The organism is Roseburia sp. 499 (assembly GCF_001940225.2).
Lineage (GTDB): Bacteria > Bacillota > Clostridia > Lachnospirales > Lachnospiraceae > Petralouisia.
Genome location: NZ_CP135164.1, coordinates 634,388 through 692,058 on the forward strand (window position 1 = coordinate 634,388; position 57,671 = coordinate 692,058).

A 57,671-nucleotide genomic window follows, 5' to 3' on the forward strand; every position below is an offset into this window, starting at 1 on the left:
TTCGCAAGCTGGCATACCCGTAAATCTTCATATCTGTAATATCCATGCGTAAACTCCTTTCCTACAAGTCTACATATATTATATAGTCTGCGTTTTAAAAAGTCAACCTATAAAAAGTGGTTGACAAAATCAATGTGCAATGATATGATAGTCATACCATATAAAGTGGTTATCAATCAAAAGGAGGTTGAAATATCAAGGAAAGGAGTTGATGTCCATGGTAAATACAATGACCGAATGTGACAAGCTCCGAAAGAATACTATTGTAGTAAATGGTATTAGGGAGCTTGCCATGAAAGAAGCAACAGTCTATCAGAAAAAAGAGATTAAATGCGAGGGAATGAAAGTATATGTGGAATTTCCAGAGCCGACAGAATGTGATAATCAGATTAAGAAAGAGGTTAAGGATATTCTTACTAATGCTTTACAGGAACAAATGAAAAAAATCTCTTAATATAAAAGCGGGGATGTTTTCCCTGCTTCACAGAAAGGAGCGTGAAGAATAATGCAAAGAAAAAGAGTTCGTATTCTACTTCGAGTAAGCTCTAATCAACAGTTGGAAGCAGATGGAGACTTGAGCGTACAAAGACAATTAGTAACAGAATATGTAACAAGCCATAGTGAATGGGTTCTTGATAGTAAAGAATACTTTGAAGGAAGCAACAGTGGTTATAAAAATGCTGTATCGGATAGAGATATTCTCAGGGAAATCTACAAAGACGCAGAAGCCAAAGAGTTTGACATATTAGTTGTATATAAAGATGACCGACTTGGCAGACGTATGTGGGAAATTGGTGGGTATGTAATGTCGTTAAAAAGTTTAGGAGTTGATATATATACTGTCAAAGATGGCTGTATTTCTCCCGAATCGGATGATATTATGGGACAAATGGTTCTTGCGTTACGATATGGTAATGCACAGAAATCAAGCTCCGACACAGGACAAAGAGTAAAGGACACCGCACAGAAGCTAGTACAGAAAGGAAAATTCATGGGTGGTTCTGCTCCGTTTGGATATACCCTTGAATATTCTGGAGAAATTAGTAAGCATGGACGAGCTTTAAAACATCTGGTTATTGTTCCAGAGCAAGCCGAGGTTGTAAAGCATATTTATCATTTATCTAATGATAAAGAATATGGTTCAGCTAAAATTGCAAAAGAATTAAATACAGAAGAAAAATACAAGGCACTTGCTCCGAATGATGTATGGAAAAGTGGTACTGTTACATCTATTCTTACTAATCCTATTTACGCAGGACATACAGCTTATAAACGACGAGAACGCAAGAATGGAAAGTATCGTAGACTGGATAGTGACGAATGGGTGTTATCAGCTGAACCAAATGATAATATTACAATCATTGATGGAAATACATGGAACAAAGTGCAGGAAAAACGGAAAAAACGTGGCGATAAATATACAAAGAAATTAGAGAACAAAGATGTTACAGTTATTAGGAGGAACGATGGTATGTTAGCCTTAGTTGATGTTTTGCATTGCGGTTATTGTGGGTGTAAAATGGTAAATGGAAGCAGATATAATTACTGGACAATTAAAGCAACTGGAGAACGAAGAACGAAGCAAATTCCTATATACAAATGTCAGAACGCATGGCAAGGAGTACCGCACGATAAAACGAAGCAACACCGAGCCGATAAGATTGAACCGATTGTTTTTGAAGCTCTTGCAAAATATATTGGCAAGCTACAAAAAAATGAAAATGTATTTGAACAAATTCAAGCTAACCAGAATACCGAGAAAAAGGCTCTTGAAAAAATAGTTGCTAAAGAAAAGCTGGAACTTGCAAAGATACAACAAAAAATTGATGTAATGGAAAGCAATATACCCAATGCAATGTTGGGAGAATATCCACTCTCTCTTGAAGAACTGGTTGCTATCATCAATAAGCATAAGGAACAATTAAAAGCACAGCAGGAAGTAATCCGACAAAAAGAAGCTGATTTGAATAGTGTTTCTGTCAATGTAAATGAATGGCAGGAACTTAGGAGTCAGATACCGACATGGCAGGAAGTTTTTATGAATGCCGATACAGCAACCAAACGAGTACTGGTTGATAAACTGATTGAGCGTATTGATATTACAAAAGATGATATTGTAATCCGCTTCAAAATCAATATCAATGATTTTTTTCAGCAACCCCGAATCAGTGATGGTTTCGGGGTACCGAAATAAGGGATATGATTTTACTATAACTTCTTCTACTGCATATGATCATAAGTGGATGTATGGAAGAAATTACTTTGAGAGTATTTCCAGAGTAGTGGACGAGATATTTGCAAATTATTTATCAAGACCAAATGTAAAGCAGCCCATTTTGACCCAATATTGTGATGGGGAACGAGTTACCTGTCCGAATTGGATGAGTCAATGGGGGTCTAAGTATTTAGGAGACCAAAATTACGCCCCGATTGAAATTATACGATATTATTATGGAGATGATATGTATATTAATGAGGCAGAAGAGATTTCAGGGGTGCCGGCATCCTGGCCGGGAGAAGATTTAACCATTGGTTCTAGTGGAAACAAGGTGCGTCAGATGCAGGAACAGTTGAATCGTATTGCACAGGTATATACTTCTATTCCGAGAGTTGCCACCGATGGTTCGTATGGACCGGCTACAGCGGAAGCAGTAAGGCAGTTCCAGTCTATATTTGGACTTCCGGCAACAGGAGTTGTAGATTATCCGACTTGGTATAAAATATCGGAGATTTATGTTGGTGTTACCAGAATTGCAGAACTTTATTGAGATAAGTTAAGAAAGTGCAGAAATCTAGAAAGAGAGAATCACAAATTGAATGTGAAACTCTCTTTTTTTAGTGCGAAAAATGTAGGATAAAAGGAATGTTTTTGTACACTTATAGGTTGCTTTTTTTATGATGTGAAAGTATAATTAAAATAATAGAAGAAGAAAGAAAAACTAGGGGAAAGGCTGAGAATTATGAGAAAATTATACAAAAGGTGCAGTGCTATCGGAATGCTGATACTGGTATTATTTTTTGCAGTGTTTCCAATACAAGTTACTGCGGAGAACCAACAAAATACAGGAAAAGAAGTAAAAGTAGGATATGTCCCATATGACCATATGATTAAAGTGGATAAAGAAGGAAACTACTATGGCTATGGGGTTGCTTACCTAAATGAATTAGCAAAAATAACCGGTTGGACTTACAAATTTGTTGAGGTTAGTGAGAATGACCGGATAGAAAAGTTGTTGAATGGCGACATTGATTTGTTATGTAGTATACATAAAGATTGCGAACAAAAGGATCAATTGTTATTTTGTAGAGAAACAACTGTATTAGAGTATGGAATGTTGGCAACCGTGGAAGATAACACTGAGATTTTTTTTGATGATTTTCAGCATATTAATGGGAAAAAAATCGGAATCAATGTTAATGCTGATTTAGAGAATGCATTAATTCGTTATGCCAGTGAAAACGGAATCTCTTATGAACCAGTTTATTTTGAAGACCTGGAGAGTATGCAGGAGGCGTTAAAGAGTAAAACGATAGATATTATGTTGGTATCTAGCCTTCGAGATATAGAGAATATTAAGTATGTAGGAAAGACGTATTCGGTACCGGAATATTTTACGGTAAGTAAAAATAATCCGGAATTAATGGATGAATTGAATAAGGCAGATCTTGAATTGAAAAGAGAACGTCCTTTTTATATTTCCGGGTTACATGAGAGTTTTTATGGTGTACCTTACGAAAAATTGACAGGAATTACAAGAGAAGAGTATGAGTTCATTTTGCGAAAGGAACCTATAAAAGTAGTATGCGATGCGGGGAGCTGTCCGATAGGATACGTAGATGAAACAACTGGGAAGTATTCCGGAATCTATGCCGATTTGCTAGAGGTGATTTCAAAGGAAAGCGGATTGGAGTTTGAATATATTCCTCTTGAGAATTATGAAGAAGCATGGGAAATGATAGCAAATGGTGAGGCAGATATTATAGCTGGAAGTTATGCAAATAATACTTTGAGAAAAGAGTATAATATGACTTTTACAGAAAGCTACTTTGATATGGAATATTCTATTGTAGCGCAGTGGTCAAAAGAGATACCGGAAAATCCTACGGTTGCTATTCCTATAGGGTATGTAGGCATTCAGACATATATTAGAGAAAATGAGCCCAATTGGGAGATTCGAACATATGATGATGCCGAGACTTGTCTGAAGGCAGTAGAAAGTAATGATACGGATTTAGCACTGATAAATTCCATTTTTTTACAGACGGTTCTTAATTTGAATAATTATGATGATTTAAGAGTGATTCCGAATATATCAAGTAATATTCCGATTTGCATTGGAATAGGAATGAAGAATGAGAATGCGGAAATATTGCAAAGTATTTTAAATAAGGCAATTTTCCAAATACCGGAAGACCAGATTTTAAAATGTATCTCCGAAAATACGATAAATGCGCAATATACGCTTACTGTTAAAGAGATTATTGTAAATGCTATTCCTTATATTATGATGGTTTTGTTGGTCATAGTACTATTTGTAATATTGATTATATCTAAACGTGAAAAACATTATCGTCATTTGGCATTGACAGATTCTGTGACCGGATTATGGAACGATGTGAAATTTTATAAAGAAACACAGGAAATATTAGATAGGAATCCGGATAAAGCATATCTGCTGATTACGCTTGATATTAATAAGTTCAAATTTATAAATAATGACTTTGGGTCTTACGCCGGAGACAGGATACTTACAGTGCTTGGAAAAAGAATACAAGATGTCTTTGGGGGAGTTGGATATTATGCTCGAGGAACAGCAGATATTTTTATGATACTGATGGAGGAAAAGGACTATCGGGAGGAAATGCTGAATCCTTTGAAAAAGGAGATATATTTTGATAATGGAGGAAAGCGTCAGTACTACAAGATTACAATAAAATCTGGAATACGATTGATTCATGCCGGAGAAAAGCGAAAAGATGTAAAACGGTATGTAGATCAGGCTTCCTTGGCAAGGAAAAGTATAAAGGAAATTGCAGATGAGAGTGTTGCTTATTATGATGAAAAGATGAAAGAGAATATTGCAAAGGATATTGCCATTGAAAATAAGATGGAAGCAGCACTGGAAAATGGAGAATTTCAAGTTTACCTGCAACCGAAGTATTATCTTCCAACGGGAGAAATTATTGGGGCTGAAGCTTTAGTGAGATGGATAGAGCAAGATGGCAAGATGGTATGGCCGGATCAGTTCATTCCTTTATTTGAAAGAAATGGATTCATCATAAATGTTGATTTTTATGTGTATGAGCAGGTGTTAAAGAAAATGGCAACTTGGAGGGAGGAAGGACGTAAGTTAATTTGTGTATCGGTGAATGTTTCAAGAGTACATATAAGGACGTATGACTTTTTTATAAAGCTAAATAAGTTAATGGAAAAATATGATATTCCGAAAGAGTATTTTGAATTGGAATTGACAGAAACCATTATGGGTGGGGATCAAAGCATTACCAGAGATTTTGTAAGAGAGTGTAAAAGGGAAGGCTACCATGTTTCTATTGATGATTTTGGCAGTGGTTATTCTTCTTTGAATCTGCTAAAAGATTTGCCTGTAGATATTTTAAAGATCGATAAAGGATTCTTGGATGAAACAGCAGAGTCTCAGCGAAGCAGTATCATTGTGCAACAGGTAGTAGAAATGGCAAAGAAAATGGAAATCGGAACTTTGTGTGAAGGGGTGGAAACATCAGAGCAGGCAGACTTTTTGAAAGGAATTGGTTGCGATATGGCACAAGGATATTTGTATTCAAAACCGATTCCGATGGATGAATTTGAAAAATTAATTTAATTTCCGGAAAAAGGTATTATTAAGGTGACGAAATATGTGGATATTTTTTGCCGCAGGCTCCGCAGTGTTTGCCGGAGCGACTGCGATTCTTGCAAAGGTTGGAGTAAAAAATACGGATTCTGATGTGGCGACAGCACTACGAACTCTTGTAGTGCTGTTGTTTTCGTGGCTTATGGTGTTCGTAACAGATTCTTATATTCCACTGGAATCCGTATCTGAGAAGAATTTGTTATTACTGGTATTATCGGGAATTGCAACGGGAGCATCTTGGCTTTGCTATTTTAAGGCATTGCAGTTAGGTGATGTAAATAAGGTAACTCCTATTGATAAGACAAGTACAGTACTTACTATGATATTGGCATTTTTCTTTTTGGGAGAATCCCTTACGATGGTTATGTTCATTGGAATGGTGGGGATATTGACAGGAACCATGCTGATGATAGAAAAGAAAGAGGTAACTGACAGGCAGAAGGAAAAAGGAAATTCTCTTTGGCTGATATATGCAGTACTTTCCGCAGTATTTGCCAGTCTGACATCCATCCTTGGAAAATTGGGAATGGAAGGGATTCCGTCCAATTATGGAACAGCAGTGCGCACCTGTGTGGTGCTTGTAATGGCATGGATTGTGGTTTTTCTTCAGAAGAAACAGGCAAAGGTAAGAGGAATCGAAAAGAAAAGTTGGATATTTCTGGTGTTTTCAGGAGTTACAACCGGACTGTCCTGGCTCTGCTATTACCGAGCACTTCAAGAAGGACCTGCCAGCATCGTAGTACCCATTGATAAGTTAAGTGTATTGATTACCATAGTTTTTGCAAGAATATTTTTGAAGGAAAAGTTGACGAAAAAAGCAGTGGTTGGACTGATGGTGTTGGTAGCAGGAACACTGGTGCTTCTACTATAGAAAAAACTGATTAGATGAATATAAAAATAATATTGACAATAATAAAATGATGTGTATAATGAAATGTGTAAAGTGATTAGATAGGTATAAAAACGGGGAAATAGAAAAGAGGAATAAAAATGGAAAAAAAAGATAAATTTGTGGAATATTTAACAAAGGAAAAAAATCAATGTATCGAGAAGGAAAAGAAGTTGCTCGCAGAGGAACGGAAGGACGAAGCAAATCTTTGCAAGGTAGAAGCCAATATTTATGATATTTTTGGAACCCTCTATCGGGTATCTTTGCAAGAAGCAGAGAAGGCTGGTGGCGATGATACAAAGGCTGAAGAGATGTTTTTGCAAAAGGCAAAGTCAGTGCCTGCCAATTGGAAGAAATCCTATGAAATTGCCAAGGAGCATCAGGATGCTCAGAAGATTTTGATAGAAGAAACAAAGCTTGCAGTGGTGGAGCGGATTATGGCAGAATATCAGAGACTATAGGAGAGTGAATATATGACAGAATCAGAGGCGATTAAGCTATTTAAGTGTTTGGCAGATAAGTCAAGACTTCAGATATTAAAGTCGTTGATGCAAGAGGACATGTATGTGGAACGATTGGCGGAACGGTTGAATTTGACACCGCCTACCATTTCCTTTCATCTAAAAAAATTAGAGGATGCCGGAGCTGTGGAGTCTTATAAAGACCAGTATTATATGATGTATTCTCTGAAAAAAGATGTATTTATGACAAATATTATAGATATCATCCGGGAAGAGTCTTCCGAGTCTAAGCAGCAGCAGGAGCGAGAGGAAGCATATCGGAGAAAGGTAATAGAGGCTTTTTTTGAATATGGAAAGTTAAAGTCAATTCCTGCACAGCGAAAAAAGGAACGAATCGTTCTGGAAGAAATTGCAAAGTCCTTTGAAAAAGGGAAAAAATATACAGAGCGAGAAGTCAATATTTTGATTGCAGATTTTAATGATGATTTTTGTACCATTCGCCGGGATATGATAGCAGAGAATATCTTGGAGAGAGATAAGGCGAATTATTGGTTGGCGGAGGAGTAGAATAAACGAATAGGTCAAATAAAAAGAATTAGCACTCACCTCTTGACAGTGCTAACAAAAAGTAGTATTGTTATAACAAACATAGAACAATACTACTTTTTGTTGTGATATGAAAAACTATTTTGAGCAATAATAACATCAGGAGGGAAGGAGGTACCCTTATGAATATTCAGAAGTTTACACAAAAGTCAATCGAAGCCATCAATGGATGTGAGAAATTAGCCTATGAATACGGCAATCAGGAAATCGAACAGGAACATTTGCTGGTGTCCTTGCTGACCCAGGAGGACGGTCTTATTCCAAAGTTGATTGAGAAGATGGAAATTAATAAGGAACATTTCACACAGAATGCCATTACGCATCTGGAAAAGCGTGTGAAGGTTTCCGGTGGACAGGTCTATATGGGACAGAACCTGAATAAGGTATTGATTAGTGCTGAAGATGAGGCGAAAAAAATGGGAGACGAATATGTTTCCGTAGAGCATTTGTTTTTAACTCTATTAAAATACCCAAATCAGGCAATGAAGGAAATTTTCAAGGAATATGGAATCACCAGAGATCGTTTTTTGCAGGCATTGGCAACGGTACGAGGCAATCAGAAGGTAGTATCTGATAACCCGGAGGCTACTTATGATACCCTGGAGAAGTATGGCTATGATATGGTGGAACGCGCCAGAGATCAGAAATTGGATCCGGTTATCGGACGTGACAGTGAGATTCGTAATGTAGTTCGTATCTTGTCTCGTAAGACAAAGAATAACCCAGTGCTGATAGGTGAGCCTGGTGTTGGTAAGACAGCTGTGGTAGAAGGGCTTGCACAACGTATTGTTCGTGGTGACGTGCCGGAAGGCTTGAAGGACAAGAAGTTGTTTGCACTAGATATGGGAGCGTTAGTAGCAGGAGCCAAGTATCGTGGTGAATTTGAAGAGCGTTTGAAGGCAGTATTGGATGAAATAAAAAATAGTGACGGACAGATTATTCTGTTTATTGATGAACTTCATACCATTGTTGGTGCCGGAAAGACAGATGGAGCCATGGATGCAGGTCAGCTCTTGAAGCCAATGCTTGCTCGTGGTGAATTGCACTGTATTGGAGCTACTACTTTAGATGAATACCGTGAATATATTGAAAAGGATGCAGCTTTGGAGCGAAGATTCCAGCCGGTACATGTGGATGAGCCTACGGTAGAAGATACCATTTCTATCCTTCGTGGTTTAAAAGACCGCTACGAAGTGTTCCATGGGGTTAAGATTACAGATGGCGCGCTGGTATCTGCAGCAGTGCTGTCCAACCGTTACATCAGTGACCGTTTCCTGCCGGATAAGGCAATCGATTTAGTGGATGAAGCATGTGCGTTGATAAAGACAGAACTGGATTCCATGCCTACCGAACTAGATGAACTTCAGCGTAAGGTGATGCAAATGGAAATTGAAGAAGCAGCATTGAAAAAGGAAGGAGATCGTTTAAGTAAAGATCGACTGGAAACTTTACAGAAAGAACTTGCTGAGTTAAAGAACGAGTTCCAGAACAAAAAAGCACAGTGGGATAATGAGAAGAAGTCCGTAGAAAAGGTACAGAAGCTGAGAGAAGAAATAGAGGGAATCAATGCAGAAATTGCTAAGGCACAGCAGAGTTATGATTTGGAAAAGGCAGCAGAACTGCAATATGGAAAACTGCCACAGCTTCAGAAACAGTTAGAAATTGAAGAGGAACAGGTACGAAAGAAAGACTTAAGTCTGGTACATGAAAATGTCAGTGAAGAAGAAATTGCAAGAATTATTTCCAGATGGACAGGAATTCCGGTAGCAAAGCTGACCGAAAGTGAACGAAATAAAACATTGCATCTGGATGAAGAACTGCATAAACGTGTCATCGGACAGGACGAAGGCGTTACCAAGGTAACAGAAGCCATCATTCGCTCGAAAGCGGGAATCAAAGACCCGACCAAACCAATCGGTTCTTTCCTATTTTTAGGACCTACTGGAGTTGGTAAGACAGAACTGGCCAAGGCGTTGGCAGCCAGTCTTTTTGATGATGAAAATAACATGGTGCGTATTGATATGAGTGAGTACATGGAGAAATATTCTGTGTCTCGTTTAATCGGAGCACCTCCAGGATATGTAGGATATGAAGAAGGTGGACAGCTGACGGAAGCAGTACGAAGAAAACCTTATTCCGTTGTATTGTTTGATGAGGTGGAAAAGGCACATCCGGATGTATTTAATGTATTGCTCCAGGTATTGGACGATGGACGAATTACGGATTCTCAAGGCCGTACGGTTGACTTTAAGAACACAATCCTGATTATGACATCCAACCTTGGTTCATCTTATCTGCTTGAGGGAATTGATGAGAACGGTGATATTAAGCCGGATGCAGAAGAAGCAGCAATGAATGAATTGCGTGGCAACTTCCGACCGGAGTTCTTGAACCGTCTGGATGAGATTATCATGTTCAAGCCACTGACGAAGAACAACATCGGCGGTATCATTCATTTATTGATGGCTGATTTGAATAAGCGTCTGGTAGAACGAGAAATCTCAGTGGAATTAACATCACAGGCAGAGCAGTTTATTGTAGATAATGGTTATGATCCGGTATATGGTGCAAGACCTTTGAAACGTTATCTGCAAAAGACTGTAGAGACCTTGGCAGCAAAGCTAATTTTGGCAGACCAAGTGGGAGCAGGAGATACCATTCTTATAGATGTGGAGAATGGAGCGTTAAAAGCGGAATGTAAGGGAAAGGCATAACAATAGTAAGCAAAATAAAAAGCAGACATGGGCAAAGAATTGTCTATGTTTGCTTTTTTTTGTACGAAGATCATAAGCTGAAATTCAAAACATGACAAAAGTCACATCACATTTCATTTCTTTTTTCACTACCAACCTTCTCCCACAATTGGTATCATGTATACATAGGAAAAACACTGGTGACATTCTTGAACGATAAGAAACGGAGAGGATTAAGATATGGAAGAAATTATATTAAGAACAACAGATTTGACTAAAAAGTATGGAAGCAAGGTAGTTGTGGACAGTCTAAATCTTGAAATTAAAAAGGGAGAAATTTTTGGACTTTTGGGACCAAATGGAGCAGGAAAGAGTACCACCATGAACATGATTTGCTCCATTACAAAACCTACAGCGGGTAAGATAGAGCTGTTGGGAAAGGATCCGTGGAAGCAGAAAAAGGAAGTAATTCAAAGAATTGGGTACATTCCACAGGAACTTGCAATACATGGAAATTTGAAAGCATGGGAAAATGTGGAGTTATTTACTTCTTTGTATGGGATAAAGGGAGAAGAATTGCGACAGTCAGTGGATAAGTCGTTGGAATATGTAGGGCTTTCTGAAAGACGCAGCGAATTTGCCAAAAACTTTTCCGGTGGTATGAAGCGCAGATTAAATATAGCCTGTGCCATCGGGCATCAACCGGAATTGTTGATTTTTGATGAACCTACGGTAGGAATTGATCCACAGTCTAGAAATTTTATTTTAGAGAAGATTAAGGAATCCAATCAGAATGGAGCTACTGTTATCTATACTAGCCATTATATGGAGGAAGTAGAAGCAATCTGTACCAGAATTGCTATTATGGATAACGGTAAAATGATAGCCTGTGGAACCAGTCAGGAACTGAAACAGATGGTAGCCGATGGAAACGAAGAAATTACCTTAGAAGAAGTATTTCTTACCTTGACGGGAAAGAAACTGAGAGATTACGCAGAATAGTGGGGGAATGCAGGATGATAAGATATTTGATAAAGAACAATTTTAAGCTGATGCTGCGAAATAAATGGGTTCTTGCATGTATGCTGATTGGTCCTATTCTGACAATCGCAATGTTATCCAGTGCTTTTGAAGATATGATGTCTTCTTATGAAAATGTAGAAGAATTTAAGGTGGGATATCGTGTAAGCGAGAAGAGTGTGTTCGCAGACAGTATAGAAGAAATCACGGATGCAGGAAAAACTGCTGGGATTCAATTCGCAAATTATCCGGATGGAGACCCGGAAAGTTTAATGGCACAAAATGACCTTGCAGGATTTCTTGTATTTGATGGAGAAGAATATACCCTGTATGAAAGTGCAGATTATGAAACAGAGGGACAAACACTGGAATATTTTATGGTGCAGGTGGAAAAACAGGCAGCAAGACAGATAGAAAACAATATGTTCCCACAAGGAGAAGAGGAAAACATAACCTTGCCGATACAGGAATTGGAGTTTATGCCGGCAATAGATTCCAAGGATTATTATGGAATCATAGAGGTAGTGTATTTTATCTGGTGTGGAATTGTAAGTGTGGCAGGAGTATTATCCAGTGAGAAGAAAAACGGAATCAGCAAACGATTTCAAGTGGCAGCTATGTCTGAGACCAAATTGTATTTTTCCAGGTGGATTCCGGCGGTACTGACAACGATTTGTCAAATAGCGGCTACCATTTTCTTAGCCACAGTTCTCTTTGGAATTTCCTGGGGAAATATTCCTTTGACGGTTGTAGTACTATTGGTTACTGTTATGGGAGCAATGGCATTTGGACTGCTTTTGTATGCTATTTGTAGGAATCTTGCAGTAACCATTGTAGCGTTGTTTACGTTGGTATGGTTTATGGGATTTTTTGGAGGAAGTTTTGAGACCTATATGTTTTCGTCTATGCCGGATTCTATGAAAAATTTATCTCCTATTTATCATGTAAATCGTGCCTTGGTGGAATATTCCTGTATGGGGAAAAGTGATTATACCATAAGCTGTATTCTATATATGATTGGAATTACCATTGTATGTACGGTACTGGCAGTATTGATTAATACCATAAGAAAGAAGGGAAGAGCATGAATCATTTTTTAGAATTATTAAAAATAAATATGAAACTGTTATTAAGGAATAAAGGATTTTTGTTTTTCCTTTTGGTAACGCCAATTGTATCAATGATTATTATGAATATTCATACCGATTCTTCTTTTTATGAAGAAGCAAATGAGGAAAGAATGATAAGAGAGATTTCAGAAGAAGAAAAGGTGGTGTACCTGAATGATTGGTCATCATATTCAGTAAAGGTTTATGATGCGGCAGAAACTGAACTGTCAGAATATCTGTTGGAGGAACTGTCAGATACAGGAATGTTTTCCATTTACAGACAGGATGCAAAGGAAATGCCGGAAACTGAGGTCTTAGAGCAGTCAAAAAAGGATGCAATGAATGACCGAATCGGTACCATTTTATATATAAAACCAGACTTTAATGAAGGTGTTATGAATGGAAATTGGGAGGATGCAGTACGATTCTATCAGGTATCAGAAGATGAGAGATGGGAATTGTGGGAAGAATCATTTACCAACGAACTTGTTTCCATTTATCAGGCAGCACAAGGCATAGGAGCGGAAGAAGACCAGATTTTGTCAGTTCTTCAGGGAATCAAGGAGAATATGCCTGCGAAGAAAGTGGTTTCCGTGGATGGAAAGAATGAAATTGCTTTGAGTAGAGAGCAGAATGAAAAAAAGAGTCTTGCGGGCTATGCCTATGCCGTAATTACGCTGGGATTTTTGTTCTGCGGTGTATGTATTGCATATACAGTGATTGAAGAACGGGATAATAAAGTGTATACTAGAATTATGCTTTCCAAAGTGGGAAGATACGAATATCTGCTGTCAAAGCTTGTAATGTCGATTTTGATTTCAATATTGCAGACAGGTGTAATGGCAGTGGGGATGTTTGTAGTAAGAGATATGGACTTTGGCATTGCAAAGCCAGGTTTCCTGCTTTTCATATTGTTACTAGGACTTATTTTTAATGTGCTGAGTATGGCAGTAGGTATCTTAATTGGAGATGTAATGGGTGCGAATTATGCGGTATTTGCCATTTGGACAGTTTCCGCATTACTGGCAGGTCTGTACTTCTCAATTGAAGGCTCCTCTGCGGTGATAAAATGTCTTTCCTATTTGACGCCGCAGCGTTGGTTCATGAAGGGAACGGAAATGTTAATGGTAGGAGACCAGACCGCCTATCCGATGATATTATGTATCACTTTGGCTTATCTGATTGTAATATTATGTGTAGGTGTGGTAGGGTTAAAAATGAAAGAGAGTGAAGCATGACAGAGCAGATTCGGGAGAATTATTTTCTGGCAGTGAAAATGTTACTAATGCTGGTAAGTGAAATATATTTACTGGTGATACAGTTTGGGCAGGCAGGAGCATCCGGTGAGATGCTCCTGCTCTTGGCGTTGTTTTTGGGATTTTTTGTAGGAGAGGAATTGCTGAAAAACAGACTGAGGCTTCTTTTTCTGGTGTTGTTGGCAGCAGAATTGTTTTTCCTAATGAATCTGTATGGAGAATCGTTTTTATTGTTGGGAATTTTGTTGGCATATGAGTTTGTTTCTTATATGAAATTCAGATTTCGTCAAGCTGGTTCTGTTATCTGGTATTTTTTTCCTATACTGATTGCATGGATTCCTACACAAAATGATATGTTTGCACAAGTGGCAGTTGCACTGCTTGCAGGAATTATATATATCCAGCATGATTTTATTGTAACCTCTTATCGGAAAGAGATAAAAGAAAATTCTTTGTCTGAGCAGCATTTAAAGAGGAATATGAATCGGCAGGAACATGAGCTTCGCGAGGAATTGAATCGTGGACTTTTGGTGGCAGAAAATCAAATGCTGGAGGAAAAGACGAGATTATCACAGACTCTTCACGATAAGCTGGGACATAATATCAATGGTTCTATTTATCAGTTAGAGGCAGTGAAAGTGTTATTGGAAAAAGACCCGGAAACCAGCAAAAAGATGGTTCAGGCAGTGATTGACCAGTTACGAACCGGAATGGATGAAATTCGAAGTATTCTAAGAAGAGAGCGACCGGAAAAGTACAAACTGGCTATTTTACAGTTACAGCGATTGTGCGAAGAGTGTGAAAACATAGGAATTCATGCAGAGCTGGTGACAAAAGGAGATTTGGCAGAGGTACCGGAAAAATATCTGGAAATTGTATTGGATAATGCCTGTGAAGCAATATCTAATGCACTGAAATATGCACACTGTACTAAGATAGAGATAACAATTGTTGTAATGAACAAGATACTGCGTTGTACAATTTCGGACAACGGTGTCGGGTGCAGTGAGGTGGTAGACGGTATGGGAATTGCCGGCATGAGGCGGCGAATGCGCAGCGTAAATGGAATTCTGGACTTTAATACAGAAGCGGGATTTTCTATTAATATGCTATTGCCTATGAAGGAATAGGAGCGCAAGTTCGGTACGGAAGATGGGAAGGGTGAAAGAAACATGGAAAAGATAAAAGTGATTATTGCAGATGACAGTGATTTTGTGCGGGATGGTATGCGCATTATTTTAAGTGTAGACGAGGAATTTCAGGTGCTTGGATGTGCGGCGAATGGAAAAGAAGCTATTGAATTAGCAGAAAAGACACCGCCAGATGTTTTTTTAATGGATATTCAGATGCCTGAAATGGATGGAATAGAAGCAACAAAAAATATTGTAGAATGTGGTCTGGGAAAGGTATTGATTCTGACAACCTTTGATGATTATAATCTGGTGCAGCAGGCACTCAAATGTGGCGCTAAGGGGTATCTCATTAAAAACCATACCCCGGAACATTTAAAGCAGATGATAAAGTCGGTCTATCACGGAACTGCTGTGATGGAGGAAGGTTTTTTGGAGAATCTGGCACAGGAAACAGGAAGGAAGACAACTGGCTTTAGTGAATCTGGTTACACTGCAAGAGAATTGGATATTATTCGGGCCGTTGCTGATGGACTTTCCAATAAAGAGATTGCCAATAAATTGTTCCTAAGTGAAGGAACGGTAAAGAATTATATTACCGCTATTTTGGCAAAAGAGAATCTATCTCATCGGACTGCATTGGCAGTTTATTATTTGACGGGAAAGAAAACATGAGGATTTTTTAGATTTATGCCAAAAGTTGTATAGGAGGAATCTGCTATGATAGTAAAAATTATATTGTGTGTTTGTATATTACCGTTATTACCGATTATGTATTTTCTGTTTGTCGTAATGGGAAAAGAACAGAACCATGCATTATTTGGCATTACTTTATGGCAGGATGCCCTAAAAGAGGAACGTGTGCAGAATCTTGTGCAGGATTACAAGAAGCAGTTAAAGAGAATGATACTTTTTCTGTTTTTGGTACAGTTTCTGGCATATCTGCCTAAGTATTTTTCTATTGTAATGATATTATGGATGATTTGGCTGTTTGCAGCAATTGCATTACCTTTTATTCCTTATATCAGAGCAAATAAAAAGATGAGGACATATAAGGCAGAATATCAAATTGAGCATAACGAGAAACCGCAGAACAGTACATATGTGGATATGACGGCAACTATAGAGGAAAAAACGAAGTATTTTTGGAAATCTACATTAATTGCATGTATTACAGGATTTATTCCGGCAGTTCTGGCGGTGATTCTGGATAAGACAGTAAAAGCTCCGGCAGCACCGGAACTTTGGGTGACGGAGATAGTATTACTAAGTATGGCGTTGGTGGGAGTAATTTGTTTTTGGGTATTGCATTATTATAACCAACAACCAGTAACAGCATATACAACAGACAGTGATGTGAATATTCAGTTTTCCAGGGTGAAAAAATATCAGTGGTGCAGATGTTTTGGTAATCTTACATGGCTGAATGTTATTTTTACGGGACTGATATTGGCAGGATTTTATCTGGATAGTGCATATATGACAGGATTTTTGATTATTATATGTATGTTGTATTGCGTGATTCCTATGGTATTGGTAGGTGTAAGCTACCATGTTGTTCAAAAACAGAAGGAGAAGCTGTTAGAAAGTAGAGAACTGATTTTATCAGAAGATGATGAAAACTGGATTTGGGGTCTGTTTTACTATAATAAGAATGACAGTCGTTTCTGGGTAGATAAAAAAGTAGGGATTGGTTTTACCACGAATATGGCGAAGCCGGCAGCAATGTTATTAACCGTTGGCATTCTTGTTTTAACCGTTGTGCTTTGTATAGGTGCAGGAGTATTTTGTGCGGTAGAGGAATTTACTCCGGTAAAGCTAGAATATGAAAATCAGCAGATTACAGCAGTCCATTGGAAAGAGGAATATCAGATTCACAAAAATGCTATTAAGTCTATCACATTATTAGATGAGATTCCGTCTATGTCAAAGAGCAATGGAACAGGGATGGATACAGTATACAAGGGAACTTTTTTTAGCAGGGAATATGATAGAAGATTTAAAGTATGCTTAAATCCACAGGCAGAACCGGTGATAATGATTGAGACAACAGATGGAACATGGTACTTGTTTGGGGATAGTGATTCAGAAAAAACAGAAGAAATATATGAGGAATTAATGGAGTAAGAAAAAGAAGTCGTCACTGTGACGGCTTCCTTTCTTTAGCTTCAATTTGATAGAATACAGATTATTACATGAAAAATGTTTGAAACTTTTCATAAGGATAGATATCTCCACCCTTTACTAGTTCATCTTCTCTGACCTTCAAGAAATCCACTACACTAACGATTTTATGCCCACAAGTTTGACATTGGAATAGAAACATCTTATACATTCTGCGCATGAACTAATATATCACAAAATGCATCTGCCTTTGAAATTCCTTCAAGTACTTCCTGAGACTTTAAACTATACATATTGCGTGAAGTAAAGGTTGGGATTCGTACCTTCTTATTGTTGTAATAAAACTCAAAGTATACATATCTAGTACCACCCAAAGGTCCTTTTATGTAGCTCGATTTGATGTTTGTAATATCTTTCGCTGATACCATCTGGAATTCATAAGGATTCTGGTATGAAACATAGGCAATTCTGCCTGCACTTTCATCAATTCGAATGATTGCACTGGCAGTAAACGAACCATCTGTAACAAATGTGCTATAATTTTGGAATTTTTCCTATTGTGAATGTTTTTCCATTGTCTTTTTTGCAATACTTCCTGTAATGATATTGCCAAAAAAGCCGTAACATAATAGTAATACAAATAGTATCATGACTGTAAGTATCTCTGCAGCATATACAATGTCCACAGGGTCCATAAAAAAGCTAATGAGAAAACCGGCAATCACACTTATGCCTAAAATAATAGCTCCCTGAATTAATAAAAATTTTGCATTGAATTTTTTCATATCTCTGCCCCTCCGTTTATATAATTTAGTTAACGAATGCATTTTAGCATTACGAAAAGGATAAGTCAACTGACGAATGCGTTGAGAGGCAGGAATATATTATGAATAGAATTGGTAGGAAGAAGTTATGGCAGAAGTTGTTGCTTTTGGATATCATCTGCATTGTGCTTTTGCTAGGGGGAGTTTCTTATCAGAAAATAGAGTTGCAGACAAGAGAAACTGTAAACACAATACAGGAAAAGAAAAAGGTTGCACTTACGTTTGATGATGGTCCACATCCGGTCTATACTCCCGAAATGTTGGATGTGTTAAAAGAAAAAAATGTAAAGGCAACCTTTTTTCTCTTGGGAGAGCAGGTAGAGAAATATCCGGATATTGTAAAAAGAATGAGTGAGGAAGGTCACTTAATTGGAAATCATTCTTATAAGCATGAACAACTCAGTAAGCTTTCTAGTGTACAGGCATGTACACAGGTAAACCGGACCAATGAACTGATTTATTCCGTTACAGGAAAATACCCGGAATATTTGCGACCTCCTTTTGGAGATTGGAAGGATAGATTGGACTGCGAAGTAAATATGATAGAGGTATTATGGGATGTAGATACCTTGGACTGGTCCAGTAAGAATAAGGATAAAGTAGTAAATAAGGTAGTGACGAACGTAGAAGAAGGTGATATTATTTTAATGCATGACAGTTACGAAAGTACAGTATCGGCAACAAAAGAAATCATTGATATTTTACAAAAGGATGGATACGAATTCGTGACGGTAGATGAGTTGATTATGGAATAGATACAGGAAGTGAGGAAATCATGGATTTATTTGATTATATGCGGGAACAGAATCAGGAAAAGGAGTCCCCTCTTGCAAGTCGCCTGCGTCCGGTAAAATTAGAAGAAGTAGTAGGGCAGCAGCATATCATAGGAAAGGATAAACTACTTTATCGTGCCATTAAAGCGGATAAGTTAAGTTCTGTTATTTTCTATGGACCTCCTGGAACCGGCAAGACAACATTGGCAAAGGTCATTGCCAATACTACCAGTGCAGAGTTTACTCAGATAAATGCCACATCTGCAGGAAAAAAGGATATGGAAGAAGTAGTAGAGCAGGCGAAAAATAATCAGGGAATGTATGGAAAAAAGACGATTCTATTTATAGATGAAATTCATCGTTTCAACAAGGGACAGCAGGATTACCTACTTCCTTTTGTAGAGGATGGAACTATTATTTTGATTGGAGCTACTACAGAAAATCCTTACTTTGAGGTGAACGGGGCGTTGCTTTCAAGGTCTGTGGTATTTGAACTGAAACCTTTGACAAAAGAAGACATCAAGACAATTCTAACGCGTGCTGTGACGGATAGGGAAAAGGGAATGGGTTCCTATGATGCAGTATTAGAAGAAGATGCATTAGATTTTCTGGCGGATATTTCGAATGGAGATGCCAGAGCCGCACTTACAGCAATAGAACTTGGAGTGCTTACGACTCCAAGGGGAGAGGACGGAAAGATACATATTACACTGGAGGTGGCAGAGGAATGTATCCAGAAGCGGGTAGTGCGTTATGACAAAACAGGGGACAACCATTACGATACCGTTTCAGCTTTTATTAAAAGTATGCGTGGTTCGGACCCGGATGCAGCAGTGTATTATCTGGCTAGAATGTTGTATGCAGGGGAAGATATTAAGTTCATTGCAAGAAGGATTATGATTTGTGCCTCGGAAGATGTAGGAAATGCAGACCCAAATGCATTGACGGTAGCAGTAAGTGCAGCTCAGGCTGTAGAGCGGGTAGGAATGCCGGAAGCTCAGATTATATTGGCGCAGGCGGTGACTTATGTAGCTTGTGCACCTAAGAGTAATGCCTCTTGCATGGCAGTATTTGATGCGATGGACACAGTGCGCAATACCAAGACTGCACCAATTCCGGTACATTTACAGGATGCTCATTATAAGGGCGCACAGAAATTAGGACATGGCGATGGATATCTGTATGCACATGATTATCCGAATCACTATGTGAAGCAACAGTATTTGCCAGACGGACTGACAGATTGTCATTTTTATGAGCCAACGGAAAACGGGTATGAGAAGAATATCAAAGAGCACCTTCGTTTTTTGAAGGAAAATTCGTAGTTTTAGTAAAATTGTATAGTCCGCACCACACGAACAAATGTAAATTTGTGAAAGAAAATGCTTTACAAATCATATACGGATAGTGCATAATATAAAAAGTTGCAGTTAAGCTACGAGTCGTTCAAGGTGCATACGCAGTGAACGCATTTGATAAATATGAGACAGAAGTTTTAGGAGGATTTTGAAATGCAGTCATATCAGGAGATGAGCAAGGAAGAATTATTACAGGAGAAAGCAAGTCTGGAAGCAGCATATAAGAGTTATGCTCAGAGCGGATTGAAATTGGACATGTCAAGAGGAAAGCCATCTGCAGAGCAGTTAGATATATCCATGGGAATGATGGATGTTTTAAATAGCAATACAGACTTAAGCTGTGAAGACGGAACTGATTGTCGTAATTACGGTGTATTAGACGGTATTCAGGAAGCAAAAGTGCTGTTAGGCGACATGATTGAATGTCATCCGGATAATATCATTATTTATGGAAATTCCAGTCTGAATATCATGTATGACTGTATTGCACGTTCTATGACACATGGTGTAATGGGAAATACTCCATGGTGTAAGTTAGACAAAGTAAAATTCTTATGTCCGGTTCCGGGATATGACAGACATTTTGCAATCACAGAGTATTTTGGAATTGAAATGATTAACGTGCCAATGCTTCCAACCGGACCGGATATGGATATGGTAGAAGAACTGGTAAGCAAGGATGAAGCGATTAAGGGTATCTGGTGTGTACCGAAATATTCTAATCCACAGGGAATTACCTATTCTGATGAAACAGTACGTCGTTTCGCAAGATTGAAACCGGCTGCAAAGGATTTCCGTATCTATTGGGATAATGCATATGGTGTACATCACTTATATGATATTGATCAGGACAGCTTGATTGAGATTTTGGCAGAATGTAAGCGTGCCGGTAATCCGGATATGGTATATAAGTTCTGTTCTACTTCTAAGATTAGCTTCCCGGGTTCCGGTGTAGCAGCAATCGCAACTTCTGCAAATAACTTGGAAGATATTAAAAAACAGATGAAAGTAGCAACCATCGGACATGATAAGGTAAATCAGTTGCGTCATGTAAGATTCTTCAAGGATATTCACGGAATGGAAGAACACATGAAGAAACATGCAGCAATCTTAAGACCAAAGTTCGAGATGATTATCAATACTTTTAATGAAGAATTAGCAGGACGTGAAGTTGGAAGCTGGATTGCACCAAAGGGAGGATACTTCATCTCCTTCGAAGCACTGGAAGGATGTGCTAAGGCAATCGTAGCTAAGGCAAAGAAAGCAGGCGTTACTATGACACCGGCAGGAGCACCTTATCCATATGGAAAAGATCCGAAAGACAGTACTATCCGTATCGCACCTTCTTATCCAACCATAGAGGATTTGAAGAAGGCAACAGATATTTTTGTTACCTGTGTAAAATTGGTAAGTATTGAAAAGATTTTAGAGAGCAAGTAAGAGAAAATTTTCCAAGAGCTATTGTACCGTTAGTGTATGATAGCTCTTTTTTTCTGCGGTGTAGGAATAGGTTAGCTGGTTGACAAAAACACAAGGATGTATTATTGTATTAAATAAATAATACAATAATGAGTGTGGAGGGAAATAGAATGGAAGCTATTGTAGTTGTGATATTTATGGTTGTGGCGTATTTTGTAATCAGTAATTACAACCGTATCCAGTGGGAAAAAAAGAAGCGAAGGGAAATAAGAGAAAGATTTGGAAAAAAACCGGAACATAAGGAGAAGGATACAAAAAAAATTCGACTTTATCTGGATAACCGGAAGGAAGAGGCTAATGTAGATGATATTACATGGAAAGATTTGTCCATGGATGAAATATACTGGCGTATTAATAACTGTGTCAGTTCTGCCGGAGAGCAGATTCTGTATGATACTATGCATAATACAGAAAAGTCTGAGGAAGAATTGGAAAAATTGGAGAAGTCTGTGCAGTACTTTTCAGAAAATGAAGAAGAGAGAAATCGGGCATTGGAGTATTTGCAGCAGATAGGGAAAAAGGAAGCTTCTTATTATATTTTTCCCTATATGGAGTCGATTGAAGAAAGTAAAATAGGATGGAAAAATGTATATAGAATTTTACAGATTTTACCAATTTGTTTCTTAATTGGGTTTTTGACATCTAGGAATATAGTTTTTGCAGGATTTCTTGCAGGAAATATTATTCTTAATGTCGTAATATATGCAGCAATGAAAATGCGCTATGAAACAAATCTTGCAATGCTTGGAACATTAGGTTCTGTGTTAAAGGTAGGAAAAGCGCTGAATAAGTTGGAGTGTGAAGAAGAGTTTTGTCATAGTCTGAAAGAACCTCTGCAGATTTTAGGGAAAATTGGGAAAACGATTGAAAGGATGCAGTCGGTAAGAGATTCGATGATGTCAACGGAGTTTGGAGTTTTGGGCGATTATCTTCTGGGGGCGACACTGTGGCACCTGACCGCATATGATAAGAGCATTGATATGCTTGTTCGATATCAGAAAGAATATATTGAAATTTTTGAAGCAATTGGTAACATTGATATGGTTATCAGTATCGCATCCTTTCGAAAGAGCATTGATTTCTATACTACTCCGGAGTTTTGGGAGAAAAGAGAGATTCAACTGGAAGAAGCTTATCATCCGTTAATTGAAGAACCGGTATGTAATTCTATGGTTTGGAGAAGAAATTGTATTATTACAGGATCCAATGCTTCTGGAAAATCCACATTTATTAAAGCTGTAGCAGTAAATGCAATTTTAGCACAGACCATTCACACCTGTATGGCAAAGAAAATGCAAATGCCGCATGCTGACGTTGTTACTTCTATGGCAGTTCAGGATGATATTATGGCAGGAGACAGTTATTTTATCAAAGAAATCAAGTATCTAAAACGAATGTTAGAACAATTGAATGCAGACAGATGTACCATTTGTATTGTTGATGAGATTTTAAGAGGAACCAATACCAGAGAAAGAATTGCAGCATCAGAGGCGATTCTGGAGTATCTGACAAAGGAAAATTGTCTGGTTATGGTAGCATCTCATGATCAGGAACTTACGTTATTGCTTCAAGAGCAATATGATAACTATCATTTTAGCGAAAAGATAGGAGAACAGGACATTGAATTTGATTACAAATTATATTCGGGACCAGCTACTTCACAGAATGCAATACGGTTGTTAGAATATGTAGGTTTTCCTAAAAAAATTATTGCAGATGCAAAAGTGAATGCGCAGATTTAAAAATGAAAAGTTTATAAAATATGGTAAAAATTGAACTTTTTCACCTAAAATATGATATAATGTACATAAAAGTAATCAGCAGTGCTTTTATGTGCATTGCAAGTTTTATGAACACAAAGGTGGAAAGAAGGAAAAGAAATGGACACACCTGTTACATTTAATGAAGATGTAGATAGTTGGAAAACAGTTATGTTTTTATATAATTCAGCTTTAAAAGAAGTTGGAACAAAGCTTGAGATTTTAAATGATGAATTTCAGCATGTACATAGGTATAATCCTATTGAATATATTAAGTCAAGAATTAAGTCTCCGGAGAGTATTGTAAAGAAGTTAAAACGTTCCGGATATGAAAGTACGATTGATAATATGGTTACTCATGTAAATGATATAGCGGGAATTCGTATTGTATGTTCTTTTACATCTGACATTTATAGATTAGCAGAAATGATTGGAAAGCAAAATGACCTTACGGTAGTTTCTGTTAAGGATTATATCAAGAATCCAAAGGATAGTGGATATAAGAGTTATCATATGTTGGTAACCGTACCAATTTTCTTGTCAGACCGAGTGGTGGATACCAAGGTTGAGATTCAGATAAGAACCATTGCAATGGATTTCTGGGCAAGTCTCGAACATAAGATATACTATAAGTTTGAAGGAAATGCGCCGGAGTATATCAGTCGTGATTTAAGAGAATGTGCGGGAATTGTATCTATGTTGGATGCAAAGATGCTTTCATTGAACGAAGCGATTCTTCAGGCAAAGGAAGCACAGGAAGAGACACAATAGAATAATCAGTTTGCTAAGGGGGTCCTTTTAGGAGCCCCTTATTTAGAGCATAGGAGAAAAGGGTATGAAAATAAGTATTTTAACGGAAAATACAGTATATAAGAGAGGGTTTATCGGAGAACATGGATTGTCGCTATTGATAGAAACAGAAGGCAAAAGATTTCTGTTTGATACGGGGCAGACAAGAGTATTTGTAAGAAATGCCAGGACTTTGAAAGAAGATTTGACAGAACTTGACGGCATTGTTTTAAGCCATGGACATTATGACCATTGTGGTGGATTGGGAAATTGGATAGAAGAGGAAGCAAAGATGTTGTCCTGTCCGGTATATGTCAATTACCGGGCATTTGAAAAGAAATATACGAAGAATCTCAAAAATAATGAGATGCGTTATATTGGTATTGATTGGGAACCGGAAGTGTGTGGAGAACAGTTAACATTAATACAAGAAAGAAAAAAGCAAATAGCAGAAAATGTTTTTTTATTGTCAGAAATTCCATATTGTGTTCCATTTGAACCGAAGCCGAAAGTGTTCTATCAAGATGAGTTAGGAACAATTTTGGATAATATGGCAGATGAACAGATTATGGTAATTAGGGAAGAAAAAGGACTTTATGTATTTGCAGGGTGTGCACATCCGGGGATTATAAATTGTCTTTCCTATGTAAAGGAAAGTTTTCCGGGAGAGCGTATTTATGGGATTTTTGCCGGAATGCATTTAAAAGGTTGTGCCAAAGAGCGTCTGGAAATGACGATTCAGGAATTGAAAAAAATAAATGCAGAAATTATTGTACCGATGCATTGTACCGGAATCCTTGGGATTGCGGCAATAAAAGAGCAACTGGGAGATAATTGTATCTTAGCAGAGGCAGGAAAAGTAATTAATGTATAAAAATAGGAGATAGAAGATGGAAAACAGGCAAGATAGCAAAAGAATTCTAAATCTGGCTATATCCACAGGAGAAGTATTACTGAAAAATGGAGGAGAAATCTACCGTGTGCAAGAAACGGTGGGACGTATTCTGGAAGCATATGGAATAGAAGATTACAATGTATTTGTAGTTACCAATGGCATATTTGCAACGGTTCATGAAAAGGAAGAGGATGCCAGTAGTATGGTACGGTATGTGACCATTGGGGAGGTAAATCTTCAGATGATAGAAGACATCAATCAGTTGTCTCGTGAAATATGCGAAGGAACATGTGATTTGGAACAGGCATATGAGCGGTTAGAAAACTATAAAAGGAAGAAACGGCCGGCAGGATGGGTACGAATTCTGGCATGTGGTATGGGTGGAGCCAGTTTTTGCTATTTGTTCGGAGGAAGACCTTATGATAGCGCTATCTCATTTCTTTTAGGGATGCTTTTGGAGATTTTTTTGCTTACTGCCTCAAAGCATCATACATCTAAGTTTATTTTAAATATCATAGGAAGTGTCATTGTAACAGCAGGAAGTTTGGTGTTATATATGGCAGGAACGGGAATCTGGTTTGATAAGGTTATTATTGGGGGAATTATTCCTCTGGTGCCGGGAGTGGCATTGACTACGGCGATTCGTGACCTATTTGGAGGGGATTACCTTTCCGGTAGTATTCGATTGATTGACGCTCTCTTAACTGCGATGTGTATTGCTATCGGCGTGGGTGCTGCAATCAAGGTATTTCAATTTGTAACAGGAGGTGCCGTATTTTTATGATAGATCAGATTATAGTATCTATGTTGGCAACGCTAGCATTTGTTATTTTATTTAATGCACCCAAAAAAGAGTATATTTTTTGCGCGATTACGGGATGTGTAGGGTGGATGTCATACCTGCTGTTTTTAAATATGGGAGCAGGTGTTGTAATGGCGTCTCTTTGGGCTACCGTGATTTTGACGTTATTGGCGCGCATTTTATCTGCGATACGAAAAACACCTGTTACCATTTTTCTGGTGACAGGTATCTTTACTTTAGTACCGGGAGCAGGAATTTATTATGCTTCCTACTATTTGATTATGAATGATTTGGCACAGTTTACTGCCAAAGGAATAGAAACCTTTAAGATAGCAGGGGCAATGGTACTTGGAATTGTGTTTGGACTTGCATTGCCCCAGAGTTGGTTCAACCAACTTGGAAAATTAACGGAGAAAAAAAGCAATAACCATACAAATGACTAATGTAATTAGTGCCGAACCAATTACACACAGTATATTCTGGTAAGGACGTTTTACACGTTCATAACCTTTTTCTGATTCAGACAGTTTTTTGCCTTCTGAGAAAGCAACAATTTCTTTATAAGTCTGGATGTCATGTGCTTTTTTCTGTTTTTCAATTCGGAGGGCATAATACATAGTAATGATAAATAGTAATGCCCATATTCCTATTCCGATAAAATCTAAGAAAAGGAATAGAGGAATTGCTGATACTACAACTCCTAATAATAAGAAACTAAAAATGGCACCATCATGATTAAATTGTTTTACGTCCTCTGCTTTAATTTGTTCTTTCATTTCTTCCAAATCTCCTTTTACTAGAATATCAAGAGAGGTATCAAAAAGAGAACTTAGCAATAAAAGACTTTTGATGTCTGGATAATTCTTATCATTTTCCCAGTTTGAAATTGTCTGGCGTGTTACGAATATTTTTTCTGCCAAATCATCCTGTGATAAATTTAATTCAAGTCTGTACTTTTTTATTTGTTTGCCAATTTCCATCTTGTATCTCTCCTTGGTTGTATTCTATTATAGGGAGTTTGTTTTTGCTATCAAAACTGTTTTACATTGCCTATTTTCGGGCATGTCAAAAGTATTTTACACTTCGCATTTCCAGAAATATGCGCTATAAGGAGGCAGTTCACTTCCGCCACCAAAGTCATGTTTTTCTCCGGTAATCAAATCAACAGCAGTACCACATCCGGCATCAAAATGGGCTGTATAAGCTTCGCTGTCTGCATTGATGGCAACCAGAACACGTTCCTTTTCTGTTTTTCGTTCAAAAATGCATTGCTTATTTGTTAATACAACGGAGCGGAAAGAACCGTAATTTAAAGCATCAGATGATTTTTTCGCAGTAGCGAGTTTGGCAATCCAGTCAGTCAGTTCGTTCCATTCCGGTTTTTCTATTGCTGGACGAAGAGCGGGATCGCCCTGACTCTTGTCGCCTTCCAGTCCCCATTCACTGCCGTAGTAGACACAAGGAATGCCCGGCATACCGAAACACAAAGCATAAATCAGTGGAAGATGTGATTTGTTGGTCAAAATACTTGCAACACGAGAAACATCATGGTTATCTACGAAACTCAAAAGATGTTTTCCTCTATAAATAGTCCAGTCTTCCGGGCCGAATTGACGTAGCAGAGAGTGGTTGATTTCAAACATGTTCATGGAGTTGAAACTGGAGTAAAGACCTTTGTAACACTCATAGTTGGTAGCAGAGTGGAGCATCTGGTCGTTCATCAACTGATTGTAGTCTCCATGGAGCATTTCCCCAACCAGGAAAAAGTCTTGTTTTAAGCTGTCACAATGGTTTCTCAGTCTGCGGACGAAGTCATGGTCAAGGCAGTATGCCACATCCAGACGAAGTCCATCAATATCCCAGTTATTTACCCAGAAGGTAACACTGTCCAGAAGGTAACCGATGACTTCTTCATTTCTAAGATTTAATTTTACGAGGTCATAATTGCCCTCCCAGCCTTCATACCAAAGGCCGTCATTGTAGTTAGAATTGCCGTTAAAGTCAATGTGAAACCAGTCTTTGTAAGGTGAAGATTCACGATTTTTTACGACATCCTGAAAAGCGAAAAATCCACGTCCGGCATGGTTGAAAACACCGTCCAGAACAACGCGTATGCCAGCTTCGTGTAGTGCATCACAAACTTCCTTGAAATCATCATTCGTTCCGAGACGGGTATCTAACTTCTGATAATCTCTGGCATTGTAGCCATGGGTATCAGATTCGATAAGCGGAGAAAAATAAATGGCATCAATGCCTAATTTTTCCATATGAGGAATCCAATCCTTGATTTTTAGAATTCGATGTTCCAAAACTCCATCATTTTCAAAGGGAGCACCACATAGTCCTAAAGGATAAATCTGATAAAAAACACTTTCATAAGCCCACATAATTTTCACAATCCTTTCTGTTCGCAGTATTGCTGCGACTATTTACTCATATCTTTTGATTTTTTTGTACATGCTCTTTGTGCTGAAATAACAGCGTTTCGTAAGCCCTTTTCTTCTAAGACAGCAACCGCTTCAATGGTAGTTCCGGCAGGGGAGCATACGGCATCCTTCAGTGCTCCCGGATGAGTTCCGGTTTCTAAGACCATTTTAGCAGAACCAAGAACTGACTGTGCTGCGAACTTGTACGCTTGCGCTCTTGGCATACCGTCAGCGACAGCAGCATCTGCCATAGCTTCAATAAACATATAGACATAGGCAGGAGAGGAGCCGGATACACCGGTTACGACATCCATCAAAGATTCTTTCACAACTTCACATTTTCCAAAACTGTTAAAAATGTCGATGGCAGTAGAAAGTTCTTCTTCTGTTACATTATCATTGACGCAAAGTGCGCTCATAGCTTCGCTTACCAGTGCCGGTGTGTTTGGCATAGTACGAATTAGTTTGATTGGGTGTCCAAACAGGGATTCAATGGTAGCAATCGGCTGTCCGGCAGCGATAGAGATGATTAGGGCATCTTTTTTCACTTTGTCTTTGATTTGTGGAATTACTTCCGGAAAAAGAAATGGTTTTACCGCCAGGAAAAGAATATCTGCTGTTTCAGCAGCTTTTCCGTTATCCTGAGTGGTATGTATTCCGAAACGTTCCGCCAGAGAAGAACAGGTTGCGGTTGTTTTGGCAGTGGCAGTAATCTGGTCCTTTGATGCGAGTCCGGAGTTGATAATGCCTCCGATGATGGCGCTTGCCATATTTCCGCCACCAATAAAAGTAATGTTCTGATTCATAATGGAGCCTCCTATTTTGTAAAAAAATAACTAATAATATCATAGCAATAGTAAAAGAATTGTGCAAGAGGTAAAAAAAGAAGGTATCTCGACTCGAAAGCGAGATACCTTCCAAAGTAATCATAACTTATTAGAAATCTGTTAAATCAGCAGCTCTTCTCTCTAAGAAAGCAGTCATACCTTCTGTCTTATCATGAGTAGAGCAGGTAATACCAAACAAGTTAGCTTCCATTTCAACAGCGTTCTTGATATCCATGTCGTATCCGTTGTTGATAGCAGCCTTTGCGATAGATACAGCGTAGCTTCCTTTAGAAATAATCTTAGCAGCCATTTTCTTAGCAGTATCCATCAGTTCTTCCTTAGCAACAACTTTGTTTACCAGACCGATTCTGTATGCTTCGTTTGCATCGATGTTGTCACATGTGAAGATTAATTCCTTAGCACGTCCCATTCCTACCAGACGAGCAAGTCTCTGAGTTCCACCGAATCCTGGGATAATTCCAAGACCTGTTTCAGGCTGTGCGAAAGTTGCGTTGTCAGCTGCGATACGGATATCACATGCCATAGCGATTTCACATCCACCGCCTAAAGCGAATCCGTTAACAGCAGCGATAGTTACCTGACGCATATTCATTAATTTGAAGAATGGTTCAGCAGCTCTCATACCGAAAGCACGTGCTTCAGCAGCGGAGAAGTTCACCATTTCAGCGATGTCAGCACCAGCTACGAAAGATTTGTATGGGTTATCCTTTTTGTCAGGACCACCTGTTAAAATAACAACTTTAACGTCGTCTCTAGCTTCAATTTCAGATAATACAGTATTCAATTCATCCAGAGTTTCACTGTTTAATGCATTTAATGCACCAGGTCTGCTGATAGTAAGGACAGCAATTTCGTTTTCCACTTCTAACTTTAAGTTATTCATGTGTAAACCTCCTAATAAAATATGTAGTTTAATTGTTCACGGATTGCCCGAAAATATAGGACAAAACATAATTTAACTATATAACTTTGATAAAAATTTGTCAATATCTGGGGCAGATATTTTCAGGACATTTGACTTTATTATGATAAAGAATTATAATGATGAAGTTATATGCGAGGGAAGATATAAATATTAAATAATTAAGAGGGTTCAATGTCTATTGTTCAATAGATGGCTAATTCTGCAAAATATCAAAATGAAACGAAGAAAAATTATTGACCTTGCATAGTGTAGTAAAAAGAGTGGGTGAAACCCTGCAATATAGCAAGGAGGCATGAGGATGAATGAAAGAGAAATTGTGCGCAAAATAAAAGAGTATGAGAATAAGATTAGCGATTTGAGTGATGAAAAAAATCACCTGATTAATGTAATTGATGAATTAGATACTTCGAGGATTAGTATTAGAGCTAGAAAAGAGAATATGGAGGGAGTATTTTGTAATCGAGTTGCAAGTTTTGAAAAGTTATCGGTATATCGCAGCAGAGGTGTAACTAAGATTTCAGAAAAAATGAAAGAATATAATTCTATTTATTCTAGTAGCTCTTATGTATGGAAAGCGATTCAAACAATTCAAAATTTGATTGATGATATTAACAGAAATGTAGAGAAAAGAATGGATAGGGTTTCGGAAATTGATTCTTATATACAACGGTACGAAGAAAAAATTAGGATATTGAAACAGAAAAAAGCAAGAATGGAAGGGTGATATTATGCAAGGAATGGCATTTACAGCAGCAACAACATACAATTTAAAGCTTCAGGAGGATGAATATGAGAAATTGATGACTTTGTATAGTGAGTTGGGAGATTTAGTGGATGAAAAAATGGAAACGTATATAAAATTTCTTAGTGAAATGACCAATGAATCCATTGTAAAAGGAGCATTGCATGACAAATTACAGATATTTTTAGAGGCAGTACAGTTATATCAAAACACATTTAGTAATACGTGCAAAGAAGTAGTAAGCAAACTTGAACAATTTATCATTAGTATTGATGAGCTGGATGAAGATATATATGGAGCTGGTTGCAATACAATTCGGTAGAAGGGAATAGAGCATGTTGGACAAAATCAATATAAAACTGGATAAATACAATGAAGTGCTAAATAAGTATAAAGGGATAGAATCTATGGAAAATATCAATAATAAAATAAAAGAAATAGAAAATGTATTGATAGAGAGTACGGGTGAAAGTGCTGAAGTGATATCAGAAACAAATGAAATGTTGCAAATGGTAATAGATATGATTTCTGTATTGTTTAGTAATACATACGAAACGTTAAGCAGTTCATACCAGGAATATGCATATATGGATAATGTTGAAAAGACCAGATGGGATGTAATGACTGAACAGGTAAAATAGAAGAATGTGTTGTAAATATTTGTAAATAGAAATGAGGAAGAGGAATGGGAGTTTTAAAAGATTTTTCACAAGAGGCATATGATGAGATTAAAGAGTGCATAAAAAGTAATGATGAATGGGCGGTTATTGATTTCTTTTCAGATATAGTAAATTATGAGAATTTGGACTACGATAATTATTATCCGGAACTAAAACAATATGCCGAGAAGTATGTGGAACAGAATAATATAACCCAAAGTGAATTGGATACTATATTTCTGAGTGTAAATGCGCAAGATGAAGTCTGTGAAAAACGATTTCAAGATGAAAAGGTGGAGTTTGAGAGTTTTTACAATGGGATAAAAGCACTTGCGGGACTTATAGATAAAAAATCTCTTAATGGAGAAAATATAACTACTTTGTCAACAGCAGAATTTCAAGATAAAGTACAGGGAAATATGAATGCTGTTAGAGAACAATTAATTAGCTATTATGCAAACTCTTATTATACAGTATGCGAAAACGAAACGATTATATTTGACTGGTCAGCCATACAGTATGCGATGCGCAAGGATTTAAATCAATTATCAGAGGAGGAGCTGATTGCATTATCAACAGTATTTTTTCAACTTTATTCTGAAGACGAAGAAACCAATTTAGCTAATATTGAAGAAATGTTGCGTGCTGGTTACGGAAAAGTTGATATGGAAGATTGGTCTTTAGAAAATTATACTACTCTTGACTGGGAACATATTTGTCATGGCGTAGGTCTGACAGACACATTTATTGCGGCATTTTCATTGTATAATGAGGAGGTTAATGCCGTTGACTATCAGACTATAATGACAGATAGATGTAGTGAAGATGAGGAAAGAAAAAAATTATCACGGTATTTTCAAAATCAATTTGCAATGTCTTCATTATTTGCAACCTTTATAAAGAACAATGCCACCATAAATGTTCCTTATGGCGAAGAACATAATAATTTTGTATTGCATTGCGACGAGGTGAATGGAACGTTGAAATCAGTATATGTTTGCTTGAAAGATATACCGATTGATATATCCTATATAAGTTTGGGAAATTATAAGGATGGTTCTTATGCGTATGATGTTACAGTAGAAAGTGGACGAACGAATGATGGTACATATATGGGAGAAAAGGACATAAATAAATTCCAGGTATATGGAATGGTTGATTATAGTAATATTTCAAAGGTTTTTGATTGGAGTACGACTGAAACATTCTCTTGTTGGTTTGAGTCAGAGAAGGACGAAGTATGCAGCAATGAAGAAATTTTTAAAAATAAAGGTGAAGGAATTGCCTGGGATAAGATAAAGGGAAATGCAATAGAATATATTGGAGGGAATTTGGCAAAGGCGACTCCGATAATTAATCTTGGGTGTGAGTTACTTGGAGATTGGTATGATAATCGTCAAGCAGAGGCGCATAATGCAACGATTGATGCTAGAATAGCTCAAGGATGGGAGCAGAATGAGTATAAATCAGAATTAATGGATTTAGCAAATAAGTGTTGTATCAACATGCAGGTAACATGTCAAAACGGAGAGTTTTATTTGGAGAGATATTCTATAAATGAGGGGGATTCGTATAATGGATTAACGAAGAACTTAGAGGATTATAATGCAGGAGTGAGTAAGAACTTTAAGTTAACAATAGGAGATATCGAGGCATATCTTAACGGAAGTACAGAAAAAGAAAATCTTATTGAAAAATATTTATCAAATTTTAATCCAAATTAGATGTAACAATGGAAGGAAGAGAGGAATGAAAAAGAAAAAAATAATCTGCATCACACTGGCTGTTATCGTCATCGCATGCATAGCAGGATATATTATTATTGGTCAGATAAAAAAGAAAGAAGCAGAAGCTGCAAAAGCAAATTTCATTGAGATTCCAGTGGGAATTGAGGTAAATGTAGAGGTAGGTGAAGATGGCAAATTGAAGAAAGATGCTGTTGATTTGGTGAAACTTATCAGTATTGACAAGTTGGATGAGAGTAATTATAAAGAAGTTGCAGCCCTTGTAAATAGTTCTGTAAATATTGAGAAACTGGAATTAAATTTGCATAGTGGATATGAAGTGGATATGAAGTATCTGTCCTATTTCAATCTAGCGAATAAGGAGTTAGATGTAACTATTGGGGGATATGATGAGAGAAGTCTCCAAGAGTTAATAGAGATAAAGCAGATAGGAACACTTGAAATTTATCCTAAAGATTATAATTATAATTCGAATGCTACCTATAATTTAAACTGTAATCAATTATCAAATGTAAGAACATTGGAATTATACTCTCTGATAGTCAATGAAAAAAGTGGAATTAATACAATGACAAGGTTACAAACGCTAAATATGACTCAATGTGAGGTTAACGGATTTGGAGACTGTTCCGGAATGGATGCATTGGAGAAGATTGAGATGATTGGTGTATCTGGTGAGGACTTCACAGGAATCGCCAATGCACCAAATGAAATGGAATTTTATATTGAAATGAGTGGGATTGAACAGAAAGCATGGGATAGTTTAAGAACATCAAAAATAGCATTGCTTACAATTAAAGATACTTCCATAGAGAGTTTTGAGTTTACAGAAGATATGGATGTATTAAAGAAGCTAAATTATTATTTTGATGAGGAATGTGCAGATCTTTCAAAACTACAGAAATTGGATTATATTTCTCTTTTTTCAGATGAGATAAAGCAGGAACATGCAGATATGTTAAGTCAGTTAACCAATATAAAGGGAATAGGGTTGAACGGAAATATTCTTATAGAAGATTATTCAGGGATACAGAAGTTACCACAGATAAAAGAAGTAACTATATATACAGAAAGCGATGTGCCTTTAGCAGCACTGGGAAATATGCCACAACTGGAAAAACTTTATCTAGCTAAAGGTAAAGTAGATAACATATCGATGTTAGGGAACTTGACAAAATTGAAAGTCTTGGATGTTTCTGAAACAGAGGTGAGTGATATATCAGTGTTAAGTAACATGCCGGATTTAGAAGAACTATATATAGACGATACAGAAGTAAGTGATATATCAGTGTTGAGCAATCTGACAAAGTTAAAAGTATTAAATATTTCTGGTACAGAAGTAAGTGATATATCAGTGTTAAATAATAAGACAGAACTTAAGGAATTAAGAGTTATAGATACAAGAATAAGTGATATATCAGTATTGAGTAGTCTAGATGATTTAGAGATACTATATATGAACGGAACAGAGGTAAGTGATATCTCTGCTATTAGTAATGCAACTAAAATGCGGAAGTTAGTAATAAGTGGGACAAAAGTAAGTGATATTTCGATGGTAAATGAGATGACAGCATTGGAAGAGTTGAGGATTAACGAAACAAATGTAAGTGACATATCTGTCCTAAGAAATAATACACAACTTAGGGTGCTAGATATGGATGACACTGAAGTAAGAGATATTTCTGTATTGGCAAATATGAGCAAATTGAAACGTCTGTATATAGAGCAAACGAAAATAAGTGACCTTTCAGCGATTTCAAACTGTGCCGAATTGGAAGTACTGGTTATTAGTGGAACATCAATAACCGATTTGTCTCCACTTGCAAAATTAAAAAATTTAGATAGCGTGTATGCAAAAAATGTACAAGTAAAGGATTGGTCACCTGTTCAGCATGTGAGAATAGTGGACATTCAATAATAGGATTTGTATTTAGAAAAAAGGGAAGACTAAAAGGAAGAAGGATGAAAAAGAAAAAAGTAATATGCATCACACTGGCTGTTATCGTCATCGCATGCATAGCAGGATATATTATTGTTGGTCAGATAAAAAAGAAAGAAGCAGAAGCTGCAAAAGCTAACATTATCGAGATTCCGGAAGGAATCGCAGTGGATATAGGCAGATCATATGAAAGAGGCCAATTGAAAAAAGAATTAGTCGGATTGGTGAAACTTATAAGTATTAATAAGTTGGATAAAAGTAATTATAAAGAAGTTGCAGCCCTTGTAAATAGTTCTGTTAATCTCAAGAAACTGGAATTGAACCTAGGTAGTGAGTATGAGCTTGATATGAAGTATCTGTCCTATTTCAATCTAGCGGATAAAGAGATTGATGTGGATATTTATGGATATGATGGAAGAAGTATTCAGGAGCTTGCAGAGATAAAACAGATAAAAAAGCTCTATATCTCGCCGGAAAACTGGGATGTATCCGAGCCAGATGCAAATGTCTTAGATTGTAATCAATTATCAAATGTAAAAACATTGGAGTTAGACTCTCTGGTAGTCAATGAAAAGAGCGGAATTAATACAATGACAGGATTACAAAAGCTAACTATGACGCAGTGCAGGGTTAACGGATTTGGAGACTGTTCCGGAATGGATGCGTTGGAGAAGATTGAAATGCATGGTGTATTTGGTGAAGATTTCACAGGAATTGCCAATGCACCAAAGGAAATGGAAATGTATATTGAAATGAGCGGGATTGAACAAAAAGCATGGGATAGTTTAAAAGCATCAAAAGTAACAGTTCTTACTATTAAAAATATGTCCATAGAGAATTTTGAGTTTACGGAAGGTATAGATGACTTAAAGAAGCTGAATTATTATTTTGAAAAGGAGTGTGCAGATCTTTCAAATCTACAAAAATTGGAGTATATTTCTCTTTTTTCTGATGAGATAAAACAGGAACATGCAGATATGTTAAGTCAGTTAACCAATATAAAAGGAATAGAGCTGAACGGAAATATTCTTATAGAAGATTACTCAGGAATACAGAAGTTACCAAAAATAAAAGAAGTTGCGATATATACAGACTACGATGTGCCTATGGAAGCACTGGGAAATATGCCACAATTGGAAAAACTTTATCTAGCTAAAAGTAAAGTGGATAACATATCAATGTTAGGGAACTTGACAAAATTGAAAGTCTTGGATATTTCTGAAACAGCGGTAAGTGATATATCGGTGTTGAGTAATATGCCGGAGTTAGAAGAACTATATATAAATGACACACAAGTGAGTGATATATCTGCACTTAGCAATTTAACAAAGATTAAGATATTAGAAGCGAAGTCAACCCAAATAAATGATATATCAGCTCTAAGTAAACTAACTGACTTGGAGAAGGTGAATCTGTATGAAACGGAGATAAATGATATATCAGCACTTAGTAATGCCGTCCTGATGAAAGAATTATCTTTAGGTGGAACGGATGTGAGAGATATTACGGTGTTAAAAAATATGATGGCGTTGGAAGTGTTGTATATCGGAGGGACGAATGTGAATGACATATCAGTCTTAAAAAATCATACACAATTCAGAATATTAGATATTGATGACACAAAAGTAAATGATATTTCCGTATTGGCTGATATGAGCAAATTGGTACGTTTGTATGCAGAACGAACCAAAATAGAAAATCTGTCAGTGATCTCTAATTTGACAGAATTGGAGTTTTTGTATATAAATGAAACTAATATAAGTGATTTGTCTCCACTTGCCAATCTGAACAAGTTGGAAATTTTGTATATTAGCGGAACGAAAATAAAGGATTTGTTTCCGCTTGCAAACTTGAAAAAATTAGATGTTGTAACAGCAGATGATGTTGAAGTAAAGGATTGGTCGCCGGTTTATCATGTGAGAAGGATAAATACTAATCAAGATTTGTATTTAGAGAAAAAAGAAGACTAAAAAGGAAATACTTATGGGAAGAAAACTCAGAACATAAAAGTTTTGGAGTTCCCATAAGTTTTTTTTTTCGCAAGTAGCGACGAGTATAAGGGTAAACGCCTCATAGTGGGTACTCACACATAGGTAGCCACTCCGAAGAGCGGCGTTATTTAAAAATTATTTTCTGCATTCCTCTGGCAGTTTTTCTGACCATGGAAGCAGATTTTCACAGAAACTTACATCACGGTCATCCATGTGTTTTGGGATTTCTGTCAAAAGATATTCAAAATAATTATAAGGCTTCAGGTTATTGGCCTTGGCCGTTTCAGCGATACTATAGATAATTGCGCTGGATTCCGCTCCGGCGATTGTATCAATCATTACCCAGTTTTTCTTGCCAACGCAGAACGGACGGATTGTCTGTTCTGCAGCATTGTTATCTAGTGGAACTTCACCATCCTCCAGGAAATATCTAAGGTACTTTTCCTGATTGAGGGAATAAGCAAACCCATTTGCAGTCTTGCTCTTGGCCGGAACCTTTAACAGGTTTTGGCTAATCCACGCAAAATAGGCATCAACCAGTGGCTTAACTGTCAGCTGGCGATGTTGTTGACGTTCCTCAGGACTTCTGTCCTTTAACGTGTTGTCCTCGCGATAAATCGCTTGAATCTGCTTGAGTGCCAGATATGCAAGTGATGATTTCTGGTTCGCTTTCGGTAAAGCTTTTACAGCCTCATCGAATCGTCGCCTTGCATGTGCCCAACACCCGGCAATCCGTAGGTCTTCTCGTTCCTTTTCAATCGTGTGATAGACCTGATAGCCATCCGTTACACACACTCCTTTAAAGTTCTTTAAGAACTCCCTGGGATGGCTTGCATTACGGGTGGGCTGATACTCGTATAGGACGATTTGTTTCCCAGGATATGTAGCTCCTGTACGGTACACCCACATATAATGTCTGGAGCCTTCGGTTCGGTTTTCTTTTGTGACCCGTACCGGTGTTTCATCTGCCTGAAGCACATGATAATCATAAAGTTTCTCATGCAGATAATCATACAGGATAGAGAGATATCTCTCAGCACATTGGATGGTCCACCGGGCCATATCTGTCCGGTCAATGGCAAGTCCCATCCTTTGAAATTCCTGTTCCTGACGGTACAGAGGTGCCGCATTTACATACTTTGCATTCCAGATGCCGGCAAGTAAGGATGGAGACACCAGACTATTTCTTAACAGATAAGCAGGATGATCCGCCTTTTTGAAATGATTATCCTTTTTTGATTTATATACACCGACATGATGTTGTTCAAGCTCCACCTTCATAGGTGTGAAACGATAGCGGTTGTAGATTTCATCATCCAGCTGATACCATCCGTCCTCGCCAAACTCGGCAACCAGTTCTTCCACGGTCATCTTATGTTCAATAGGAATGACAGGAAGGTTCCTTATATCAGCAGTACGTTTTCCTTTGGTCTTTTTTGAACGCAACTTTTCCGGAACATCTTCATCATCCAGAGCCTCTTCACCAAGTGAAGCAACCGCTTCTGCTTCGTTGAAGTAGATGATATTTCCATCGACTTCCATAAACCGGATCTGATTTTCTGTATCCAGCTTTTCGGAAGATCTGCCGAAGCGGTTGCTGTTTAATACAGCGACCTGCTCCAATAGCAACTGTAGCTTCTGATCAATGTCTTTCAGCTGCGACTGCTGTACAAGGAATAGCTGAACAAGCGTAGCCTTATCAAAGTTATTCAGTTGTTCTTCTGTATATTCCATCGCCATATTGAACCTCTTTTCTGATGGCTCTATTATAGCAGATATGGACAAAACATGCGAATATCTCTCATTTCAACTTCCGTCATAATGCCTATAGTTACAAGACTTTGTAAGACGGATATAAGGACTTATAATTCTGGCCTTTTGAAATGATTGATATAAATAACAACTGCATAGAGACAATTATGCGTGCTTATAATGCAGTTTATTGGACTTACAGATAGTGCAGATTCAGAGATTTTATGGAGTAAAACCGGCTCAAAAATTTCAGCCTTTTGCACAAATATCATGCCATGAATTCCGGTGGTTCAACCGGACGGACAGACTTCTTGGGTTCCGTTGTCAGGCCTTCCATAAGCCAGCGGAACTGCTGGGGAGTCAAAGCTTTTACTTCAGCTTCGTTCCGAGGCCAGATAAACCTGCCTTGTTCCAGGCGTTTGTACAGGAGAAGGAATCCATCCTTTTCCCATACAAGTCCTTTGATGCGATCAGATTTGCGTCCGCAGAAAAGATACAGGGTATCAGGGACATATGGATTGTTTCCCGTTTTCTGATCAATTATGGAAGCCAGTGTATCTATACCGGATCTCAGGTCGGTGTAGCCACAAACGATATACACTTGTTTGAAACAGGTAGCGTCATTTAACATGAGCAACCACCCCAAGGACTTTCGCCAGAAGAGCTGTAGATGTTTCTTCGGTTATTCTAATTGTAACTCCATTGATTTCAAGTTCTAATGCTGATGTTTCTTTGGAATTATCGGGGATAGATGGATTACCATCCGGAGCCATTACTTCCATAGGAACAGGTACGATAGCCTGTTGGGCAATGCTTTCAGGAATAACTTCAAGACAGGCCTTTCGTACAGCCCGCATACGATAATAATAATCACATTTAGTAATCGAATGATTATCACACCACTCGCCAACTGTCATTCCTGCCGGTCTGGCATTGCACTCTTGTACCATTGATGCCCATTCCTTTAATCGGACGTTGCGTGCGATGAGCGAAGTTTGAGAATTCATAGACAATACCTCCAATCAAGTATAAAAAGTTGAGCCTCAACTTTTTATACAAAAGTAAATTTGTTATGTCTATTTTCTCAAATTTGTTGGTCAAGTTCTATGTACTGACTATGAGGCGCTTACTTTGACAAGAACATTTCTTGTAGTATAATTGTTTTGAAAATAAGTTCTTTTTAGAACTGTTTTTGCTAGAACTAAAAGAAAAGGAGAAAATATCATGAATACAACAGACTTTCTGGTGAATATTCGGCGTACGATAAAGCTTCATGAAAGTATGCTAAAGGAAATTTGTGAGAAACATCAGTTGACGTTGATAGAAGCAAATATCATTAGTTTTTTGCATAATAATCCCCAAAAGGATACTGCAGGTGATATTGTGGAGTTGCGTATGTTGTCTAAGGGAAATGTTTCGGGAGCGGTGGAAAGTCTGATTCAGAAGTCACTTTTGCAACGAAAACCGGATTTGGAGGATCGTCGGAAGATACATTTGTTGTTATTGCCAAAAGCGAAGGTTATTACAGATGAGGTGGAAGCGTGTAAGAAACAATTTCAGAAAGAGATTTTTTTGGGGATGTCTGAACAGGAGAAAAAACAGTTCGAGGAATTGAACAGGCTTGTTATGGAAAATACTAAAAATGCCATGAAAAGGAGAGAAAATAAATGAGTGACAACAAGGATTTCTTAGGAAAAGAGCCAGTCGGGAAATTATTATTGAAACTGGCATTACCAACAGTAGCAGCACAGATTATAAATATGCTCTATAACATTGTTGACCGTATTTATATAGGACATATTCCGAAGGTAGGGGCTTTGGCATTGACGGGAGTGGGAGTATGCATGCCTCTGATTATGATTGTGACAGCATTTGCATCTTTAGTCGGGAATGGAGGAGCACCTCGGGCTTCTATTTTTATGGGAAAAGGAGAAAAGGAATCTGCCGAAAGGACATTGGGAAATTGTTTTATGTTGCAGATTTTGATTTCTGTGATTCTGACGGCTGTATTACTCATAGGAAATCGAAGTTTTCTCCTGGCTTTCGGAGCAAGTGAGAATACGATTGATTATGCAACCAATTACATGAATATATATGCGATAGGAACCATTTTTGTTCAGCTTACATTGGGAATGAATGCATTTATTACGGCACAGGGATTTGCAAAGACAGGTATGTTGTCAGTAGCAATTGGTGCGGGAATCAATATTGCATTGGATCCGGTATTTATTTTTGGTCTGCATATGGGCGTTCAGGGAGCAGCTTTGGCAACAGTTATTTCACAAGCATGTTCCTGTATCTGGGTATTATGTTTTTTATTTGGGAAAAAAACCATTTTAAAAATTCGAAAAGAAAATTTATGGTTACAGTCAAAAATAATTTTACCATGTCTGGCACTTGGTCTGGCAACTTTTATTATGCAGGCAAGTGAAAGCATTATTTCACTATGCTTTAATTCTTCGTTGCTTAAGTACGGAGGCGATATAGCAGTAGGCGCTATGACAATTTTAACGAGTGTCATGCAGTTTGCGATGCTTCCTTTGCAGGGAGCAGGACAGGGGGCCCAGCCTATTATCAGTTATAATTATGGAGCAAAAAATCCGGAGCGTGTGAAGGCTGCTTACTGGCTTTTATTAAAGGTAAGTATTGTCTATGCGGTGGCACTTTGGCTGTGTGTTATGATTTTTCCACAAGGATTTGCTGCCATGTTTACCACAGACGTAGCACTATTGGAATTTACAAAAAAGGCATTACGCGTTTACATGGCATGTATGTTTTTGTTTGGTATTCAGGTGGCATGCCAGATGACGTTTACTTCAATTGGAAATGCCAAAGCATCGATTGTGGTTGCTGTTATGCGTAAGTTTATTTTGTTGATACCACTGATTTACATTGTGCCTCAAATCTGGCATTCGAATCAGACTATGGCAGTGTATTTGGCAGAGCCAATTGCAGACTTTTTTGCAGTATCATTTACCGTGATTTTATTCCGGTCTCAGTTTAAGAAGGCATTGGAGCAAATAGGGCGATAAGTACGTTGAGTCTATTTTCATAAAAATGATAAAACATAAACTTGACACTGTTAAGATTGGGTGATAGTATGAAGTTAACGGTGTTAAGTTTATGCGAAAGGATTATTTTTATGAAAAGAGGAAGGAAGAATACCATCAAGCCCTTCGTGGATGAGCAGGGGAATGTTTTAGAAGGAAGTATTGCAGAAAAAATATTCATTGATGTAAATGGGGAAAAGAATGGTATGATTATTCGTGGAAAGAGTAAGGACAATCCCGTATTACTATTTATCTCCGGAGGACCGGGTGTTCCCCAATATTGGTTGAATGAGTATTATGATAATAAGTTGGAAGATTATTTTACTGTTTGTTGGTGGGATTATTATGGAGAAGGGTTATCTTATGATTCCAAGATAGAGAAAGAAGAGATTACCTTAGAAAGATTGGAAACAGATGCGGTTACTGTTACGGAATATCTCAAGGAAAGATTTTCAAAAGACAAAATATATCTGATGGCGCATTCCGGTGGTACGCCCCTTGGAGTGGCATTGGCGAAGAATCATCCGGAACTTTTTTATTGCTACTTTTCTATGGGGCAAGTGGTCCAAAATGGATATGACAGATATACCTATGGCTATCAGTTTATGAAGAAAATTTTTGAAGAGACAGGAAATACAAAGGCGATGCGTAAGATGAATTCTTTGGTAGAGGTGGCAGAAGATGGTTCTGTTACACCGAAAAATCCGGATACGATTCATGCAAAATGGGAAAGTGTATTGTTAGCAGCCGGATGCGGAACGACCAGAGAAATGCGTTCGGATGCATTTGAAATCTTTTTCCCACAAATGCAAGCAGAGTGTTATACTTTCAAAGAAAAAATAAATTACTGGCGGGGAAAAATACTTTGTACAGGTTCGCCGTATCATAAGTTTTACGTCGGTTCAAAAGAAAAAATAGAGTTTGATATACCGGTCTATTTTTTCAACGGATACTATGATTATACCTGTCCGACGCCGATGGTAGAAACGTTTTATGAAAATATTTCCGCACCGGATAAGGGGCTTTATATTTTTGAAGATTCTGCCCATAGTCCATTGTGGGAAGAAAATGAAGCTATGCTTAACATAATGCGTGAAAGGATTTCGAATGAATCCTGATTATTCATTCGAAAGGATCTGATAGATATCATTTTTCCAATTACCATCATAGATTACATTTTCCTGTGTTGCGATCAAGGCAGCACCTTGAACAGTTGCCCACATATTTATCATTTTTCGCAGCATTGATTCTTTTGAAACATTCGTCTGTTCTAAGAGGGCTATGGCATATCTGCGGAATAATTGATAAGGGGGATAGATATTTTCGCTATCCTCTAGGGAAAGATGGATTTGCAGATAAGGGGTAAAAAATAGAAAACGGAAGTAGTTTGGGTGTTCAATAAAAAAGTGAATATATGCTTCTCCCATTTTAAGGATTGCCTCTGGTGATCCTTCTTTTTCCTTTTTTATAGATGATTCTAACACCAGCATAAATTGTTCTGTTACATGTTGTTGCATAGCATGAATCAATGCCTCTTTACTCTCAAAGTGAGCGTAGGGAGCCGCCTGGCTGACATTGCATTTAGCAGCTACTTTGCGAAGAGATAAACCTTCTTCACCAAATGCATTGATTATTTCAATTCCGGCTTCAATTAAAGCTACTTTCAGATTTCCGTGGTGATATTTTTTATTTGCCAAGATATTCCCTCCTGAAGTTTTTACTATACTATAAACTTGTATCTTAACGGTGTCAAGAATTATAAAATATTTTTAAAACCGGTTGACAAAATCCAATGTTGGATATATAATAAGTCCAACATTGGATAAAGAGGTAGGAATAAATGATACGCGGAATTATATTGTACTATTTGAATATCAAGCCGACACACGGTTATGAGATACAACAATTCATTCATCTGTCTGGAATTGACCAGTGGACGCGCATACAGTCAGGCTCTATCTATTATGCACTTACAAAATTGGAGAAAGAGAAAAATATTGCGGTATTGCGTGAAGAACGTACCGGCTCCAGGGTGCGAAAGATATACCGAATTACGGAACAGGGAAAGGAAACACTTCAGAAGGAAATGCAGCAAGAACTGGCGACCCCTCTATTTCAAGTTGGTTCGTCTAAGTTTATTACTGCTCCAATTCTTTCAAGTCTTTCTGAAGAAGAGATGGAAAAAATTCTTTCAAAACATATTAAGGAGCTGCAGGAATTGCAGGAATACTGGGAAATCTGGAGTGAGAAGAAGAATACAGAAGACAAGTATGGACTGACGAAACTTAGTTTTCAAATGTCTATCGATTCTATAAAACAGCAGATAGCGTGGCATAAGGAGTTATTGCAACACCTTGATTATTACAAGAAAGAAGCCATGGCAATGGAAAGCATGATAGCATCCTTTGATGCGGATAGTATCAAGGAATTGGAGGAGTCTTCCGGAAAAGAAGAACAGTTAGAGTTGTTAAATAGTATTAAAAATGCAGTAACAGAAAATCCGGAACAGGCATTGGAGAATATCAATTTATTGATGCAGCAGATAAAAAATCAGAACTAAAAGCATGGAAACCTTGAATGGTTTCCAATACTTTTAAAATAAATATCCAACATTGGATAAACAAGATTAAGTATCAGAAAGGAAGAAAGAGATGGAAAAAAGACAGTTAAGAGTGGACAAACTTACAAAATACTTTGATAACAAGGAGGTGGTAAAGGGGATTTCATTTGAAGTAAAGGAGGGAGAGATGATAGGTTTTCTCGGTGCAAATGGTGCAGGAAAGACCACAAGTATACGAATGATAACAGGGTTATTAAAACGTGATGGAGGAGAGATTACTTATCATGGAGCCGGAATAGAAAAGAATTATAAGGCTTATCAGCGCGAGATTGGAGTGGTTCCACAGGATATTGCTCTTTATAATGATATGAATGCTTATGACAATGTTAAGTTTTTTTGTTCCCTGTATGGATTTAAGGGAAAGGAATTGGCAGCAAGAGTGGAAGAGGCTCTTCGTTTTGTGGGGTTGTGGGAACATCGAAAGGAATCTCCGAAGAAATATTCAGGAGGAATGAAACGTAGATTAAATATTGCCTGTGCTATAGCTCATACGCCGAAGCTCTTAATTATGGATGAGCCGACGGTCGGAATTGACCCCCAATCAAGAAATCATATCATGGAGGCAATACGAGAGTTGAACAGAAGGGGAGCAACGGTTATTTATGTATCTCATTACATGGAAGAGATAGAAACATTATGTGACCGGATTATTCTGATGGATCATGGAAGTATCATAGAGGATTGCAGTAAAGAGGCGTTAAAGGAAAAATATGCAAAGAAGGGCCTGCGAAATCTGGAAGATATATTTTTGGATATTACCGGAACAGAGCTCAGAGATGAGGTGAATTAGAATGGCAGCATTTATGGCAGAGTTAAAAATGAATATCAGGCGGCGGCTGTGTGACGGATTTGCAGTAGGTTATAATATTGTTTTTCCGGTAATTATGATAGGTGTGCTTGGTGTATTATGTCGTAATTTTTCCCATGGTGGAATCAGTAGTTATCAATATTATACCGTTGTAATGGTTCCGTTCTGTACAGTAATGGCATTGATTACAGCAGCATATGCAGGAAAAGATGATGCATATGCAAAGACTGCGGAACGTGTCTTACTGTCCCCCATTTCCGTAGGAGAGCTTGTGGCAGCAAAAATAATATCATGTACCTTTGTAATTTTTTTCTGTAGTATTGTGACCTTTGTTGGAGCAGCTTTTGTTACCGGAATAGACCTTTACGGGATTGGGAAAATCATACTGTTGTATCTGGGATTAGCCTATGCTACAACAGCATTGGGAACTTGTATCGGACTTGGAATGAAGAACTTTATGGTGGTAAAAAATGTGATAAATATTCCAATCTGTCTTTTGGGAATTTTAGGAGGTGTATTTTTCCCAATGGGAACCTTTCATAAGTTTGGTCAGATGGCAATAAATTTGTCTCCATTCTATTGGATAGACAGGAGCATTTTTCTTATGCTGTATGACAGAAAAAGTGAGAGTATTTTGTTTGTTAGCGGAGTCCTGTTCTTAGCAGGAATTGTATGTAGTCTGTTAGCCGTATGCACATTTCAGAAAGGAGAGTATTGTAATGGCAGTTTACCAGGTTATGAACAATAATTTGAAGAGAGTTTTTCAAAATAAAATGACATACATATGGATGCTTGTAATTCCTATTGCTATTGGTCTGTTTGGAATATTTGGTTATAGAATCACAGAAAAGAGTATTCGAGTAGGAATCATTGAGAATCAAGGAAATGCAGAGATATTGGAAAAACTGGGAAAATTGGAGAATATTCAATATCAGATAGCAGATAAAGATACGATTCATACCGAGCAGATTATGGGAAAATACCAGTATGTCATAGATATAGATGAAATAGAGAAAGCGAATGCTGTAATAAATGAGCTTGAAAAAGTCACAGAAGCAAGCGAGAATACCAATCCGTTATCAGCATCAGCGCGAATGGCAGCTATGCTGATGACGGCATATATGGTCATTGCCACACTATATGCGGCAAAAGTAATTCAGGACAGAGATATGGGAGTCATTGAGCGTTTTTGTCTGGCCGGGGAAAAGAGACTTAGTTATTTTGGGGGATATGTGGTATCCACAGTAGTGATTGTAGGAATACAGATAGGAATCGCATTTCTTTTGCTGTCAGTGTTGGACAAGGATTTTTTACCTGATATGAGAATAAAATTGCTGGCAGCAGTTATGATTACAGGAATCACTACCCTATATGGTGTAATTCATGCATTTTTATACAAAAAGGAGATGACAGCGAATATTATGTCTTCCTCTGTGGCAATTTTATTGTCAATATTAGGAGGAACCTTTGTAGCAGTGGAAAAAATGCCAATGGTACTTCAACAGATAAGCTTAATCAGCCCTGTTCGGTGGCTTTTGGAAATAATAGGGTAAGAGATATTTACCCTATTGATTCCAAAAATTCAAATACCGTATCATAATATGTTTTCGGGTCCTTATCTACGGATTGTGCATGTCCTGCACCCGGAACAATCAGCAGTTCCTTTTCTCCATCGGCGGCCTCATACAGTTCATATGCCATATCCACCGGAACCATGTCATCTTCTTCCCCGTGGATAATGAGAACCGGAAGGTTGGTCTTTTTTACAGCCTCAAGTGCAGAGGCATCTTTTAAGTCATAACCACCCCGGAGTTGAAGTACCAGATTCATACTGTCTAATAGAGGAAAAGAAGGAAGCCCGAACCAATCCTTCATCTGTTTGGCGAACATGCTGTAAGCATCTGTGTAGGCACAGTCACTGACGATAGCAGATACCTGGGAAGGAAGAGTTTCACCGGACATCATTAAGGCACAGGAAGCTCCCATGGATTGTCCGTGAATGATGATTTCAGCCTCCGGGTCACGGGCAAGGATTTCGTTTAGCCAGAGCATGTTGTCTAGTCGGTCTGTCCATCCCATACCGATAAAGTCTCCTTCACTTTCTCCGCTACAGCGCATATCGGGTACCAGTGCATGATAGCCTCTTTGGACATACTGGCAGGCAATGGGGTAAAGTTCCTCTTTCCAACCTGTATAACCGTGAAGGAGCAGCACCCACTTATGGCTTTCTTCTTCAGGAGAAAAAGTAACGGCTTTGAACAAGTAATCATCTTCTGAAGTAAGACTGAGCTTTTCGTAGGAAGCTGTTTCTAACCATTCTTTTGTCTCCTGTATGGCAGCAGCATGATTATTCTGAATATCGCTGGTTTGCACCAGAGCTTTTACAGCAGTCTCCGTCACTTCTTCGAAGGCCTCTGTTTTTTCCATAAAAGAAGGAACCAGTGCCAGACTTACGGCAAAATAGCATATTGTCCAATGTAATATAAAAAGAAGAAGTAAGATAACCAGTAATATGTTTCGACATTTTTTCATATGTATCAGCTCCTGTTACGAAATGCAGTTGGTGTGCAGTCATATTTTCTCTTGAATAATCGATTAAAATAGGAAAGATTGTCAAATCCTGTTTCAGCAGCTATATTTACAATAGAATCGGACGATGAAATAAGAAGCCTTGCTGCCATGGTAAGCCGATAATCATTCAAGTAGTCCGTAAAAGAAACGGCCATATTATTCTTAAAAAACTTCATAAAATGTGATTGGGAAAATCCACAGATTTCTGCAGCATCCGCAACGGAAATTTTGTCACTGTAATTAGTTTCTACATATTTTAATATATCCTTTAGGCGGTCAAGAGACTTGTTCTGGTGACTGGGTAAAGGTTTCTTTATAAAAGAATTTAAGGCGTAGAAAAAGGTAAATAATTGCCCTTTAATAGCAAGCTCATAGCCGGGGGCGAAGGATTTACAAATATTGTCCATAGTATCCAGGCAGTTTGAAAGAATCGGGTAAACAGAAGAATCCGGGGTATAGTGGTTCCAGATGCCAATCTGACGCTGAAGTAAAGGTTGAAAGAATTTTTCCGTACAAGTATCTCCTTGAACTGCCATCAACATATTAAGTTGAAAAATGATATTTTCGTACTCCATGGATTGTTCTTCAAATTGTTCAATGGAATGAAGCTGTCCGGGAGGGACTACGATAATATCACCTTGATTTGCCACAATAGGAGCAAGATCCACCGTGATGCGTCCTTGTCCTTTCTTTATATATATAATTTCCATATCATTATGCCAATGAGCGGGAACCAATGGAAAGTCCAGTGGAATACTGCAAAGATAAATGTTAAATGGAAAATCTGCTAATCCGTGGGACTTAATCTCCTGTGTGTTTTCATATTCTAATATGTTCAAATAAATCGCTCCTTTTAAATTTGAATGTACCCATATTAAATGATATTGCGTTTAAGATGATAGTATTGTACTATATTATGCTATCATATTGCAAGAAAAATGAAAAAAATAAGGCTATAATGTACCCATAAGATAAAAAAAGAACACAAGACCCAGCGTCTTAAATTATCAATTTATTATTCTAGGAGGATAAAAATGAAGGTAAAAGAATTACTGGAAAAACAGTGTGGTAAGACAGTTGCTCAGTGCAGCAATGAAGAACTTTACTACGGATTACTTGCAGTAGTAAAAGAGTTAGCAAAAGAAAAAGAAAGCAATGCAGGAAAGAAGAAAATTTATTATATTTCCGCAGAATTCTTAATCGGAAAATTATTATCCAATAACTTGATTAACTTAGGAATTTATGATGAAGTTGCTGAACTTTTTGCTGAAAATGGAAAAGACATCAACTTAATCGAGCAGGTTGAGCCGGAACCATCTTTAGGAAATGGTGGATTAGGACGTCTTGCAGCATGTTTCTTAGACTCCATGGCAACTCTTGGATTAAACGGAGACGGTATCGGATTAAACTACCACTTCGGATTATTCTTACAGAAATTTGAAGATCGTTTACAGAAAGAAAACAAGAATCCTTGGATCGAAGAGCAGAGCTGGCTTACAAAGACTGATGTAACATATCCGGTACAGTTCGGTGGATTTACAGTACAGTCCAGAATGTATGACTTAGATGTAACAGGATTTGAAAACAGAACCAACAAATTACATTTATTTGATATTGAAACAATCGATGAAAGCTTAGTAGGAGATGGAATCGATTTCGATAAAGAAGACATTAAGAAGAACTTGACATTATTCTTATATCCGGATGATTCTGATGATGCAGGAAGATTATTACGTGTATACCAGCAGTACTTCATGGTAAGCAACGGAGCTCGTTTAATCCTTGCAGAAGCAGAAGCAAAAGGATGTAACTTACATGACTTAGCAGATTATGCAACTATCCAGATTAACGATACACACCCAAGTATGGTAATTCCTGAGTTGATTCGTCTGTTAATGGAAAGAGGAATCCGTATGGATGAGGCTATTGAAATTGTTTCTAAGACTTGTGCATACACCAACCATACTATCCTTGCAGAAGCATTGGAAAAATGGCCAATGGATTACCTCAACAAGGCAGTTCCACAGTTAATGCCAATCATTCGTGAATTAGATACAAGAGTAAAAGAAAAATTCAGCGATAAGTCTGTAGCAATCATCGATGATGAGAATCGTGTACACATGGCACATATGGATATCCACTACGGATACAGTGTAAACGGTGTTGCATACTTGCATACTGAGATTTTGAAGAAGAACGAATTAAACAACTTCTACAAAATCTACCCAGAAAAGTTCAACAACAAGACAAATGGTATTACATTCCGTCGTTGGTTAATGCATTGTAACAAAGGCTTAAGCCATTACTTAGATGATACTATCGGAACAAGCTGGCACAAGAATGCAGATGATCTTGAAAAATTATTAGCATTCAAGGATGATGATGCAGTATTAAACAAATTACTGGAAATCAAGAATGACAATAAGAAAGCATTAGCAGCTTACTTAAAGGAAACTCAGGGATTAGATATTGATCCGAATTCTATCTTTGATATTCAGATTAAGCGTCTCCATGAGTACAAACGTCAGCAGATGAATGCATTATATGTAATTCATAAATATCTGGATATTAAGAAAGGTAATAAGCCAAGCACACCAATCACTGTTATCTTTGGTGCAAAGGCAGCTCCGGCTTACATTATTGCAAAAGACATCATTCATTTGATTTTATGCTTACAGGAAGTAATCAACAACGATCCAGAAGTAAGCCCATACTTAAAGGTTGTTATGGTAGAAAACTACAACGTAACTAAGGCTGAGAAGTTAATTCCAGCATGTGATATTTCCGAGCAGATTTCCTTAGCTTCTAAGGAGGCATCCGGAACAGGTAACATGAAGTTCATGTTAAACGGAGCACTTACTCTGGGAACTATGGACGGAGCTAACGTAGAAATTGCAGACTTAGTAGGCGAAGACAACATCTACATCTTCGGTGAATCTTCTGATACTGTAATTGAGCACTATGAGAAAGCAGATTATGTATCTAAGAAATTCTACGAAGAAGACGAAGACATCAAGGAAGCTGTTGATTTCATCGTAAGTGATACTTTATTAAAGGTTGGACATAAAGAAAATCTGGAAAGACTTTACAACGAGTTACTGAACAAAGACTGGTTCATGACTCTGTTAGACTACAAGTCTTATGCAGCTAAGAAAGAAGAAATCTACAAGGATTACGAAGACCGCAAGACATGGGCTAAGAAGATGCTTGTAAATACTGCAAAAGCAGGATTCTTCTCTTCTGACAGAACTATCGCAGAGTACGATAAGGATATCTGGAAATTAAACTAATTTCTAAAAAATGATATAAGTGAAAGAGGATACCTTTTATAAGCCACAAAAGGCATAAGAGGTATCCTTTTTCTTTACACAAATAAAAGAATATGATATTTTTGTTTGTGTAAAGTAACGAAAGAAAATAGGTATATAGGAGAATATGAAATATAAAAATGTAATAACCGGAAAGTTTAAAAGCCGTCCGAACCGTTTTATTGCTATGGTTGAGATTGACGGAAAAATAGAAAAATGTCATGTGAAAAATACCGGAAGATGTAAAGAATTATTACTCTCGGATGCAGAAGTATATCTGGAAAAGGGGGATAATCCGAATCGAAAAACAGCTTATGACTTAGTTGGTGTGAAAAAGGGAGAACGAATGATCAATATGGACTCTCAAGCTCCAAACAAGGCAGTAAAAGAATGGTTAGAAAAAGAAGTATATTTCAAACATATAACATACCTAAAACCCGAATGTAAATATGGAAACTCCAGGATAGATTTTTATTTGGAAACAGCTGAAGGACGGAAAATATTCATAGAAGTAAAGGGTGTTACCTTGGAAGAAAATGGTATTGCCAGATTCCCGGATGCTCCTACAGAACGGGGAATTAAGCATATTCAGGAGCTGCAGGAGGCGGTGACAGATGGATATGAAGCATATATTTTATTCGTTATCCAGATGAAGGAAATCCTGCATTTTGAACCCAATGACAGAACGCATAAGGCATTTGGTGATGCATTGCGGGAAGCGGCAGAACATGGAGTTGGAGTTCTTGCGTATGAATGTGTGGTGACAAGGGAGAGTATGTGTCTGGATGAGGCAGTCAGAGTCTATTTATAATTATTTTTGACCATTGATTTTTTTACCCTCAGATGATATAGTTTTATCACACCGAAAGGGCTTTTACATAGGATACCAACACAAGCAGAAGAAGGAGGGATAGGATGACAGATAGTGAAAAACTGGACGTAATCATTTCTACGTTGAATGAGCATACGGCAATATTGAATGAGCATTCCGCAATATTAAATGAGCATACAGCGATATTGAATGAGCATTCCACTATGTTGAAAAAACATGATGAAGAAATTTCCTCCATGAAGTTCCTGCTTGAAAATGAAATGCGAGTAAATATTCAGAGGGTAGCTGAAGGGCATTTAGACCTTTCCAGAAATCTACATGAGTTCGTACAGTTAAGGAGTGAATTGCTGTTGCTGTCAGTTATGGTCAGACAGTTAGAATCCGATATGCGTGAGGTAAAACAGAAGATTTCATAAGCAATACAAAAAAACATCCTGTTAGCGTTTCCTAACAGGATGTTCTTTTTGTATTGAGTTATGCCTCTTCCTCTTCTTCATTTAAATTCTCAGGAAGCTTCATAAATATTTTATTAATACGATTTTTTTCCATGTCTTCTACCCGAAGGAAAACACCTTCCGAGGTAGTGGCACATTCGCCTACGGTAGGCAGATGGTCTAAAAGACCAATCATATATCCACCAATAGAATCATAATCTTCAGATTCCCAACCTAGTTCCAAGGTAGAGCATAAGTCCTCCAGATTCATAGAACCCTGTACCATATATTCATAATCATTAATTTGCTGAATCGGATCTTCTTCATCCATATCGTATTCGTCACGGATTTCACCAACGATTTCCTCTAATAGGTCTTCTAATGTAATAAGACCGGCAGTAGCACCGTATTCATCCAGTACGATGGCAATATTAATGGAAGATTTCTTCATTTCCACCAGAAGTTCTGCTGTGCTCTTGTGTTCATAGGTATAGTAAGGTTTTCTTAAAATATCCCGAACAGAAAAGCTGTCCTTATCTTCATAGAGTAGCAAATCCTTCATGTTAATGATACCAATGACATTGTCTGTAGAGTCTTCATAAACCGGAAGACGGGTAAATTTGTCTTCACGGAAAATATCAATTAACTCCTGATATGTACTGTTGATATCTGCAAAGGTCATGTCAATTCGGGGAACCATAACTTCCTTTGCCTGAGCATCACCAAAATCGAATACATTGTTAATCATTTCACGTTCTTCTGTTTCAATAACGCCTTCTTCATGGCTTACATCCACAATGGTACGAAGCTCATCTTCTGTCATGGTATTCTGTGCTTTGCTTGCATCTACACGAAGCAGTTTCAAAAGTCCCATGGCCAACCAGTTGACAATAAATATTATCGGGGTCAGTACCTTCATGAGAAAACAAATAACTCCTGCATAGGAAAGTGCGATGCTGTCGGCATGAATCGTAGCAAGTGTTTTTGGAGATATTTCACCAAAAATCAGTACCAGTAATGTTAATACACCGGTTGCGATTCCTGCTCCTGCGCTTCCGAATGCTTTCGTTGCCAGGGTAGTTGCGATGGAAGATGCAGAAATATTTACCAGATTGTTTCCAATCAAAATGGCAGAAAGCATCTTACCAGAGTTGTCAGTTATTTCCAAAACTTTTTTTGCCCGTTTATTTCCCTCATCCGCCAAAGTTCGAAGACGTATTTTATTTGAGGTAGTTAAGGCAGTTTCCGCAGAAGAAAAAAATGCGGATAACATTAATAATATGACTAAAACTATTAGCTGTATGACGTCACTTGTGTCCAAGTACATCTCTCCTTTCAATACATAAATATAACGGAAAGTAGTGCTATTTGCAAGGTTTTCAGAAAAAATTCAGAAATTATATGAAATTTTTACCGGATGGGAATAGGAAGAAAGCGGAAAGAATATGATAAAATAGAATGATTTGAAATATGAGGAAAAGGAAATGGAAAAGGGAAATATCAAGCAAACATGGGGATTATCCATACTAAAGATATTGCTACTTATGTATATGATTACAGGGATTCTTTTAGTGATTTTGGCAGGACTGCTCTATAAACTGCAACTGAGTGAGAGTGTGGTGTCGGCAGGTGTGGTAATTATCTATGTGGTATCCGGATTTTTAGGAGGTTTTGTTGCAGGAAAAATTATGAAAACCAGAAAATTTTTATGGGGAATGGTGTTAGGTGGGTGCTATTTCTTCATTCTTGTAGTTGGTTCTATTGCCTTCCAACATGGCATTGGAATGGAAATAAGTAGAATTTTCACTACTTTCATATTGTGTATTGCATCAGGAATGATTGGAGGGATGGCAAGTTAAAGGAGAGGATATTAATCCCCTCCGGGTCCATCCTTTCGAGGGCGACTGCTTTCCGGTAGTGGCTCTGTTGGTTCTACAGCACGGTTCGTACAGTATCGACTGTCGGACTCTTTGTTCTTGGGTAAATCAACTTCTGGAATATTTCCGTCATCATAGACATTTTTGGTATCTTTCATATCGTATTTGTCCTTTCTAAGAAAAATAACTCTAAAAAATATCATAATTAGAGTTCCCTGTATTTTAAAAAATATGTCCACGATTAAGATTTTTTTAAGATTTTCATTGAGTTTTCTTTTCGGAATGCCTATTATAATTACAGATGTAAAACGTAAGAAGGCAAGGAGTAACAAAGTGATGGAACAACAGACAATTCTGGTAGTAGATGATAATAAGGAAATTGTATTTTCCCTGGGGAAACTTCTGGAATATGAGGGATACCGTATTTTAAAGGCATATGACGGAATAGAGGCATTGGATGTATTGCAGGAGGAAACGGTAGACTTAATACTGCTGGATGTAATGATGCCGCGACTAAACGGATTGTCCGCCTTGATGAAGATACGGGAAAATAACAAGATTCCGGTAATTATACTGTCTGCGAAAACAGAGGAAAGTGATAAGGTGTCAGGACTTGTGATGGGAGCGGATGACTATATTGAAAAGCCTTATAATCCGGCAGAGCTGACTGCGAGAGTAGCGGCACAGTTAAGACGTTATCATACCTGGGGTGGGGGTGCACCTAAGGCAGAGGAAGACCGTTTGGTGAATGGCGGTGTAGTTCTGGACAGGCAGACAAAGACAGCAGAAGTTGACGGGGAGGAAGTGAAGCTGACGGCTACAGAGTATCGGATACTGGAATTGTTGATGGAGCATCCGGGGCAAGTATTTTCCGCAGAGCAGATTTATGAAAAAGTCTGGAAGGAAATAGCGAATTATGCAGTGGAAAATACGGTAATGGTACATATTCGTCACATTCGTGAAAAAATTGAGATTAATCCGAAAAAACCAAAATATGTAAAGGTGGTGTGGGGCATTGGATACAAAATGGAAAAATATTAAGAAGATATGTGAGATGCGCAAAAATAGTAAGGTGAGAATTGGACTTGCTGTGGTATGTGGTGGACTGGGGATAAAGCTACTGATTTATCTTTGGCAGGAGTATTATAAGTTACTAAGTGAGGCTGCATGGTTTGCAGGAAGTATTGTGAATGTGTTGCTGGGAATTACATTGATTAATGTAATAAAATGTATCATGGATAAGCGATACAAAGAATGGGATTCATTTATAGAGGATTTTTATCAAAGATGGCAGAAGGAATGGAAAAAACAACAGAAGATAGTGATTGGTTGTGGTGTAGGGGCTGGAATTATAGCAGTTTTTCTTTTCAAAATCATTATTCTTAATCCGGAAAGATATTATTGGTATGGTGGAAATTATAGTGTGGGATATATGACCATTGCAATAGTTTTCATACAGTTCATAGTGGCAGAAGCTACAGTAATCCATTATATGAATCAAATGTTGAATCATCATGTGGCGGATATGGAAGCCATTGTACAGAAGAATGTGCAGGAAGCTATGGAAACTACTATTCGTAGTGAGAGGATGAAAGTAGATTTGATTTCAAATGTTTCCCATGATTTAAAAACGCCTCTGACTTCAATGGTAGGGTATATCGAATTGATAAAAAAGGAAGAAATGAGTGATATCGTTTCTGATTATGTAGAAGTGTTGGGAAATAAGGCACAGAAGTTAAAAGAAATGATAGACAGTCTTTTTGATTTAGCCAAGACCAGCAGCGGTAATATCAAGCTTAATATGGAGCAACTGGAATTAAATCGCCTTGTGGAACAGGTGCATGCTGATATGGAGGATAAGTTTAAAGAAACTAATCGAGAATTGGTTATGGATTTGACAGAGGAGAAAACGGCATTTACTTCAGATAGTAGTTATATGTATCGTGTGTGTCAGAACCTTATGGAGAATGCATTGAAATACTCTGCAGAACATACCAGAATCTTTTTTAAGACCGCAAAAGTACAGGAAAATGGAAGAGAAATGGTACGGTTTGAAGTGACGAATACAGCGAACTACCCAATGAATTTTACAAAAGAAAAAATTGTAGAGCGATTTGCAAGAGGAGATGAAGCCAGAACCACGGAGGGAAACGGATTGGGACTTGCTATTGTAAGTACCTATACCTCAGCTTTGGGAGGAATCTTTGATGTGAACATTGATTGTGACCAGTTCAAGGCAACGGTAGAGTTTCCGGTGTAGGTACAATTCCAACATGATTTTGTGCACATAAAAATACTTATGGGAAGTTACAGATATTTTTCATTCTGATTTTCTTTCAGATTTGGCAAGTGTAAACCTAAAGCACTTTTGTGCATGTCTTATATTGCATTTGCAGGAAATGTATTTTCCTAAATTCGTTGTCTGAGGTTTTTCCTTCTTCTGCAAAGAACCTGATACAAAAAATTGGATTTTCATATGAACCCACACTTATGGTTCTTCTAGACAGCAGCAACAAGAATGTTCAATTCGGGTATGCCAAAAGAACTCGGACAGATACACATTCAAGACAATGTTTCTCTGTCCTCAGACATCTTTCTGGCATACTCATTCATTCTTTTATGCTGCTGTAAGAAGAACACAAAGTGTTCAACATATGAAAATCCAATTTTTTGTATTCAGGTTCGGTTGCATGAAGGGAAAAACCGAGTTTCGAATTAGGGAAATTAATATCATTCCTGCAAATGCAATATTTAGACATGCTAAAAAGTGTGTCTGGCTTTACACGTTCAAATCTGAATAAAATCAGAAATAGAAAAGATGTGACTTCCCATAAGTATTTTTATTGGTACGAAAATCATGTTGGAATCGTGACAGACAGTAAGAAAATACAAAAAATACTTTGCAATCCGTAGCAAGTATGATATAATAATCCTAGTTTTTTCGGGATTAAGCTCGAAGTGTACACATTTAATAGAAAGGAAGTATTTCTTATGAAACACGTAAAAACATTAAATACAAGAAAATTACAGAACACAGTTAAAAAAGGCGGATGCGGTGAATGCCAGACTTCTTGTCAGTCTGCATGCAAGACTTCTTGTACAGTAGGAAATCAGAGCTGCGAGAATAAATAAGTTTATAGAAAAAGAATAAAAACACAGAGGAAAGACCGTTCGTGGTAGCGAGCGGTCATTTGTGCGTTTTAATAGAAAGAGAGGAACTGCAATGGTTCACCAGTATAAGAACAATGGATACAATATTGTGCTGGATGTAAACAGTGGGGCGGTACATGTTGTAGATGATGT

At 37.6% G+C, this 57,671-nt stretch carries 56 protein-coding genes and 1 pseudogene (2 of these 57 running past the window's edge); 43 read left to right on the forward strand and 14 right to left on the reverse strand.

Annotated features, from left to right (window positions below):
• A protein-coding gene (locus tag BIV20_RS03280; protein WP_075718025.1) for a hypothetical protein crosses the window boundary here: on the reverse strand, positions 1 to 46 show its 5' portion. It extends 1,010 nt beyond the left edge of the window; only the first 46 of its 1,056 coding nucleotides appear in the window; the start codon lies at positions 44 to 46; the stop codon falls past the left edge of the window.
• A gap of 171 nt (positions 47 to 217) precedes the next feature.
• Between BIV20_RS03280 and BIV20_RS03285 the strand changes: the two genes are divergently transcribed.
• The 14 genes and pseudogenes from BIV20_RS03285 to BIV20_RS03350 all read left to right on the forward strand — a co-directional run bounded on the left by BIV20_RS03285 (position 218) and on the right by BIV20_RS03350 (position 17,164).
• Positions 218 to 454, forward strand: a complete 237-nt coding sequence (locus BIV20_RS03285) for a hypothetical protein (protein ID WP_143524489.1) — start codon at positions 218 to 220, stop codon at positions 452 to 454.
• Positions 455 to 505: 51 nt separating this feature from the next.
• Positions 506 to 2,194: a recombinase family protein gene (locus tag BIV20_RS03290; RefSeq protein WP_075718029.1), complete on the forward strand. Its 1,689-nt coding sequence runs from the start codon at positions 506 to 508 to the stop codon at positions 2,192 to 2,194.
• A pseudogene (locus tag BIV20_RS03295) lies at positions 2,169 to 2,768 on the forward strand (peptidoglycan-binding protein); the annotation flags it as partial. The gene BIV20_RS03290 and the pseudogene BIV20_RS03295, both read left to right, overlap by 26 nt.
• Before the next feature lie 192 nt (positions 2,769 to 2,960).
• Positions 2,961 to 5,843: an EAL domain-containing protein gene (locus tag BIV20_RS03300; RefSeq protein ID WP_075718031.1), complete on the forward strand. Its 2,883-nt coding sequence runs from the start codon at positions 2,961 to 2,963 to the stop codon at positions 5,841 to 5,843.
• 34 nt (positions 5,844 to 5,877) lie between these two features.
• Positions 5,878 to 6,744 carry an EamA family transporter gene (locus BIV20_RS03305; protein ID WP_075718033.1) on the forward strand — a complete coding sequence of 289 codons (867 nt, stop codon included), beginning with the start codon at positions 5,878 to 5,880 and terminating at the stop codon, positions 6,742 to 6,744.
• 119 nt (positions 6,745 to 6,863) lie between these two features.
• Positions 6,864 to 7,223 carry a hypothetical protein gene (locus BIV20_RS03310; RefSeq protein ID WP_075718035.1) on the forward strand — a complete coding sequence of 120 codons (360 nt, stop codon included), beginning with the start codon at positions 6,864 to 6,866 and terminating at the stop codon, positions 7,221 to 7,223.
• A gap of 12 nt (positions 7,224 to 7,235) precedes the next feature.
• On the forward strand, positions 7,236 to 7,790 hold the full coding sequence (locus BIV20_RS03315) for a DUF2087 domain-containing protein (protein ID WP_075718037.1): 555 nt from the start codon (positions 7,236 to 7,238) through the stop codon (positions 7,788 to 7,790).
• A gap of 161 nt (positions 7,791 to 7,951) precedes the next feature.
• Positions 7,952 to 10,543: an ATP-dependent chaperone ClpB gene (gene clpB, locus BIV20_RS03320; protein ID WP_075718039.1), complete on the forward strand. Its 2,592-nt coding sequence runs from the start codon at positions 7,952 to 7,954 to the stop codon at positions 10,541 to 10,543.
• Positions 10,544 to 10,762: 219 nt separating this feature from the next.
• On the forward strand, positions 10,763 to 11,524 hold the full coding sequence (locus tag BIV20_RS03325) for an ABC transporter ATP-binding protein (protein ID WP_075718041.1): 762 nt from the start codon (positions 10,763 to 10,765) through the stop codon (positions 11,522 to 11,524).
• A 26-nt stretch (positions 11,525 to 11,550) separates the two neighbouring features.
• Positions 11,551 to 12,630 (forward strand): ABC transporter permease, encoded by a 1,080-nt coding sequence (locus tag BIV20_RS03330; protein ID WP_158024900.1) that lies wholly within the window; start codon positions 11,551 to 11,553, stop codon positions 12,628 to 12,630.
• A complete protein-coding gene (locus BIV20_RS03335) occupies positions 12,627 to 13,889 on the forward strand; it encodes an ABC transporter permease (RefSeq protein ID WP_075718045.1) in 1,263 nt (420 codons plus the stop codon). Before BIV20_RS03330 ends, BIV20_RS03335 begins: the two co-directional genes overlap by 4 nt.
• Complete coding sequence (locus BIV20_RS03340; RefSeq protein ID WP_075718047.1) at positions 13,886 to 15,037, forward strand: sensor histidine kinase; 1,152 nt, start codon at positions 13,886 to 13,888, stop codon at positions 15,035 to 15,037. Before BIV20_RS03335 ends, BIV20_RS03340 begins: the two co-directional genes overlap by 4 nt.
• 42 nt (positions 15,038 to 15,079) lie before the next feature.
• Complete coding sequence (locus tag BIV20_RS03345; RefSeq protein WP_075718049.1) at positions 15,080 to 15,712, forward strand: response regulator; 633 nt, start codon at positions 15,080 to 15,082, stop codon at positions 15,710 to 15,712.
• A gap of 45 nt (positions 15,713 to 15,757) precedes the next feature.
• Positions 15,758 to 17,164, forward strand: coding sequence for a DUF5808 domain-containing protein (locus BIV20_RS03350; RefSeq protein ID WP_075718051.1), 1,407 nt, complete (start codon positions 15,758 to 15,760; stop codon positions 17,162 to 17,164).
• 551 nt (positions 17,165 to 17,715) lie between these two features.
• Here BIV20_RS03350 and BIV20_RS03355 read toward each other — a convergent pair.
• Positions 17,716 to 17,946, reverse strand: a complete 231-nt coding sequence (locus tag BIV20_RS03355; RefSeq protein ID WP_075718053.1) for a hypothetical protein — start codon at positions 17,944 to 17,946, stop codon at positions 17,716 to 17,718.
• Between the two features lie 101 nt (positions 17,947 to 18,047).
• Here BIV20_RS03355 and BIV20_RS03360 point away from each other — a divergent pair, with 101 nt between their 5' ends.
• The 8 genes from BIV20_RS03360 (at position 18,048) to BIV20_RS03395 (ending at position 26,284) form a co-directional block, all read left to right on the forward strand.
• Positions 18,048 to 18,740, forward strand: a complete 693-nt coding sequence (locus tag BIV20_RS03360; RefSeq protein ID WP_075718055.1) for a polysaccharide deacetylase family protein — start codon at positions 18,048 to 18,050, stop codon at positions 18,738 to 18,740.
• A gap of 20 nt (positions 18,741 to 18,760) precedes the next feature.
• Positions 18,761 to 20,083 carry a replication-associated recombination protein A gene (locus tag BIV20_RS03365; protein WP_075718057.1) on the forward strand — a complete coding sequence of 441 codons (1,323 nt, stop codon included), beginning with the start codon at positions 18,761 to 18,763 and terminating at the stop codon, positions 20,081 to 20,083.
• A gap of 186 nt (positions 20,084 to 20,269) precedes the next feature.
• Positions 20,270 to 21,556 (forward strand): aminotransferase, encoded by a 1,287-nt coding sequence (locus tag BIV20_RS03370; RefSeq protein WP_075718059.1) that lies wholly within the window; start codon positions 20,270 to 20,272, stop codon positions 21,554 to 21,556.
• A 149-nt stretch (positions 21,557 to 21,705) separates the two neighbouring features.
• Positions 21,706 to 23,337 carry a MutS-related protein gene (locus BIV20_RS03375; RefSeq protein WP_075718061.1) on the forward strand — a complete coding sequence of 544 codons (1,632 nt, stop codon included), beginning with the start codon at positions 21,706 to 21,708 and terminating at the stop codon, positions 23,335 to 23,337.
• Positions 23,338 to 23,475: 138 nt separating this feature from the next.
• A complete protein-coding gene (locus BIV20_RS03380) occupies positions 23,476 to 24,126 on the forward strand; it encodes a GTP pyrophosphokinase (RefSeq protein ID WP_075718063.1) in 651 nt (216 codons plus the stop codon).
• Between the two features lie 64 nt (positions 24,127 to 24,190).
• Positions 24,191 to 25,018 (forward strand): MBL fold metallo-hydrolase, encoded by an 828-nt coding sequence (locus BIV20_RS03385; protein ID WP_075718065.1) that lies wholly within the window; start codon positions 24,191 to 24,193, stop codon positions 25,016 to 25,018.
• A 16-nt stretch (positions 25,019 to 25,034) separates the two neighbouring features.
• Positions 25,035 to 25,823, forward strand: a complete 789-nt coding sequence (locus tag BIV20_RS03390) for a threonine/serine ThrE exporter family protein (RefSeq protein ID WP_075718067.1) — start codon at positions 25,035 to 25,037, stop codon at positions 25,821 to 25,823.
• Positions 25,820 to 26,284: a threonine/serine exporter family protein gene (locus BIV20_RS03395; RefSeq protein WP_075718069.1), complete on the forward strand. Its 465-nt coding sequence runs from the start codon at positions 25,820 to 25,822 to the stop codon at positions 26,282 to 26,284. Before BIV20_RS03390 ends, BIV20_RS03395 begins: the two co-directional genes overlap by 4 nt.
• Here BIV20_RS03395 and BIV20_RS03400 read toward each other — a convergent pair.
• The 4 genes from BIV20_RS03400 to BIV20_RS03415 all read right to left on the reverse strand — a co-directional run bounded on the left by BIV20_RS03400 (position 26,246) and on the right by BIV20_RS03415 (position 29,998).
• Positions 26,246 to 26,821 (reverse strand): helix-turn-helix domain-containing protein, encoded by a 576-nt coding sequence (locus BIV20_RS03400; protein ID WP_075718071.1) that lies wholly within the window; start codon positions 26,819 to 26,821, stop codon positions 26,246 to 26,248. The genes BIV20_RS03395 and BIV20_RS03400 overlap by 39 nt on opposite strands.
• A gap of 96 nt (positions 26,822 to 26,917) precedes the next feature.
• A complete protein-coding gene (locus BIV20_RS03405; protein WP_075718073.1) occupies positions 26,918 to 28,228 on the reverse strand; it encodes an alpha-amylase family glycosyl hydrolase in 1,311 nt (436 codons plus the stop codon).
• 38 nt (positions 28,229 to 28,266) lie between these two features.
• The gene (gene proC, locus BIV20_RS03410) at positions 28,267 to 29,073 is read right to left on the reverse strand and encodes a pyrroline-5-carboxylate reductase (RefSeq protein WP_075718075.1); all 807 of its coding nucleotides are present in this window, start codon (positions 29,071 to 29,073) and stop codon (positions 28,267 to 28,269) included.
• 130 nt (positions 29,074 to 29,203) lie between these two features.
• Positions 29,204 to 29,998 (reverse strand): enoyl-CoA hydratase-related protein, encoded by a 795-nt coding sequence (locus tag BIV20_RS03415; protein WP_075718077.1) that lies wholly within the window; start codon positions 29,996 to 29,998, stop codon positions 29,204 to 29,206.
• Positions 29,999 to 30,338: 340 nt separating this feature from the next.
• Between BIV20_RS03415 and BIV20_RS03420 the strand changes: the two genes are divergently transcribed.
• Genes BIV20_RS03420 through BIV20_RS03445 form a run of 6 tightly spaced genes read left to right on the forward strand, consistent with a single transcriptional unit; the run spans position 30,339 to position 37,095 of the window.
• The gene (locus BIV20_RS03420) at positions 30,339 to 30,764 is read left to right on the forward strand and encodes a hypothetical protein (protein ID WP_075718079.1); all 426 of its coding nucleotides are present in this window, start codon (positions 30,339 to 30,341) and stop codon (positions 30,762 to 30,764) included.
• A 4-nt stretch (positions 30,765 to 30,768) separates the two neighbouring features.
• A complete protein-coding gene (locus BIV20_RS03425) occupies positions 30,769 to 31,104 on the forward strand; it encodes a hypothetical protein (RefSeq protein ID WP_075718081.1) in 336 nt (111 codons plus the stop codon).
• A gap of 13 nt (positions 31,105 to 31,117) precedes the next feature.
• On the forward strand, positions 31,118 to 31,423 hold the full coding sequence (locus BIV20_RS03430; RefSeq protein ID WP_075718083.1) for a hypothetical protein: 306 nt from the start codon (positions 31,118 to 31,120) through the stop codon (positions 31,421 to 31,423).
• Positions 31,424 to 31,467: 44 nt separating this feature from the next.
• Entirely contained in the window at positions 31,468 to 33,165 is a 1,698-nt protein-coding gene (locus tag BIV20_RS03435; RefSeq protein WP_075718085.1) for a hypothetical protein, read from the forward strand.
• 25 nt (positions 33,166 to 33,190) lie between these two features.
• A complete protein-coding gene (locus BIV20_RS03440) occupies positions 33,191 to 35,104 on the forward strand; it encodes a leucine-rich repeat domain-containing protein (RefSeq protein ID WP_075718087.1) in 1,914 nt (637 codons plus the stop codon).
• A gap of 44 nt (positions 35,105 to 35,148) precedes the next feature.
• Positions 35,149 to 37,095, forward strand: coding sequence for a leucine-rich repeat domain-containing protein (locus BIV20_RS03445; RefSeq protein ID WP_075718089.1), 1,947 nt, complete (start codon positions 35,149 to 35,151; stop codon positions 37,093 to 37,095).
• 156 nt (positions 37,096 to 37,251) lie between these two features.
• Here the strand turns inward: BIV20_RS03445 and tnpC are convergent, their stop codons facing one another.
• The 3 genes from tnpC to BIV20_RS03460 form a co-directional block, all read right to left on the reverse strand.
• A complete protein-coding gene (tnpC, locus tag BIV20_RS03450; protein WP_075720359.1) occupies positions 37,252 to 38,856 on the reverse strand; it encodes an IS66 family transposase in 1,605 nt (534 codons plus the stop codon).
• Between the two features lie 280 nt (positions 38,857 to 39,136).
• Positions 39,137 to 39,499 carry an IS66 family insertion sequence element accessory protein TnpB gene (gene tnpB, locus BIV20_RS03455; protein WP_075720361.1) on the reverse strand — a complete coding sequence of 121 codons (363 nt, stop codon included), beginning with the start codon at positions 39,497 to 39,499 and terminating at the stop codon, positions 39,137 to 39,139.
• Positions 39,489 to 39,875: a hypothetical protein gene (locus BIV20_RS03460; RefSeq protein ID WP_075718093.1), complete on the reverse strand. Its 387-nt coding sequence runs from the start codon at positions 39,873 to 39,875 to the stop codon at positions 39,489 to 39,491. Before BIV20_RS03460 ends, tnpB begins: the two co-directional genes overlap by 11 nt.
• Before the next feature lie 217 nt (positions 39,876 to 40,092).
• Between BIV20_RS03460 and BIV20_RS03465 the strand changes: the two genes are divergently transcribed.
• The 3 genes from BIV20_RS03465 to BIV20_RS03475 all read left to right on the forward strand — a co-directional run bounded on the left by BIV20_RS03465 (position 40,093) and on the right by BIV20_RS03475 (position 43,036).
• Entirely contained in the window at positions 40,093 to 40,539 is a 447-nt protein-coding gene (locus tag BIV20_RS03465) for a MarR family winged helix-turn-helix transcriptional regulator (RefSeq protein ID WP_075718095.1), read from the forward strand.
• Positions 40,536 to 41,900 carry an MATE family efflux transporter gene (locus BIV20_RS03470; protein ID WP_075718097.1) on the forward strand — a complete coding sequence of 455 codons (1,365 nt, stop codon included), beginning with the start codon at positions 40,536 to 40,538 and terminating at the stop codon, positions 41,898 to 41,900. The genes BIV20_RS03465 and BIV20_RS03470 overlap by 4 nt, the downstream gene beginning before the upstream one ends.
• 110 nt (positions 41,901 to 42,010) lie before the next feature.
• Positions 42,011 to 43,036 (forward strand): alpha/beta fold hydrolase, encoded by a 1,026-nt coding sequence (locus tag BIV20_RS03475; RefSeq protein WP_143524492.1) that lies wholly within the window; start codon positions 42,011 to 42,013, stop codon positions 43,034 to 43,036.
• Here BIV20_RS03475 and BIV20_RS03480 read toward each other — a convergent pair whose 3' ends face one another.
• Positions 43,037 to 43,615, reverse strand: a complete 579-nt coding sequence (locus BIV20_RS03480) for a TetR/AcrR family transcriptional regulator (RefSeq protein ID WP_075718099.1) — start codon at positions 43,613 to 43,615, stop codon at positions 43,037 to 43,039.
• Positions 43,616 to 43,758: 143 nt separating this feature from the next.
• Between BIV20_RS03480 and BIV20_RS03485 the strand changes: the two genes are divergently transcribed.
• From BIV20_RS03485 to BIV20_RS03500, 4 genes are all read left to right on the forward strand, one after another.
• On the forward strand, positions 43,759 to 44,478 hold the full coding sequence (locus BIV20_RS03485) for a PadR family transcriptional regulator (protein WP_075718101.1): 720 nt from the start codon (positions 43,759 to 43,761) through the stop codon (positions 44,476 to 44,478).
• Positions 44,479 to 44,569: 91 nt separating this feature from the next.
• Positions 44,570 to 45,328: an ABC transporter ATP-binding protein gene (locus tag BIV20_RS03490; RefSeq protein WP_075718103.1), complete on the forward strand. Its 759-nt coding sequence runs from the start codon at positions 44,570 to 44,572 to the stop codon at positions 45,326 to 45,328.
• 1 nt (position 45,329) lies between these two features.
• Positions 45,330 to 46,094, forward strand: coding sequence for an ABC transporter permease (locus BIV20_RS03495; protein ID WP_075718105.1), 765 nt, complete (start codon positions 45,330 to 45,332; stop codon positions 46,092 to 46,094).
• The gene (locus BIV20_RS03500) at positions 46,066 to 46,899 is read left to right on the forward strand and encodes an ABC transporter permease (protein WP_075718107.1); all 834 of its coding nucleotides are present in this window, start codon (positions 46,066 to 46,068) and stop codon (positions 46,897 to 46,899) included. Before BIV20_RS03495 ends, BIV20_RS03500 begins: the two co-directional genes overlap by 29 nt.
• A gap of 7 nt (positions 46,900 to 46,906) precedes the next feature.
• Here the strand turns inward: BIV20_RS03500 and BIV20_RS03505 are convergent, their stop codons facing one another.
• Together BIV20_RS03505 and BIV20_RS03510 are read right to left on the reverse strand one after the other, a co-directional pair.
• Positions 46,907 to 47,878, reverse strand: a complete 972-nt coding sequence (locus tag BIV20_RS03505) for an alpha/beta hydrolase (protein ID WP_075718109.1) — start codon at positions 47,876 to 47,878, stop codon at positions 46,907 to 46,909.
• A 5-nt stretch (positions 47,879 to 47,883) separates the two neighbouring features.
• Positions 47,884 to 48,756, reverse strand: a complete 873-nt coding sequence (locus tag BIV20_RS03510; protein ID WP_075718111.1) for an AraC family transcriptional regulator — start codon at positions 48,754 to 48,756, stop codon at positions 47,884 to 47,886.
• Between the two features lie 195 nt (positions 48,757 to 48,951).
• Between BIV20_RS03510 and BIV20_RS03515 the strand changes: the two genes are divergently transcribed.
• The 3 genes from BIV20_RS03515 to BIV20_RS03525 all read left to right on the forward strand — a co-directional run bounded on the left by BIV20_RS03515 (position 48,952) and on the right by BIV20_RS03525 (position 52,473).
• Positions 48,952 to 51,207 (forward strand): glycogen/starch/alpha-glucan phosphorylase, encoded by a 2,256-nt coding sequence (locus BIV20_RS03515; RefSeq protein WP_075718113.1) that lies wholly within the window; start codon positions 48,952 to 48,954, stop codon positions 51,205 to 51,207.
• Between the two features lie 145 nt (positions 51,208 to 51,352).
• Entirely contained in the window at positions 51,353 to 52,036 is a 684-nt protein-coding gene (gene sfsA / locus BIV20_RS03520) for a DNA/RNA nuclease SfsA (protein WP_075718115.1), read from the forward strand.
• Between the two features lie 104 nt (positions 52,037 to 52,140).
• Positions 52,141 to 52,473 carry a hypothetical protein gene (locus tag BIV20_RS03525; protein WP_075718117.1) on the forward strand — a complete coding sequence of 111 codons (333 nt, stop codon included), beginning with the start codon at positions 52,141 to 52,143 and terminating at the stop codon, positions 52,471 to 52,473.
• Between the two features lie 58 nt (positions 52,474 to 52,531).
• On the opposite strand, the gene BIV20_RS03530 is transcribed toward BIV20_RS03525, so the two are convergent.
• The gene (locus BIV20_RS03530) at positions 52,532 to 53,812 is read right to left on the reverse strand and encodes an HlyC/CorC family transporter (RefSeq protein ID WP_075718119.1); all 1,281 of its coding nucleotides are present in this window, start codon (positions 53,810 to 53,812) and stop codon (positions 52,532 to 52,534) included.
• A 163-nt stretch (positions 53,813 to 53,975) separates the two neighbouring features.
• Here BIV20_RS03530 and BIV20_RS03535 point away from each other — a divergent pair, with 163 nt between their 5' ends.
• Positions 53,976 to 54,350: a TIGR04086 family membrane protein gene (locus tag BIV20_RS03535; RefSeq protein WP_075718236.1), complete on the forward strand. Its 375-nt coding sequence runs from the start codon at positions 53,976 to 53,978 to the stop codon at positions 54,348 to 54,350.
• A gap of 11 nt (positions 54,351 to 54,361) precedes the next feature.
• Here BIV20_RS03535 and BIV20_RS03540 read toward each other — a convergent pair whose 3' ends face one another.
• A complete protein-coding gene (locus tag BIV20_RS03540; protein ID WP_075718121.1) occupies positions 54,362 to 54,571 on the reverse strand; it encodes a hypothetical protein in 210 nt (69 codons plus the stop codon).
• Between the two features lie 133 nt (positions 54,572 to 54,704).
• On the opposite strand from BIV20_RS03540, the gene BIV20_RS03545 reads away from it, so the two are divergent.
• The 4 genes from BIV20_RS03545 to scfB all read left to right on the forward strand — a co-directional run.
• Positions 54,705 to 55,409: a response regulator transcription factor gene (locus BIV20_RS03545; RefSeq protein ID WP_075718123.1), complete on the forward strand. Its 705-nt coding sequence runs from the start codon at positions 54,705 to 54,707 to the stop codon at positions 55,407 to 55,409.
• Positions 55,384 to 56,628, forward strand: a complete 1,245-nt coding sequence (locus BIV20_RS03550; RefSeq protein WP_075718125.1) for a sensor histidine kinase — start codon at positions 55,384 to 55,386, stop codon at positions 56,626 to 56,628. Before BIV20_RS03545 ends, BIV20_RS03550 begins: the two co-directional genes overlap by 26 nt.
• A gap of 731 nt (positions 56,629 to 57,359) precedes the next feature.
• On the forward strand, positions 57,360 to 57,500 hold the full coding sequence (gene scfA, locus BIV20_RS03555; protein WP_075718127.1) for a six-cysteine ranthipeptide SCIFF: 141 nt from the start codon (positions 57,360 to 57,362) through the stop codon (positions 57,498 to 57,500).
• Between the two features lie 91 nt (positions 57,501 to 57,591).
• On the forward strand, positions 57,592 to 57,671 hold the start of the coding sequence (gene scfB / locus BIV20_RS03560) for a thioether cross-link-forming SCIFF peptide maturase (protein ID WP_075718129.1). Its footprint extends 1,279 nt past the window's final position; only the first 80 of its 1,359 coding nucleotides appear in the window; its start codon is at positions 57,592 to 57,594; the stop codon falls past the right edge of the window.

Coding starts and splice junctions, on each gene's coding strand:
- BIV20_RS03470 (WP_075718097.1), top strand. CDS start 40,536: ATGAGTGACAACAAGGATTTCTTAGGAAAAGAGCCAGTCGGGAAATTA.
- BIV20_RS03525 (WP_075718117.1), top strand. CDS start 52,141: ATGACAGATAGTGAAAAACTGGACGTAATCATTTCTACGTTGAATGAG.
- tnpC (WP_075720359.1), bottom strand. CDS start 38,856: ATGGCGATGGAATATACAGAAGAACAACTGAATAACTTTGATAAGGCT.
- BIV20_RS03490 (WP_075718103.1), top strand. CDS start 44,570: ATGGAAAAAAGACAGTTAAGAGTGGACAAACTTACAAAATACTTTGAT.
- BIV20_RS03300 (WP_075718031.1), top strand. CDS start 2,961: ATGAGAAAATTATACAAAAGGTGCAGTGCTATCGGAATGCTGATACTG.
- BIV20_RS03465 (WP_075718095.1), top strand. CDS start 40,093: ATGAATACAACAGACTTTCTGGTGAATATTCGGCGTACGATAAAGCTT.
- BIV20_RS03290 (WP_075718029.1), top strand. CDS start 506: ATGCAAAGAAAAAGAGTTCGTATTCTACTTCGAGTAAGCTCTAATCAA.
- BIV20_RS03445 (WP_075718089.1), top strand. CDS start 35,149: ATGAAAAAGAAAAAAGTAATATGCATCACACTGGCTGTTATCGTCATC.
- BIV20_RS03545 (WP_075718123.1), top strand. CDS start 54,705: ATGGAACAACAGACAATTCTGGTAGTAGATGATAATAAGGAAATTGTA.
- BIV20_RS03475 (WP_143524492.1), top strand. CDS start 42,011: ATGAAAAGAGGAAGGAAGAATACCATCAAGCCCTTCGTGGATGAGCAG.
- BIV20_RS03505 (WP_075718109.1), bottom strand. CDS start 47,878: ATGAAAAAATGTCGAAACATATTACTGGTTATCTTACTTCTTCTTTTT.
- BIV20_RS03385 (WP_075718065.1), top strand. CDS start 24,191: ATGAAAATAAGTATTTTAACGGAAAATACAGTATATAAGAGAGGGTTT.
- clpB (WP_075718039.1), top strand. CDS start 7,952: ATGAATATTCAGAAGTTTACACAAAAGTCAATCGAAGCCATCAATGGA.
- BIV20_RS03425 (WP_075718081.1), top strand. CDS start 30,769: ATGCAAGGAATGGCATTTACAGCAGCAACAACATACAATTTAAAGCTT.
- BIV20_RS03515 (WP_075718113.1), top strand. CDS start 48,952: ATGAAGGTAAAAGAATTACTGGAAAAACAGTGTGGTAAGACAGTTGCT.
- BIV20_RS03390 (WP_075718067.1), top strand. CDS start 25,035: ATGGAAAACAGGCAAGATAGCAAAAGAATTCTAAATCTGGCTATATCC.
- BIV20_RS03400 (WP_075718071.1), bottom strand. CDS start 26,821: ATGGAAATTGGCAAACAAATAAAAAAGTACAGACTTGAATTAAATTTA.
- BIV20_RS03395 (WP_075718069.1), top strand. CDS start 25,820: ATGATAGATCAGATTATAGTATCTATGTTGGCAACGCTAGCATTTGTT.
- BIV20_RS03495 (WP_075718105.1), top strand. CDS start 45,330: ATGGCAGCATTTATGGCAGAGTTAAAAATGAATATCAGGCGGCGGCTG.
- BIV20_RS03535 (WP_075718236.1), top strand. CDS start 53,976: ATGGAAAAGGGAAATATCAAGCAAACATGGGGATTATCCATACTAAAG.
- BIV20_RS03380 (WP_075718063.1), top strand. CDS start 23,476: ATGGACACACCTGTTACATTTAATGAAGATGTAGATAGTTGGAAAACA.
- BIV20_RS03285 (WP_143524489.1), top strand. CDS start 218: ATGGTAAATACAATGACCGAATGTGACAAGCTCCGAAAGAATACTATT.
- BIV20_RS03440 (WP_075718087.1), top strand. CDS start 33,191: ATGAAAAAGAAAAAAATAATCTGCATCACACTGGCTGTTATCGTCATC.
- BIV20_RS03405 (WP_075718073.1), bottom strand. CDS start 28,228: ATGTGGGCTTATGAAAGTGTTTTTTATCAGATTTATCCTTTAGGACTA.
- BIV20_RS03365 (WP_075718057.1), top strand. CDS start 18,761: ATGGATTTATTTGATTATATGCGGGAACAGAATCAGGAAAAGGAGTCC.
- BIV20_RS03345 (WP_075718049.1), top strand. CDS start 15,080: ATGGAAAAGATAAAAGTGATTATTGCAGATGACAGTGATTTTGTGCGG.
- proC (WP_075718075.1), bottom strand. CDS start 29,073: ATGAATCAGAACATTACTTTTATTGGTGGCGGAAATATGGCAAGCGCC.
- scfA (WP_075718127.1), top strand. CDS start 57,360: ATGAAACACGTAAAAACATTAAATACAAGAAAATTACAGAACACAGTT.
- BIV20_RS03435 (WP_075718085.1), top strand. CDS start 31,468: ATGGGAGTTTTAAAAGATTTTTCACAAGAGGCATATGATGAGATTAAA.
- BIV20_RS03305 (WP_075718033.1), top strand. CDS start 5,878: ATGTGGATATTTTTTGCCGCAGGCTCCGCAGTGTTTGCCGGAGCGACT.
- BIV20_RS03485 (WP_075718101.1), top strand. CDS start 43,759: ATGATACGCGGAATTATATTGTACTATTTGAATATCAAGCCGACACAC.
- BIV20_RS03335 (WP_075718045.1), top strand. CDS start 12,627: ATGAATCATTTTTTAGAATTATTAAAAATAAATATGAAACTGTTATTA.
- BIV20_RS03415 (WP_075718077.1), bottom strand. CDS start 29,998: ATGAATAACTTAAAGTTAGAAGTGGAAAACGAAATTGCTGTCCTTACT.
- tnpB (WP_075720361.1), bottom strand. CDS start 39,499: ATGTTAAATGACGCTACCTGTTTCAAACAAGTGTATATCGTTTGTGGC.
- BIV20_RS03355 (WP_075718053.1), bottom strand. CDS start 17,946: ATGAAAAAATTCAATGCAAAATTTTTATTAATTCAGGGAGCTATTATT.
- BIV20_RS03325 (WP_075718041.1), top strand. CDS start 10,763: ATGGAAGAAATTATATTAAGAACAACAGATTTGACTAAAAAGTATGGA.
- BIV20_RS03315 (WP_075718037.1), top strand. CDS start 7,236: ATGACAGAATCAGAGGCGATTAAGCTATTTAAGTGTTTGGCAGATAAG.
- BIV20_RS03500 (WP_075718107.1), top strand. CDS start 46,066: ATGGCAGTTTACCAGGTTATGAACAATAATTTGAAGAGAGTTTTTCAA.
- BIV20_RS03375 (WP_075718061.1), top strand. CDS start 21,706: ATGGAAGCTATTGTAGTTGTGATATTTATGGTTGTGGCGTATTTTGTA.
- BIV20_RS03540 (WP_075718121.1), bottom strand. CDS start 54,571: ATGATATTTTTTAGAGTTATTTTTCTTAGAAAGGACAAATACGATATG.
- BIV20_RS03340 (WP_075718047.1), top strand. CDS start 13,886: ATGACAGAGCAGATTCGGGAGAATTATTTTCTGGCAGTGAAAATGTTA.
- BIV20_RS03310 (WP_075718035.1), top strand. CDS start 6,864: ATGGAAAAAAAAGATAAATTTGTGGAATATTTAACAAAGGAAAAAAAT.
- BIV20_RS03360 (WP_075718055.1), top strand. CDS start 18,048: ATGAATAGAATTGGTAGGAAGAAGTTATGGCAGAAGTTGTTGCTTTTG.
- BIV20_RS03370 (WP_075718059.1), top strand. CDS start 20,270: ATGCAGTCATATCAGGAGATGAGCAAGGAAGAATTATTACAGGAGAAA.
- sfsA (WP_075718115.1), top strand. CDS start 51,353: ATGAAATATAAAAATGTAATAACCGGAAAGTTTAAAAGCCGTCCGAAC.
- BIV20_RS03420 (WP_075718079.1), top strand. CDS start 30,339: ATGAATGAAAGAGAAATTGTGCGCAAAATAAAAGAGTATGAGAATAAG.
- BIV20_RS03430 (WP_075718083.1), top strand. CDS start 31,118: ATGTTGGACAAAATCAATATAAAACTGGATAAATACAATGAAGTGCTA.
- BIV20_RS03460 (WP_075718093.1), bottom strand. CDS start 39,875: ATGAATTCTCAAACTTCGCTCATCGCACGCAACGTCCGATTAAAGGAA.
- BIV20_RS03350 (WP_075718051.1), top strand. CDS start 15,758: ATGATAGTAAAAATTATATTGTGTGTTTGTATATTACCGTTATTACCG.